We start from the raw sequence: 57,671 nt of genomic DNA on the forward strand, positions 1-57,671 counted from the left end.
GCGGGGAGGGGTGGGGTGGGGGGGGGGGGGGGGGGGCGGGGGCCCCCCCCGGGGGGGGGGGGGGGGGGGGCCCCCCCGCGCCGGGACGTGTCCGGGAGGTCGGTGGTTCAGCGGGAATCGCGCCGCCCGGCGGCCGACCGCTGGGCCGCCTCGGCCTGGGCGATCGCGGTCTCCTGGAGCGCCTCCTGCTCGGCCGCGAGCGCCACGTCCGCCTCCACGATGTGCCGGACGGCCGCGTTCACGTCGTCGGTGACGATGATCAGCTCAAGGTCAGCCAGGCCGATCTTGCCGTCGGCGGCGAGGGTGTCCCGGAGCCAGTCGAGCAGCCCGCTCCAGTACGCCGTACCCATCAGCACCACCGGGAACCGGGTGACCTTGCCGGTCTGCACGAGGGTCAGCGCCTCGAACAGCTCGTCCAGGGTGCCGAACCCGCCGGGCAGCACCACGAACGCCTGGGCGTACTTGACGAACATGGTCTTGCGGGCGAAGAAATACCGGAAGTCGATCGCCATGTCGACCCAGTCGTTGATGCCCTGCTCGAACGGCAGCTCGATGCCCAGCCCGACCGACAGCCCGCCCGCCTCGGTGGCGCCCCGGTTGGCGGCCTCCATCACACCCGGCCCACCGCCGGTGATCACCGCATAGCCGGCGGCGGCGAGCGCCGCGCCCAGTTCCTCGGCGAGTACGCACTCCGGGCTGTCCGGCTTGCTGCGGGCCGAGCCGAAGACGCTGACCGCCGGGGGCAGGTCGGCCAGGGTGTCGAAGCCCTCCACGAACTCGGAGAGAATGCGCAGCGCCCGCCAGGCGTCCTTGGTCTTCCAGTCGCCCCGGCTACGCGAGTCGAGCAGCCGCTGGTCGGCCGTACTCAACGGGATGGCCTCGCGACGCAGGGTGACCGCACCCCGATGCCGTTCCGGTCCCCGACCCCGGCCGCCGTTTCGCCCCTCGTTGTGGTTCATGGGGTCCACGGTAATCCGGTGGACCGCGACCGGGGTGGCGTGATCCGGTACGTCGCAGGACAAACATCCAGCGCCGACGCAACCGAACGGGGCTGGCGGGCGTCTTACAATCACAAAGGGGGAACGCGCGGCGCCCACACCACGGCCGCGCACCTTCGGGGGGCAACGGTGATGACCAGCGGGGAGATCATCCGACTTCGACGGCAGATGCAGCGCCGGATCCGGGCGGTGGTTGCGGAGCGCCGGATGGCGCGCAACGCCGCGCCGATCGGCGCCATCGACGATCCGGGTCCGGACCAGGAATCGCGTACGCAGCAACACGTCGACGGGTAGCCCGCCGGCCGAATATCACGGGGAAACCGGTGCCGGCCGGCGGCAAAGGGGCCACCGCCGGCCGGCACCGGGTCGAACCTCGACGCGACGCGGAAGCCAGTTGCGGCGCGACAGCGGAAGTCAGTGCGAGGCGAGCCAGCGGTGCAGGGTGGCCGCGCCGTCCCGGATCTTGCCGATCTCGACGTGCTCGTCCGGGGCGTGCGCCAGGTTGGGGTCGCCCGGCCCGAAGTTGAGCGCCGGGATGCCCAGTGCGGCGAACCGCGACACGTCCGTCCAGCCGAGCTTGCCGATCGGGTCCGCGCCCACCGCTGTCAGGAACTCCCGGGCCGGTGCCGCGGTCAGCCCGGGCAGCGCACCGGGCGCCGAGTCCGTCACCCGGACCTGGTAGCCGTCGAAGACCTCGCGTACGTGCGCCTCCGCCTGCTCCGCCGTCCGGTCCGGGGCGAACCGGTAGTTCACCTCCAGCTCGCAGAGGTCCGGTACCACGTTGCCGGCCACCCCGCCGCTGATCCGGACCGCGTTCATCCCCTCCCGGTACACGCAGCCGTCGATGGTGACCATCCGGGCCTGGTACGCCGCCAGCCGGTTGATCGCCCCGCCGATCCCGTGGATCGCGTTCACCCCGTTCCAGGAGCGGGCCGAGTGCGCCCGCCGGCCGGTGGCGCTGACGATCGCCCGCATGGTGCCCTGGCAGCCCGCCTCGACCACCCCGTGCGTCGGCTCCAGCAGCACCGCGAAGTCGGCGGTCAGCCACTCCGGATGCGCCTGCGCGACCAGGGTCAGCCCGTTGTAGCGGGACTCGATCTCCTCGGCCTCGTAGAAGAAGTAGGTCACGTCGTACCGGGGCTCGGGCACGCTCACCGCCAGGTGCAGCGCGTACGCCACCCCGGACTTCATGTCCGAGGTGCCGCAGCCGTAGATCAGGTCGCCCTGCACGCTGGACGGGAAGTTGTTGTTCAACGGCACGGTGTCCAGGTGCCCGGCCAGCACCACCCGCTGGGCCCGGCCCAGGTCCGTACGGGCCATGATCGTGTTGCTGTGTCGCGCCACGGTCAGGTGCGGGACGTTCCTGAGCACCTCCTCGACGCAGTCCGCGATCTCCTTCTCGTTGCGCGAGACGGACTCGATGTCGACCAGGGCGCGGGTCAACGCCACCGGATCGGCCAACACCTCGGGGGTGAGCGGGTTCTCCATGGTGGGAGACGGTACCGTCAAGGTCGTATCGGCGGGATGCGTCCAAGGCTCGGAAATGACGTTCCACACTCACGGCTGAGCCGAGGTCCCAGACGGATGACGAAGAGGTAGACCCGGTGACGACCGCACAGCCCGCCTGGGGGATCGGAGTGGCCACGCTCGCCGGAGACCAGGTGCTCGACACGTGGTATCCGACCGGCAAGCTCGGCCTCGGTTCGGCGCCGCCGGTTACGGGCGAGGACGGCGACGTACTCGACCTGCCGCCGGGTGCGGTCGGCGAGCGGGCGCTGCCCGGGCTGCGTACCGCCGTGGTGGTCACCGAGATCGGCTCGCTGGCCGACCCGATCAAGGACGCCGCCGACGGGTACCTCCGGTTGCACCTCCTCTCCCACCGCCTGGTCCGACCCAACGAGCTCAACCTCGACGGCATCTTCGGGGTGCTGGCCAACGTCGCCTGGACCTCGGCCGGCCCGTGCCCCCCGGAGCGGGTCGACGAGCTGCGGGTGCTGGAGCGGGCCGCCGGCCGGCACCTGGCGGTCTACGGGGTCGACAAGTTCCCCCGGATGACCGACTACGTGGTCCCGTCCGGGGTCCGGATCGCCGACGCCGACCGGGTACGCCTCGGCGCGCACCTGGCCAGCGGCACCACCGTGATGCACGAGGGCTTCTGCAACTTCAACGCCGGCACGCTCGGCGCCTCGATGGTGGAGGGCCGGATCGTCGCCGGGGTGGTGGTCGGGGACGGCTCCGACGTCGGTGCCGGCGCCTCGATCATGGGTACCCTCTCCGGCGGCGGCAAGGAGAAGGTCCGGATCGGCGAGCGGAGCCTGCTCGGCGCCAACGCCGGGATCGGGATCTCGCTCGGCGACGACTGCGTGGTCGAGGCGGGCTGCTACATCACGGCCGGCTCCAAGGTGACCCTGCCGGACGGCCGGGTGGTCAAGGCCCGCGAGCTGTCCGGAGTCGACGGGCTGCTGTTCTGGCGCAACTCGGTGACCGGCGCCCTGGAGGCGAAGCCGCGGACCGGCCGGGGCATCGAGCTGAACGCCGCCCTGCACGCCAACGACTGAGCGGGCTGGTCCGGCAATGGGTTCCGGGACGGATCCGCGCTCGCAGCGGGAGCGGATGCTCGCCGGTGACCTCTACCGGGCCGACGACCCGGAGCTGGTCGCGCTGGCCCGCCGCGCCGCCCTGCTCGTGCAGCGCTACAACTCGACCGCCGCCGACCAGCCGGAACAGCACGAGGCGCTGCTGCGCGAGCTGCTCGGCGCGGTCGGCGACCGGGTGGCGGTCCGGCCGCCGTTCTACTGCGACTACGGCAGCCAGATCCGGATCGGCGACCGGTCGTTCCTGAACTTCAACGCCGTACTGCTGGACGTCGCCGCGATCGAGATCGGTGCCGACGTGCAGGTCGGGCCGAACGTGCAACTGCTGACTCCGCACCACCCGCTCGATCCGGAGCAGCGCCGGGCCGGCTGGGAGGCGGCCCGGCCGATCACCATCGGTGACAACGTCTGGCTCGGCGGCGGGGTGATCGTGCTCGGCGGGGTCACCATCGGCCCGGACACCGTGGTCGGCGCCGGCAGCGTGGTCACCCGGGACCTGCCGGCCGGCGTACTGGCCGTGGGCAACCCGGCCCAGGTCCGGCGCCTGCTCACCCCGTCGGGCGACTGAGCCGGTACCGCCGCCTCCGCCGGACAGCCCGGTCGGGGCGCGGTCCGGCCGACGTCACTCGGCGCAGGGTCGGGGCTTCGGCACCGTGCCGCTGCCGGGTGCGGGTGCGTCGCCGAGCCAGCGCAGCACGTCGCGGTCCTTCAGCGGGCGGGCGAAGAGGTAGCCCTGCCCGGAGGCGCAGCCCATGTCCAGCAGGATGGTCCGGACCGCCTCCGTCTCCACCCCCTCGGCGATGATGTCCAGGCCGAGGGTGCCGGCCAGCCGGATGATCCCCTCCACCAGCAGCCGCTGCCGCCGCGATGACGCCACGGTCTCGGTGAACGACCGGTCGATCTTGAGTACGTCGGCCGGCATCTGCTGGAGGTAGCTCAACGACGAGAAGCCGGTGCCGAAGTCGTCGATGGCGACCCGCAGGCCGAGAGAGCGCAGCTCGGACAGCTCGGCCCAGACCGGCTCCTGGTCCCGCAGCAGCAGGCTCTCGGTGATCTCCAGCATCACCCGGTCCGGCGGTACGTCGGCGGCGGCCAGCGCTGCGCGCACGGTGCCGACGAAGCCCGGGGTACGTAGCTGCCGGGCCGAGACGTTGATGCTCACGTACGGCGCAGCCGTCGCGCCCCGCTCGGCACGCCATCGGGCCACCGCACCGGCCGCCTGGCGCAGCACGTAGTCGCCGATCGGCTCGATCAGACCGGTCTCCTCGGCCAGCCCGATGAACAGCTCCGGCGGCACCGGCCCCCGGGCCGGATGGTGCCACCGGGCCAGCGCCTCGAAGCCGACCGCCGCCCCGGTCCGCATGTCGACGATCGGCTGGTAGTCGACCGAGAAGCTGAGCTTCTGCACCGCCTCGGTCAGCGCGGCCCGCAGCTCCAGCCGCTCCACGATCGCGGTGTGCAGCTCCGACTGGTAGCGGCACCAGCGCCCCTTGCCGGCCCCCTTGGCGACATAGAGCGCCAGGTCGGCGCGTTGCAGCAGCTCCCCCGCGTCGCTGGCGTCGGCGGTGGTGGCCACCCCGACGCTGACCGACCCGTTGACCACGGTGTCGCCGACCTCCAGCGGTTCGGCGAGCGCCCGGACCAGGTGGTCGGCGACCTGCTCGACCTGCTCCGGATCGTCCGCGTCCGGGATGAGTACGGCGAACTCGTCACCGCCGAGCCGGGCCACCAGGTCGTTCGGCCCGACGATCTCCCGCAGCCGCTCCCCGGCGGCGATCAGCAGCGCGTCCCCGATCGCGTGCCCGTGCGTGTCGTTGACCGCGGTGAACTCGTCGAGGTCGATGGAGAGGGTGCCGACGGTACGGTCACCGTCCCGGGCCTTCTCCACCGCCTCGTACACCTGGTCCTGGTAGGAGGCCCGGTTGGCCAGCCCGGTCAGCGCGTCGTGCACCGACCGGTGGGTCAGCTCCTGCTCCAGCCGGACCCGCTCGGTGATGTCCCGCAGCGTCAGCACGAAGCCGCGTACGGTCCGGTCCCGGCGCAGGTCCCGACAGGTCACTTCGAGCTGCACCCGCTGGCCGTCAGGCCGCCGTACGCTCCAGCCGACCCCTCGGCGGTCCGATTCGGCGAGCGCCGTGTCCAGCAGGGCGGGGACCGAGAGCTGGTCCTCGGGGGAGAGCACGGTGCCCAGGTCGGCGCAGTCGGCCGGCTCGACCCCGAGCACGGTCCGCAGCGACGGGCTGGCGTACCGGACCCGGTGGTCGTCGTCGACGATCAGAATCACGTCGGCCGCGTTCTGCACCAGGCTGCGGAAGTACGCCTCGCTGTCCCGGCGGTTGATCTCCTGGGCCAGGCTGATCCGTTCCAGCGCCATCGCCGCCTGCGCGGCCAGTACCTCCAGCGAGTCCCGCAGCGCCGGCAGCAGCCGGCTGTCGGTGGCCACCAGCAGCGCACCGACCCGGGGTGCGCCGCTGGCCCCGCCGTCGACCCGACCGTCACCGACCAGCGGGCAGAGCACGACGGTCTCGAAGCCGCGGAGCTGCTCGGCCAGCGCCGGTTGCAGGGTCCGGACCCGGAGCAGCCGGCTGCGCCGGGCAGCGGCGGCGGTCGGGGCCGGATAGAAGGGTGCCGGCGTGGCCATCCCCGGGCCCCAGATGCTCACCGTGGCCGCCGGCACCCCGTCCGCGTGGTTGATCGTGAAGACCATCCGGTACGAGGACTGCCGGGGGACCACCCGGGCCACCGCGGTCCGTACCGCCCGGCGCACCTCGGCGGTGTCGGTCGCGGCCACCAGTTCGGCGCCGGACTGCCGCAGGCTCCGCTCCCGGGTCACCGCCTGCCGGTGCCCGTCCACCGCGTCGCCGAGCCGGCTCAGCACCAGGGCGAAGACCACCCCGCCGACCACGGCGATCACCGCGCCGTCCCGGACGTCCCCGTTCACCACCTGCAAGAGCAGTATCGCCGGGGCGAGCGTCGCGGCGATGCCCAACAGGACCAGTCGGGTCTTGTCGATCTCGCTGTCCGGCGGTGCGGCCGGCTCGGTCAGCCTCGCCATCGACGGATGCAGCGCGGCGGCGCCCCAGGCGACGTAGAAGGCGAGCCAGCCCAGCTCGTTCAGGCCGCCCGGCTGCCAGTCACCGCGCAGCAGCGCGGCACCGTAGCCGATGTCGGAAACCAGCATCCCGGCCGCGCCCACGACCAGCAGCAATCCGGCGACACTGCCCCGCGAGGTGACCGCCACCCGTACGGCGGTGGCCAGCAGCAGCACGTCGAGCAACGCGTACGCGGCCAGCACCGACTGCGCGAACGTGCTCGGCCCCGGACCGACCAGGTAGGGCCGGATCACCAGTACCCAGAGCAGGAAGGCACCGGCGGTGGTGAAGATCAGGAAGTCGAGCAGTCCGGACCGGTCCCGGGCCCCGGTGGTGGAGCGGGTCAGCCCGAGCAGCCCGGCGCCGATCAGCGGCACCATCACCAGATAGAAGAGGTCGGAGACGAGCCCGGAGTCGGCCGGGGAGTCCCCGAGCGGCAGGTTCGCGGCGAGCAGGTAGACGGTGTCGCCGGCCGCGAAGACCCCGAGTGCCGCGGCAAAGAGCCACCAGGCGTACCCGCGCTCCGGCCGGTAGCGGCGGAGTCCGATGGCGACGGCCGCCATGCTGGTCAGCCCGAACGCGGCGGTCACCACCGGACGCGGCACCGGCAGGGCGAAGAAGCCGACCACCAGTACGGCGTTCACCCCGGCGTACCCGGCCAACAGCTTCCGAACTGACACGGCTCTCCTGCCGATCGTCGCTCCCCTGCCGATCGTCGCCGGCGGCTGCACACCCCTGGTCCAAACAGTGTCGCCGATCGGTCTACCAGTCCTCGATGCGCTTCGCCATCACCCCGCCGGGTAGTGGTACCGACCGATGGGCAGTGAGCAATCCGGGATCTGTGTCGACAGCTCGGAGTGGACCCGGGGCGTCAGGCCGGATTGGACGGTGCCATCCGGACGACGAGGTCGGCCCGGTCGACCGTGCCGGCGACAAGTTCGGCGTTGCGCTGGTCGGTACCCCGGGCCCGGGCCGCCGCCTCCAGCGGTTCCCGGCCGAACGCGATGTGCCGCTCGGTCAGCCGGTGCAGCCGCTCGGTCTCGTCGAGGTCGAGGAACCACGCCTCGTCGAGGAGTCCGCGTACCTCGCCCCAGGGCTGGTCGGGCACCAGCAGGTAGTTCCCCTCCACCACCACCAGCGGCACCGACGGCGGGACCGGGATCGCCCCGGCGACCGGTTCCTCCAGTTCCCGGCGGAACTCGGGCGCGTACACCGTCTCGGTACCGGCCCGCAGCCGGCGCAGCAGCGCGACGAACCCGCCCCCGTCAAAGGTGTCGGGCGCACCCTTGCGGGCGTGCCGGCCGAGCCGGTGCAGTTCGGCCTCGGCGAGGTGGAAGCCGTCCATCGGCACCAGCTCGGCGATGCCGTCCAGCGCCGTCACCAGTAGTCCGGCCAGGGTCGACTTGCCCGCCGCGGGCGCACCGGTGATGCCGAGCAGCCGGCGCGGCCCGGTCGAGGCCAGTACGCGGGCCCGGGCGACCAACTGGTCCAGGGTGTGGCGGAACGGTTCGGTGCGCACCGGGGAACTATCCCACCCCGCCGGCCGGCACCCGAACCCCTGCCGCGAGCCGGGGGAAGAGCGGCGCGGCCCGGGTGACCCGGCGTCCGCCCGGATAGCCGCCCCAGGCCAGGTCGTCGGGGACCCGCGGGGCGTACCCGTCGAGCCCGATCTGCCGCCAGATCCGCGCGGCGGTCTCCGGTACCGCCGGGGCGGCCAGTACGGCGACGATCCGCAGCGCCTCCAGCGCGTCCCCGAGTACCGTGGCCGCCTCGGGCGAGTCGGCCGGCAACCGCCACGCTGCGCCGACACCAGGTACGAATTGGTCGCCGCCACCAGCCGCCACGCGGCGGCCAGCGCGTCGGACGGCTGCCCCGCCGCCCAGCCCTCCGCGCTGGCTTCGGCGGCACGGGCGGCGGCCGGGGCGAGCCCGGAGCGCCGGCTCGGCGCCGGACCGGTCCCGGCACATCGGGACACCACCAGCGCGGAGACCCGGGAGAGCAGGTTGCCGAGCGTGTTGGCCAGGTCGGCGTTGTAGCGCGCCTCGACCGAGGCGGACGAGAACTCCCCGTCCGGGCCGACCGGGTTGTCCCGGAGCAGGTGGTAGCGGAGCCCCTCCGGGCCGAACCGGTCGAGCAGGTCGTCCAGGGCGACGGCCCGCTCCCCGGATTTCGCAATCTTGCTGCCGCGTTGCAGCAGGAAGCCGTGCACGGTGATCCGCTCCGGCAGCGGCAGGTCGGCGGCGAGCAGGATCGCCGGCCAGTAGATCGCGTGGAATCGCAGGATGTCCTTGCCGATGACGTGCCGGGCCGGCCACCAGCGGGAGAACTCCGGCGCCGGCCACCCGGCGGCGGTGAGATAGCTGCCGAGGGCGTCGAACCAGACGTACGTCACCTGGCTCGGGTCCCAGGGCAGCGGGATGCCCCAGTCCAGGTTGGCCCGGCTGATCGAGAAGTCGGTCAGTCCCCGGCGCAGCCAGCCGAGCGCCTCGTTGCGGCGGCTGGCCGGCCGGACCGCGTCCGGACACCGGTCGAACCACTCGGCCAGCGGCCGGGCGAACTCGGCGAGCCGGAAGAACCAGTTCTCCTCGCCGACCAGCTCGGTCGGCCGGCCGTGCACCGGGCAGACCGGCTCCGCCGTGTACGCCTCACAGCCGACGCAGTACCGCCCGTCGTACCGGCCGGGGCGGAGGTGACCCGCGTCGTGCACCCGGGTCAGCAGTGCGGTCACCGTCTCCCGGTGCCGGGCCGAGGTGGTCCGGACGAACTCGTCGTACCCGATGCCGAGCCGGTCCCAGGTGGCCCGGAACCGGCCGGCGGTGCGGTCGGCGAGCGTGACCGGCGCGATTCCGGCCTCCGACGCCGCCCGGCGCACCTTGGCGCCGTGCTCGTCGGTGCCGGTGACCAGCCGGACCGGCCGGCCGCAGAGCCGCTCCCAGCGCGCCAGCGCGTCGGCCAGCACCGTCGTGTACGCGTGCCCGACGTGCGGCAGGTCGTTGACGTAGTAGATCGGTGTGGTCAGGTAGGTCATGGCGCTCCTCCAGAGGTGCTCGGGAGGGGCCCGGCCACATGCGAAACGGGCCCCTCGAAGAATCGAGAGGCCCGTCGACGCGGGCGGTTGGCGCGCGCGACCTAGCTCCGGCCCCTCCGGGGCCGGCGCATGACTCGGGTACGGGTCGCGGCGGTCATTGCGGCAGGCTAGTCCGGCACGCCGCCGTCGCGCACCGGCATTATTCCGGTGCGAGTCGGGGCGGGGTGATGGCGAACCGGGCCTCGACGGTGGCGTGCACGGTCTGCACCTGCGGGTCGAGTTCGAGTTCCGGCGGCGCTCCGCCGGCCGCCCGGTAGCCCATGGTGTGCGCGGCCCGGGTCATCATCAGCGGCTGCGCGGTCAGACCGGCGTCGGAGAGGTGCAGCAGGGCGGTCACCTCGGCGCCGAGCGCGTCGGCGTACTCCCGGGCCCGGGCGACCGCCTCCGCGACGGCGGCCCGCCGCGCCTCCCGGTGCACCGGGCTGCCCGGCCGCAGCTCCCACCACGGGCCGGCGACGCTCGTCTGGTCCTGGTCGGCGAGCCGGAGCATCAGCTCGCCGAGCACCCCGAAGTCGGTCACCGTGACGACGGTGGTGGCGCTGCCGGCGTAGCCGGTCACCTTCTCGCCCGAGCGCTTCAGCTCGGGGCGGACCCACAGGTCGCCGGTCTCGCGGCGCTCGATGGCGTCGCCGTAGCCGTCGATCAGCGCCCGGACCGCCTCGGACCGCTCGGCCAGCCGGGACAGTGCCGTTGGGCGGTTTCTGTCCCGGGCGGCGACCGTCACCGGGAAGCGGGCGATCTCCGGCGGGACCTCCCGGACCACCTCGCCACGGACCAGTACGAAGGGTTGCTCCGTCATCCACCCACCCTAATGCGCCGTCCACCGACGTTCGCGACTCACGGCCGGTCGTCCGGCCGCCGGTATATGCCCGGCGAGCGTGATACCAGGGAGTCATCACGATGACTCCCTGGTATCACCGGCACAACGAAGTTGCCCACGCCGGCCGGCCGCCGACAATCACCTCGGCGTTCGGCTCGGTAACTCAGCTCGGATACGCCTCCAGTTCCCAGAGCGAGTAGCCGTAGCCGGTGCCCCGGGCGGTGCCGTTGATCCGCAGGTAGCGGCCGGAGGCGCCGAGCCCGGTGTGCTCGTCGGTGCCGCCGTCGCCGCCGGTCACCGACTTCACGGTCGTCCAGGCGTTGCCGTCGGCCGAGGTCTGGATCTGGTACGCGCTGCCGTACGCCGCCTCCCAGACCAGCTTCACCCGGCCGACCGACCGGACCGAGCCGAGGTCGACGGTGATCCACTGCGGGTCGGCGAACGCCGACGACCACCGGGTGGCCGGGTTGCCGTCCACCGCGGCCGAGGCGGGCACGTCCGCACCCTCCACGCTCGACGCGGTCGCCGGCCGGCTCAGCGCCAGGTTGCCGGTCGGCTCGGGGTCCGGCCCCGGCCCGCCGCCCTCGCCGAGCAGGGTGAACTCGTCGATGTCGTAGAGCCCGCCGCCGGTGCCCCGGAACACCAGGTACAGCTCGTGCGTGCCGGCCGGTGCGGTGATGCCGCCGGTGACGTCGCGGAACTCGCCGTAGCCGCCGGTGGCGGGGACCGTCGCCGAGCCGATCAGCTGGCCGGTCGGCGAGCCGATCCGGAACTCCAGGGTGTGCCCGCCCACGTTGGCGCCGACCCGGGCCGAGAACGACCGCACCCCGGTCAGGTTGTACGGGGTGAACGCGATCCAGTCCCCGTTGTCGATGTAGCCGACCGCCCGGCCGCCGTGCGCCTGGCCCGGGGCGCTGGTCTGCACGCCGTTGCTCGACGAGTAGTGCTCGGCCTGGCGTACCCGGGGTTGCAGGATGCTCTGCGCGTGCGTGGTCAGCGGCGCCTGCCCGCCCCCACCGTTGTCGGTGTATTCCGCGTCCAGGACGCCGAAGATGTTCGCCGAGACGTCGTGCTCGCCGTCGGCCAGCGTCCGCAACGTGCCGGTGCAGCCCTGCGCGCTGGTCAGCAGGTGTGCGTGCGCGTCGTGCCCGAGCAGGTAGCTGACCTTGACCCGGGAGCAGTCGACGGTGCCGTCCTGCGGGTCGGTGACCGCCACCCGGAACGGCACCGTGTCGCCGAAGGTGAAGGTCTGGCCGTTGCCCGGCAACTCCAGCCGGACCGTCGGGGCGGTGTTGCCGACCGTGATCACCACGCTGCCGGTGGCGGTCTTGCCGGTCGAGTCCCGGACGGTCAGCGTCGCGCTCCGGGTGCCGTTGGCGGGGTAGGTGAAGGTCGGGTTCGGTGCCGTGGAGTCGGTGCTGCCGTTGCCGTCGAAGTCCCAGGCGTAGCTGATCGGGTCGCCGTCCGGGTCGAGGGTGCCGGCCGAGGAGAAGCTGACGGTCAGCGGCGCCACCCCGGAGGTCGGGGTCGCCGCCACCACCGGCTTCGGGGCGCGGCCGCTGCGGGCGTACTCGATCCGGTACACCGCCGAGTTCTCGTCGCCGTTGAAGAACCCGGTGCCGTAGTCGAGCACGTAGAGCGCGCCGTCCGGGCCGAACTCCAGGTCCATCACCTGGGTACCGGACCATGGGAACGGATTGATCTTGAACGGCTTGCCCGCCTCGTCCAGCACGATGTTCCTGATCCAGCGCCGGCCGAACTCACCAGCGAAGAACGTGCCGTGGTAGTACTCCGGGAAGGCCACCTCGGAGGTCGAGTTCGGGTCGTACCGGTAGACCGGCCCGGCCATCGGCGACAGCCCACCGCCGGGGAACTCGGGCGGCTGCGACCCGGTGTACGGCAGCCAGGCCGGCACCGCCGCCGGCAGGTTACGGATTCCGGTGTTGTTCGGTGAGTCGTTGACCGGCCCGCCCGCGCAGTTGTACTTCGGCCCCGACGGACCGCTCGGGAAGGTGAACTCGTTGTACGCGTCGTTGTTGCCGGTGCAGTACGGCCAGCCGTAGAAGCCGGGCGCGGTGATCCGGGCGAACTCCACCTGCCCGGCCGGTCCCCGGTTCGGGTCGGCGGTACCGGCGTCCGGGCCGTAGTCGCCGAGGTAGACCGCCCCGGTCGCCTTGTCGACGCTCATCCGGAACGGGTTGCGGAAGCCCATCGCGTAGATCTCCGGCCGGGTGTTCGGGGTACCGGGCGCGAACATGTTCCCGGCCGGCACGGTGTAGCCGCCGCCCGCGCTCGGCCTGATCCGCAGCACCTTGCCGCGCAGGTCGTTGCTGTTCGCCGAGGTCCGCTGGGCGTCGAACGCCGGGTTACGACCGGACCGCTCGTCGATGGGGCTGAACCCGGCCGAGTCGAACGGGTTGGTGTCGTCGCCGGTGGAGAGATAGAGGTTTCCGGCGGCGTCGAAGTCGATGTCGCCGCCGACGTGGCAGCACATCCCCCGACTGGTCGGCACGTCCAGCACCAGTGTCTCGCTGGCCAGGTCGATGGTGTTGTCGGCCCGTACGGTGAACCGGGAGAGCCGGTTGACGCCGTTCCACGGCGCGAAGTCGGCCGGCGTACCGGTGGCCGGGGCGCCGCCGCCCGGGGTGTTCAACGGCGGCGCGTAGAAGAGGTACACCCAGCGGTTGGCGGCGAAGTCGGGGTCGGCTTTGATGCCCTGCAAGCCCTCCTCGTCCGAGGTGTAGACGGCGAGCCGGCCGGCGACCTTGGTGTTGCCGACCGCGTCGGTGTGCCGGATCGTGCCGTCCCGGGCGGTGTGCAGCACGCCCCGGTCCGGCAGCACGGTCAGGCTCATCGGCTCGCCGACCTCGGCCACTCCCCTGGCCAGGGTCACCTGCTGGAAGCTGCTCTCCACGGTGCCGCCGCAGACCCCGGGCTCGACCCCGGCCGCGCTGCGCAGCCCGCCGAGCAGGTGGGTCCGGAACAGCGGCTCGGCGAAGGATTCGTCGGTGTGCCCGCCGCCGGTGTACCAGGACCGCCCGCCGTCGTAGTTGTGGCACCAGGCGATCGGGTGGTCGTGCCCGTTGCCCCCGCCGGTGTACGTCGTCTCGTCCAGGGTGGCCAGCACGTGCACCTTGCCGCGCGGGTTGGTCCGGAAGTTGTACCACTCGTCGGTGCGGTTCCAGCGCAGCGGCAGCGTCCGGGTGGACGGGTGCACCCGGTCGGCGACCTTGAGGGTGGCCGGCTGCGGTGCCGGATGCGAGGCGAAGTACGCCCCGACCAGCCCGCCGTACCACGGCCAGTCGTACTCGGTGTCGGAGGCGGCGTGCACTCCGACGTACCCCCCGCCGGCCTGGATGTAGCGCTGGAAGGCGCCCTGTTGTGCGGTGTCGAGTACGTCCCCGGTGGTGGAGAGCCAGACCACCGCGTCGAACCGGGCCAGGTTGGCGTCGGTGAACGCCCCGGCGTCCTCGGTCGCCTCGACGGCGAAGTTGTTGGCCACGCCGAGTTGCTGGATGGCCGCGATGCCGGGGCCGATCGAGCCGTGCCGGAAGCCGGCGGTCTTGGAGAAGACCAGCACGGTGAAGGCGGGCGCGGCGCTCGCCACCGGCGGTGTCACCGCCACCCCGACGAGTACGAGAAGCAGGCTCAGCGCAGCGCCGAGCCATGATCGTTGAAATGTCCGCACGGACCGGTCCTCCCTGTCAGCGACCGGGCGGTCCGCCGTGCACGCCCTTGGTCCACGCCGTCGGTGACCACTTCGGGCCGGCGGCGCGAAAGATGTGCATACATCGTTGCGAGCGTGTTGCCACGACGTCAAGCGGGAACTGTGAAGTTTCCGAGAGCGCTCTCCACGACCGCCAACGCCACGGCCAGCCCGGCGACCAGCCGCGTCGGGCACGGGATCCGGGTCAGCCCGCCTCCTGCCGGCGACACCTGCCGGCTGTCGATCAGGAGAGCAGCCGGTCCGCGGCGGCGGCCACCCGCTCGTCCGTCGCGGTGAGCGCGACCCGGACGTGCCGGTTGCCGGTCGGCCCGTAGAACTCGCCGGGCGCGACCAGGATGCCCCGCCGGGCGAGCCAGTCCACCGTGGCCCAGCAGTCCTCGCCCCGGCTGGCCCACAGGTAGAGCCCGGCCGTGGAGTACGTGATCTCGAAACCGGCCTTGACCAGCGCGTCTCGCAGCACCTCGCGGCGGGCGGAGTATCGGATCCGCTGCTCGACCACGTGTGCCTCGTCGCCGAGCGCCGCGACCATCGCCGCCTGCACCGGAGCCGGCACGATCATCCCGGCGTGCTTCCGCACCGCCAGCAGGGTGCCGACGATGCTCCGGTCACCGGCGACGAAGCCGGCCCGGTAGCCCGCCAGGTTGGAACGCTTGGAGAGCGAGTGCACGGCCAGCAGGTTGGTGTGGTCGCCGCCGGAGACCGCCGGGTCGAGAATCGAGGTCGGCGTCTCCTCCCAGCCCAGCGAGAGGTAGCACTCGTCACTGGCGACCACGACGCCGCGTTCGCGGGCCCAGTCCACCACCTTGCGGAGATGTTCCGGCGGCAGGACCCGGCCGGTCGGGTTGGACGGCGAGTTGACCCAGAGCAGGCGTACCCGGGGATCGGGGCCGAGCGCGGTCAGGGCGTCGGCCCGGACCACCTCGGCGCCGGCCAGCCGCGCCCCGACCTCGTACGTCGGGTAGCAGACCCGCGGGATCACCACCACGTCGCCGGGACCGAGCCCGAGCAGGGTGGGCAGCCAGCCGACCAGCTCCTTCGAGCCGATGGTCGGCAGCACGCCGACCATCTCCGGGGCGGCCCCGCAGGACCGGGCCACCCATTCGGCGAGCGCGGCACGCAGCGCCGGCGAGCCGGCGGTCAGCGGATAGCCGGGCGCGTCCGAGGCCGCCGCCAGCGCGGCCCGGATCGCACCGGGCACCGGGTCGACCGGGGTACCCACGGAGAGGTCCACGATCCCGTCCGGGTGCCGCCCGGCCAGCGCCTTCGCCGGCTCGAGCAGGTCCCAGGGGAAGTCGGGCAGATTGCCGGTACGGCCGGAGCCTGCCCCGTCGGGCGTACGGCCGGCAACCGGTGTCGTGCCGCTCAGTGCTCACCTCGCGGCGGCTGCGCCGCGACGAAGGGAGTGTCCTTCTCGATCTTGCCGGTCTTGGAGGCTCCACCGGGCGAACCGAGGTCCTCGAAGAACTCGTAGTTGGCGGTGGTGTAGTCCTTCCACTGCTCCGGCACGTCGTCTTCGTAGAAGATCGCTTCCACCGGGCAGACCGGCTCGCACGCCCCGCAGTCCACGCACTCGTCCGGGTGGATGTAGAGCATCCGGTTGCCTTCGTAGATGCAGTCGACCGGGCACTCCTCGATGCACGCTTTGTCGAGCACATCCACGCACGGCTCGGCGATGATGTAGGTCACCGATCTTCTCCTCCGCAAGCCACGCCGCGATCGACCGCGACGGTAAGAGCCTAGTATGTCGCCGGGGAGGGGGTCGATCGTGCTCGGACGCCGCGATGTGGGACACCGGATCGTCGTTCGCCGGATTGTCGGAAATCAGAGCGGACGCACCCTGTTCAGCGACGCGCTCGGCGAGCTGGTCGACCTGACCGAGACCCATCTCACGCTGGCCACCGCGAACGGGCCGCTCCGGGTGCCGCTGCGCGAGGTGCACCGGGCCAAGCGGGTGCCGCCGGGCCGGCGCCCGAACGCGGCGGCGGTGGTCGAACTCGAACTCGCCTCGGACGAGGCCTGGCCGGCCCCGGTACGCGAACGGCTCGGCGACTGGCTGCTCCGTACCGCCGACGGCTGGTCCGGGCGGGCGAACACCGCGCTGCCGGTGGGTGACCCGGACCGGCCGCTCGACGAGGCGATCGACGCGGTGCAGCGCTGGTACGCCGCACGCGGCCGGCCGGCGATGGTCAACGTGCCGCTCCCGCTGGCCGCGCCGGTCGGGGCGGCGCTGGACGAGCGCGGCTGGTCGGCCCGGCCGCTGGTACTCGTGCAGACCGCGCCGCTGGCGACGATCCTGGACGCCATTCCGGCCCGGCCGGACCTGCCGGTGCCGAAGCTGGCCGGGACGCCCTCGCCGGAGTGGTTCGCCGTGGCCGCCGAGCGCAAGGCGAAACAGGGTCGGCAGTACGCCCGGCTCGACTCGGCCGCCACCGGCCCGCCCGGCGGGGCCGGGCGCTCCCCGGACCCCGGGGCTCCGGCCGGGCTGCCCGCCGCCGCCCGGCACATCCTCACCGCCGTGCGGCAGGTCCGCTTCGCCCACCTGTCCGCCACGCCGTCCGGGGAGCACACCGGCGGCGGGCCGGAGTTGATCGCGGTGGCCCGGGGCACGGTCACCGGCCAGCACCGCTGGCTCGGGTTGAGCCTGATCGAGGTGGTGCCGTCGGCCCGGCGGCAGGGGCTGGCCCAGCACCTGATCCGGGCGCTGGCGGAGTGGGCGGCCGGGCTCGGCGCCACCCGGGCGTTCCTCCAGGTCGAGGAGCACAACGAGGCCGCCGTCTCGCTCTACCGGCGGCTCGGCTTCACCACGCACCACACCTACCAGACCCGGGTCGCGCCGCACTGACCCGACCCGGGTGGCGGGAGGTCAGCGGCGTACGACCCGGCGGGGCTTGGACTGCTTGGCCTCGGCGTACCGCTTGAGCGACTGGGACCGGTAGTCCCAGCCGAACGCGGTGAGCAGCAGGTAGCCGACGAGTACGCCGCCGAGGGTGAAGCCGGCGTAGAGCCAGATCTGCGAGAAGAACGCCCCGGCCCCCGAGGCGAACGGGTGGCTGCCGCTGATGAACGGCCCGACGAAGATGGTCAGCACCATCGCGACCAGTACGGCGAGCGCCATCTCCCCGCCCCAGTCGGGTAGCGGACGGCGCTGCCCCCGGAGGAACGCGAGGGTCGCCAGGACCACCCCGATCGCGGCGAACATGCCCAGCGAGATCCGGTCCTGCATCTCGGTGTTGTCACCGAACCCGAACCGGGCCACCAGGCGGGCCACGATGTTGATCCCGAACAGCACGCCCGCGAGTACTCCGACCGGCAGCCAACGCTCCTTCATCAGGAGCCGCCCGAGAAACCCCTGGCTTCAGCCATGGGGAGGAAAGGGCGGTCAGGCATGGTGGTGGTTCTCGGCATTGGCGTCGACTCCTCTCTGTGGGCGGAACTGTCGGATGCGGCTGAGATGCTGCAAGGCGTGGACGAAACGGTGCGGTACACCTACCGGTTGCGCCCCGGCGCGACCGCGCAGGCCACACTCCTCGCCGAATGGGGACACTGCCGCTGGCTGTGGAACGAGGCCGTCCACCAGTACAAGACCGGGCGTAAACCCACCTTCGGCAAGCTGTCGAAGCTGCTGACCGAGGCACGGGCCCACTCGTCGTGGCTGCGGGACGGGTCCCAGGTCGCCCAGCAGCAGACGCTGCGCACCTACGCTCCCGCCCTCCAGCACTCCTTCAAGGTGAAGGGACGCGGCTGGCCCAGGGCCAAACGACTGAAGAACGCACTGCCCAGCCTCGAATACACCACACGTGGGTTCTCGATCCGCGACCAGCGGCTGCGGCTGCCCGGCGGCATCACCGTTCCCGTCGTCTGGTCCCGCGAACTGCCATCCGACCCGAGCAGTGTTCGGGTCTACCAGGACTCGCTCGGGCACTGGTACGCCTCGTTCGTCGTGCGCCGCGAGGCCGTGCCCGCGCCGGAGGTCGAGGGTGCGATCGGGGTCGGCTGGGGTGTCGCCACGACCGCGACGACCACCGACCCGGTCTACGACCTGCCACATCACGGTCACCGGAAACGGTGCTCCGCCGAACTCGCCAAGATGCAGCGCCGGATGGCCCGCCGCCGGCGATCGAAGGGGGCCCCGCCGTCGAACGGCTACCTGCGCGCCAAGCCGCAGGCGGCGAAGATCGCGAAGAAGGCGGCGCGGCAGAACACCCACCACGCCCGCGCCTGGGCGAAGAAGATCGTCGACAACCACGCCCTGATCGCCGTCGAGGACTTCAAGCCGACATTCCTGACCAAATCCCGCATGGCGCGCAAGGCCGCTGATGCGGCGATCGGGGCGGCGAAGCGGAAACTGGTCGACCGTGGCCGGCGGGCGGGCCGGAAGGTGGTGCTGGTACCGCCCGCCCACACCACGATGACCTGCTCGCAGTGCGGTACGAGAGCCAAGCACCGCCTCGGGCCGGGTGTCAGAGTCTTCCGGTGCGACACCTGCGGACACACCGCCTGCCGAGACCGGAACGCCGCGAGGACGATCCTCGCCACGGCAGAGCGTGGCCGTGTTGGTGCCGACGACGTGAGACATGCGATCACCTCCTTCCGGAAGGTCGGTCGGGTGCGGTCCGAGCCAGAAATCCCCCGGCTTCCAGCCGTGGGGAAGCGTTAACGCACGTCCTCTTGGCCTCCCCCCGCCTCCCTCGGGGCCCCGTCCGTGCGGGGCTTCTTGCCACAGAGTTCTACCACCCGTGCCTACGTGGATCCATGGTGCGAGCGGTCCGGAGCCGAGCGGTGGCGGGGTCGGGACCGGCGGGGATCAGAGCCGGAGCTGCCGGGACTCCGGGCCGCGCGGATTCATGATCGTGCGAAACCCCATGACCGCGAAGGTCACCGAGCCAGCAAAGATCATCACGAGCCCAACCCAGTTGTTGGCGGCGATCAGCACGTCACCCTCGGAGGTGCCGCCGGCGGCGACCACCATCAGGGCGAACCAGACGACGGCGGGCAGCGCGAGCGCCCAGCGCCGCCCCACCACCCGGGGTGCGAACCAGCCCAGCGCCACGTTCGCCAGCACGGTGACCAGCACCGACACCCCGATCAGCACACCGCCCACCCGGAGCATCGACAGGATCAGCTCCAGCACGGCGGTGACCGCCGCAGCCACCACCGCAACCACGCCACCGACCACCCGCAGCACCAGGTCGACCGCCCGGTGCGCCGCCGACGGCTCCGCGGGCGGCGGGGCGACGGGCTCCAACTCCGGCGGGGTGGACACGGACGGGCTCGGCAGACTCACCGCGCGCCCGCCTCCGCCGGCGTACCGGTCGGGGGCGACGGGACCACGGCGGTCGAAGCGGGCCGGACATCGCCGGCCGGGACCGGCGCGGTCGCCTCCGCCACCGGCAACCCGGCGAAGAGGTCGTCCTCCCAGCCGTACGGGCCGGAGCCCGGGCCCCGGGAGCCGACGGCCAGGGTGTAGTACTCCACCCCCATGAACTCGCCGCCGAAGTTGCTGGCGATCGAGTAGAGCCACGAGTTGTCCGGGATCTGCGTGGCGTGCGCCCGCATCGCCGCCTCCTTCGCGGCGTGCCGGTCGGTGCCGTCGATCCGGGCCGCGATCTGCTCGTCCGGAGTGCCGAACGGCAGGTCGTCGGGCTGCTCGGTGCCGGCGAACGGGTTGTCGGCGGCGTCGGCGAAGGCGGCCAGCCCCGCCTCCAGCACGCTCCTCGGCATCGCCGTCCAGTAGATCTTGTCCGGCCCGAAGCCCTCGGCTGCGGCGAGTTCGGCCGCCCGCATCGCCACCCGGTGCGCCTGGATGTGGTCGGGGTGCCCGTAGAAGCCGTTCGGGTCGTAGGTGACCAGCACCTGCGGGCGTACCTCGCGCATGATCTCGACCAGGTGGCCGGCCGCCTCGTCGAGATCGGCCCGCCAGAAGGCCCGCGGGTGGTCGTTGGTGGGCAGCCCCATCATGCCCGAGTCGCGGTACCGCCCGGCGCCGCCGAGGAACCGGTGGTCCCGTACGCCGAGCGCGGCACACGCGGCGGCCAGCTCGGTGATCCGGTAGCCGCCGAGCTGGTCGGCCTCGGTGGCGGCCAACCCGTGCAGCGCCGGTACGTGGATCTCGCCCTCCTCGCCGAGGGTGCAGGTGACCAGGGTGACCCCGGCGCCGGCCGCCGCGTAGTACGCCATCGTGGCGCCGGTGCCGATCGCCTCGTCGTCGGGATGCGCGTGCACCAGCAGCAACCGCCGGGCCGGCCGGGCCGGATCGGCGGCACCGGACGGCTCGGGCGAGTCGGCCGGAGCGGCCACCTCGTTCGGGTTCGTCACCCGGGCAACTCTACGCGGCCGGGCCGGTTCACCCTAGTCAGGGAGTTAGTCGCCACCTCCGCAGAGTCATCATCCCGCTACCGGTACCCGACCGGGCGGCGATGGCCGGCTCCGCCACATCGCCGACCGCCCGGCTCTACGATCACGATGTGGACTACCCGGAGTTGGCCGCCCGTACCCGCCGGTTCAGCCGCGGTGCGCCGCGCGCCGTGACGGTGGCGAGCGACGGCTCGCGGGTGGTCTTCCTCCGCTCCGGCGGCCCCACCGACCCGGTCGACGCGCTCTGGATGCTGGACGTCGCCGACGGCACCGAACGGCTGGTCGCCGACCCCGCCGACCTGCTCGCCGACCCGGCGGCCGACACGGACCCGACCGGGGTCCGGCCGGTCGCCGACCCCACCGACCTGGCGGCGGCCGCCGCCGGCGCCAGCCCGGCCGGTGCCGCCGCTGCCGGGCCGGCCGTCGGCACCGACCTGGCCGGCGCGCCGAACTCGACCGAACGGGCACTGCGCGAACGGCTCCGGCTGAGCGCCTCCGGCATCGCCTCGTACGCCACCGACCCGGCCGCCCGGGTCGCGGTCTTCACCCTCGACGGCCGGCTGTTCCGGGCGGACCTGACGCACGGCGACGTGGTCGAGGTCGCCGTCTCCGGCCCGGTGGTCGACCCCCGACCCGATCCGACCGGCCAGCGGCTGGCCTACGTCACCGACGCCGCGGGGGACGGTGGCCGAGTCGGGCAGTTGCGGGTGGTCGACTCCGACGGCACCGACACCCTGCTGGCCGGCGAGGACGCCGGAGTCACCTGGGGGCTCGCCGAGTTCGTCGCGGCCGAGGAGTTCGACCGGTTCCGGGGCTACTGGTGGGCGCCGGACGGCCGGTCCATCCTCGCCGCCCGGGTCGACGAGTCCCGGCTGCCCCGCTGGCACCTGCACGACCCCGGTGACCCGGCCAGCCCGCCGCGCTCGGTGGCGTACCCACGCTCCGGCGGGCCGAACGCCGAGGTGAGCCTGCACCTGCTGGACCTCGACGGCGGCTGGGTCGACGTGCACTGGGACCGGGAGACCTATCCCTACCTGGTCTCGGTGGAGTGGGCCGAGACCGGGCCGCTGATCACCGTACTGCGCCGGTTGCAGCAGCACGGCCTGGTGCTGGCGGTGGACCCGCGTACCGGCGAGACGCAGGTGCACGCCGAACTCGCCGACCCGCGCTGGGTCGAGCCGGTCGCCGGCACCCCCCGGCACCTCCCCGACGGCCGGGTACTGGTCGGCGGCGAACTCGCGCACGACGGGTACGACGCCCGCTGCCTCTTCGCCGACGGCACCCTGCTCACCCCGCCGTCCCTCTACGTCCGCCGGGTGGTCGGCTGGCTGCCGAACCGCAACGGCAGCCCCGACCTGCTGGTCGAGGGGAGCGACGGCGAGCCGAGCCAGCAGCACCTGTTCCGGGTACGTACCGCGATCGGGGCCGGCGGGATCGACGCCCGGCGGTTGACCGGCGACCCGGGCTGGCACAGCGGGACGGTCGGCGGCGACGTACTCGTGGTGCAGTCCCGCTCGCTCGACGCGGCCGGCAGCACCTGGACGGTGTGGCAGGGCGACCGGGAGGTGGGCACGCTGCGCTCGCTCGCCGCGACCCCGCCGTACGCGCCCCGGCCCGCGCTGGAACGGGTCACCGACCGCCGGCTGCCGGCCGCGGTGGTCTATCCCGGCAACCACGTCGCCGGCCGCCGGCTACCGGTGCTGCTCGACGTCTACGGCGGCCCCGGCCACCAGGAGGTGGTGGCCGCCCGGTCGGCGTGGCTGGAGCGGCAGTGGTGGGCCGACGCCGGTTACGCCGTGGTCACCATCGACAACCGGGGTACCCCGGGGGTGGCGCCGTCGTTCGAGAAGGTGGTGCACCGGCGGCTGGCCGACGTGATCCTGGCCGACCAGGCGGACGCGCTGACCGCGCTGGCCGGCAAGCACCCCGACCTGGACCTGGGCCGGGTGGCGATCCGGGGCTGGTCGTTCGGGGGCTGGCTGGCTGCGCTGGCGGTACTGCGCCGGCCCGACCTGTTCCGCTGCGCCATCGCCGGCGCACCGGTCACCGACTGGACCCTCTACGACACCGCCTACACCGAGCGCTATCTCGGGACACCGGCCGACAGCCCCGAGGTGTACGCCCACCACTCGCTGCTGGAACTCGCCGCCGAGCCGGTACGCACCCCCGACGAGGTCCGGCCGATCCTGCTGGTGCACGGGCTGGCCGACGACAACGTGGTGGCCGCGCACACCCTGCGGCTCTCCGCCGCGCTGCTGGCCACCGGCCGCCCGCACTCGGTGATCCCGCTGACCGGCGCCACCCACATGGCCGCCGGTGGCACCGCCGAGCGGCTGCTCGCCCTCGAACTCCACTTCCTCCGGCAGCACCTGTAGCTGCCGCCTCCCGCCAGTGCCTTCGGCGGCGCCTCCTGCCAGGTTCTGTGGAGCGGCGGACCGGCGTAGCGAAAAACCCGCCCGGGCGGATGTCCGGAGCCGTCCGCCGGCCCCGACGTCTCCAGCGAGCAGGCACCGGAGGCGGGTGCCGACCGGAGAGGGAGTCACCGTGAAATACATGATCATGATGAGCGGGTCCCAGCGCGACTACGACGCGATGGCGGGCAAGGACAGCGACGGCTCCCCGGCCTGGTCGCCGGAGGACATGGCGGCGCTGCACGAGTTCATGGCGGCCTGGAACAACGACCTGGTGGAGTCGGGCGAGTTCGTCGACGCCCGGGGGCTGACCGCACCGGTGCACACCCGGCGGATCTCACTGCGCGACGGGGTGCCGGTGGTGACCGACGGGCCGTACCCGGAGACCCAGGAGGTGCTGGCCGGCTACACGATCGTGGAGTGTGACAGCTTCGACCGGGCGACCGAGATCGCGGCGAAGCTGGCGAGGACGCCGCACCCGGACGACGCGACCCTGACCAACGAGTGGTACGTCGACATCCGGCCGATCGCCGAGGGCATCGAGGATCTGTAGGGCTGTCGCGAGCGTGCCGGTAAACGACGTCGAGGACCTGCTGCGTCACCTGGCGCCGCAGGTCCTCGGCGCGCTGGTCCGCCGGTACGGGCACTTCGACACCGCCGAGGACGCGGTGCAGGAGGCGCTGCTCGCCGCCGCCACGCAGTGGCCGGGCGAGGGCGTACCGGAGAATCCCCGGGCCTGGCTGATCACCGTCGCGGCCCGCCGGCTCACCGACCTGCTCCGCGCCGAGCAGGCCCGGCGGCGTCGGGAGGACAGGGTCGCACGCTGGGCACTCCCCGACCAGTGGCTGGCGCCGGCCGCCGACCGGGCGCCGTCGGACTCCGACGACACGCTGGTACTCCTCTTCCTCTGCTGCCATCCCGCGCTCTCGCCGGCCTCGCAGATCGCGCTGACCCTGCGCGCGGTCGGCGGCCTGAGCACCACGGAGATCGCCCGGGCGTTCCTGGTGCCGGAGTCGACCATGACCCGGCGGATCAGCCGGGCCAAACAGCGGATCAGGGACAGCGGCATCCCGTTCGGGATGCCGCCGGCGGCCGAGCGCGCCGGGCGGCTCGACGCGGTGCTGCACGCGCTCTACCTGATCTTCAACGAGGGGTACGTCACCACCTCTGGCCCGACCCTCTACCGCACCGAACTCTCCGCCGAGGCGATCCGGCTGGCCCGGATGCTGCACCGGATGCTGCCCGACGACGCCGAGGTGACCGGGCTGCTGGCAGTGATGCTGCTCACCGATGCCCGGCGGCCGGCGCGGACCGGTCCGGACGGCGCTCTGATCCCGATGGCGGAGCAGGACCGGAGCCGGTGGGACGCCGGGCAGATCGCCGAGGGGGTGGCCCTGGTCAGCGCGGCGCTGCCGAAGGGGCCGACCGGGGCGTATCAGGTGCAGGCGGCGATCGCGGCCCTGCACGACGAGGCGCCCAGTGCCGAGGCGACCGACTGGCCGCAGATCGTCGCGCTCTACGAGGTGCTGCTGCGGATCGCCCCCAATCCGGTGGTGGCGCTCAACCACGCCGTGGCGGTGGCGATGGCCTCCGGGCCGCGCGCCGGGCTCGACCTGCTGGACCGGCTCGCCGCCGACGACCGGATCGCCGACGACCACCGGATGTACGCGGTCCGGGCACACCTGCTGGAGCTGGCCGGAGACCGGGCCGCGGCCCGCGAGGCGTACCGGACGGCGGCCCGCCGCGCGACCGGGCTGGCCCAGCAGCGCTACCTGAACGACCGCGCCGCCCGCCTCGCCGTCGACCCGTGACCCGTACCGCCCCCTCCCGGAGCAGTTCCGTTCGGTCGGCGCGGGCGCTGGACCAGGAGCGGGTGCAGAGCACCAGGTGGCAGCCGTCCCACACTGCGCGAAGATTTCGGCCTCGTCGGGTCCTTTCCGGTAGTCTCGATCCCCGGGTCGAGAGGCGCTGCAACGGGCGGTGACGCCCGCCACGCTCGACCCGAGGATTGATCTTCTCCAAGGGCGCCTCCGTTCCACGACGGAGGTGGCCAATGGGTACGGGTACGGCTTCGAGCGGCACCGGCACGCGGGCGGCGCGCACCCTCGCACTACGGGAACTGCTCGCCGAGCGGATCGTGGTGCTGGACGGTGCCTGGGGCACGATGCTCCAGGGCGCCGGGCTCACCCCCGCCGACTACCGGGGCGACCTGCTGACCGACCACCCGCACGACGTGACCGGCGACCCGGACCTACTCAACCTGACCCGGCCGGACGTCATCCTCGACGTACACCGGCGCTACCTGGCTGCCGGCGCGGACATCACCTCGACGAACACCTTCACCGCGACGAGCATCGCGCAGGCCGACTACGGCCTTGCGGCGCTGGTCCCGGAGATGAACCTGCGCGGCGCCCAGCTCGCCCGGCAGGCGGCCGACGAGGCGGGCGGCAAGTTCGTCGCCGGCTCGGTCGGGCCGCTGAACGTGACGCTCTCGCTCTCGCCCCGGGTCGACGACCCGGCCTTCCGGACGGTCTCCTTCGACACCGTCCGGGAGGCGTACGCGGAGCAGATCCGGGCGCTGGCCGACGGCGGCGTCGACATCCTGCTGGTCGAGACGATCTTCGACACGCTGAACGCGAAGGCCGCGATCGCCGCCGCCCGGGAGGTCGCGCCGGACCTGCCGCTGTGGATCTCGGTGACCATCGTCGACCTGAGCGGCCGGACCCTCTCCGGGCAGACCGTCGAGGCGTTCTGGAGTTCGATCGCGCACGCCGAGCCGCTGGCGGTCGGGGTGAACTGCTCGCTCGGCGCCGCCGAGATGCGCCCGCACGTCGCCGACCTGGCCCGGCTGGCCGACACCTACGTCGCCTGCCACCCCAACGCCGGGCTGCCGAACGCGTTCGGCGGCTACGACCAGCAGCCCGAGGAGACCGGCCGGCTGCTCCGCGAGTTCGCCGACTCCGGGATGGTCAACATCGTCGGCGGCTGCTGCGGCACCGGCCCCGAGCACATCGCCCGGATCGCCGCTGCCGTCGCCGGCCGACCGCCCCGGCCGGTGCCGGCGGTGCCGAGCGCCACCCGGTTCAGCGGGCTGGAGCCGTTCGCCATCGGCGCCGACACCGGCTTCGTGATGATCGGCGAGCGGACCAACGTCACCGGCTCGGCCCGGTTCCGCCGGCTGATCGAGGCCGACGACTACCAGGCCGCCGTCGACGTGGCGCTGGAGCAGGTACGCGGCGGCGCCAACATCCTCGACGTGAACATGGACGCCGACCTGCTCGACAGCGAGCGGGCGATGACCACCTTCCTCAACCTGATCGCCACCGAGCCCGAGGTCGCCCGCATCCCGATCATGATCGACAGCTCGCGGTGGAGCGTGCTGGAGGCCGGGCTGAAGTGCGTACAGGGCAAGGGGATCGTCAACTCGATCAGCCTCAAGGAGGGTGAGGAGGCGTTCCTGGCGCAGGCCCGGCGGATCCGCGACTACGGCGCCGGGGTGGTGGTGATGGCCTTCGACGAACTCGGCCAGGCGGACACCGCCGAACGCAAGGTGTCGATCTGCGCCCGGGCGTACGACCTGCTCACCCAGCGGGCCGGGTTCGCGCCCACCGACATCGTCTTCGACCCGAACGTACTGGCCGTGGCGACCGGGATCAGCGAGCACAACGGGTACGCGAAGGCGTTCATCGACGCGCTCCCGCTGATCAAGGAGCGCTGCCCGGGGGCCAGGACCAGCGGCGGCATCTCCAACCTGTCGTTCTCGTTCCGCGGCAACGACGTGGTACGCGAGGCGATGCACTCGGCGTTCCTGCTGCACGCCGTACGCGCCGGGCTGGACATGGGCATCGTCAACGCGGGTCAGCTCGCCGTCTATCAGGACATCCCCGCCGACCTGCTGGAACTCGTCGAGGACGTGCTCTTCGACCGGCGGCCGGACGCCACCGACCGGCTGGTCAACTTCGCCTCCACGGTCAGCGGCTCCGGCACCCGGCGCACCGTCGACCTCGCCTGGCGGGAGGCGCCGGTCTCCGAGCGCCTGTCGTACGCGCTCGTGCACGGCATCGTCGACTTCATCGAGGCCGACACCGAGGAGGCGCGTAAGCAGGCCGACCGCCCGCTCGACGTGATCGAGGGGCCGCTGATGGACGGCATGAAGGTCGTCGGCGACCTCTTCGGCTCCGGCAAGATGTTCCTGCCCCAGGTGGTCAAGAGCGCCCGGGTGATGAAGCGCTCGGTCGCCTACCTGGAGCCGTACATGGAGGCGGAGAAGGAGCAGGCCCGGGCGGAGGGCCGGCTCGACACCAACCGTGGCCAGGGCAAGGTGGTGCTGGCGACGGTCAAGGGCGACGTGCACGACATCGGCAAGAACATCGTCGGCGTGGTGCTGGGCTGCAACAACTACGAGGTGGTCGACCTCGGCGTGATGGTGCCGGCCGCCAAGATCCTGGACACCGCGATCGCCGAGGGCGCCGACGCGATCGGACTCTCCGGGCTGATCACCCCGTCCCTGGACGAGATGGTCGCGGTCGCCACCGAGATGCGGCGGCGGGACATGAACCTGCCGCTGCTGATCGGCGGGGCGACCACCTCGCGGCAGCACACCGCGGTCCGGATCGCCCCGGCGTACGACGGCAGCACCGTGCACGTGCTCGACGCGTCCCGGGTGGTCGGGGTCGTCTCCGACCTGCTGAATCCGGAGCGGGCCGCCGAGTTGGACGTCCGCAACCGGGCCGAGCAGCAGCGCCTGCGCGAGCAGCACGAGGGGCGGGAGCGGGTACCGCTGCTCACCCTCGCCCAGGCCCGGGACAACCGGGAAGCGGTCGAGCACGCCGCGCCGCCGGTGCCGGCCTTCACCGGCGTACGCGTCGTCCGGCCCGAGCTGACCGCGCTGCGCGAGATGATCGACTGGCAGTTCCTCTTCCTCGCCTGGGAGTTGAAGGGGAAGTTCCCGGCGATCCTCGACCAGCCGGTGGCCCGGGAACTCTACGACGACGCCAACACCCTGCTCGACCAGATCATCGCGGACGGCTCGCTGACCGCCGTCGGGTCGTACGGCTTCTGGCCGGCGCGCGCCGACGGGGACGACATCGTGCTGACCGGCGACGCCGGGGCCCGCTTCCCGATGCTGCGCCAGCAGACCACCAAGCCGGCCGGCCGGCCGAACCGCTGCCTCGCCGACTATCTCGCCCCGGCCGGTGACCACCTCGGCGGCTTCGCGGTGACGATCCACGGCGCCGAGGAGCTGGCCGCCGGCTTCGAGGCACGGCACGACGACTACCGGGCGATCATGGTCAAGGCGCTGGCCGACCGGCTCGCCGAGGCGTTCGCGGAATACCTGCACCTGCGGGCCCGGCGAGACTGGTACGAGCCGGACGCCGACCCGGCGATCGAGGATCTGCACGCCGAGCGGTTCCGGGGGATCCGTCCCGCCCTCGGCTATCCGGCCAGCCCTGACCACAGCCTGAAGCGGGAGCTGTTCGACCTGCTCGACGCCGAGGCGCTCGGGATGGGCCTGACCGAGTCGTACGCGATGACCCCGGCCGCCAGCGTCAGCGGCCTGCTCTTCGCGCACCCGTCGTCGCGGTACTTCACCGTCGGCCGGCTCGGGCGGGACCAGGTCGAGGAGTACGCGGCACGGCGGGGCCTGCCGGTCGCCGAGATCGAGCGCTGGCTCCGCCCCAACCTGGGGTACGACCCTGAGCGGTGATCCAGCACCGCCGGACCGGCCGCGACGCCGGTCAGCCGGCTTCCGGCCCGGTCCGGTCCGGTCCGGTCCGGCATGCGACTCTCCCGGTGGTCCCGGTCTCCCACCCATCGGCTGGCTGGCTCTCCACCCATTTGTCTCCGCCTATCCCCCGTTCGGCTCACTACCCTGGTCAGTGGCGGCCGAGGGGAGGAGACGCCGGTGGAACTGCGAGGCCCGCTATCCTGGCGGATCGGCATCCGCAGGTGGGACTACCTGGTCGACTGTGCGTTGTGGATCCGGGCGAGCGAGCGCATCGAGGTGCCGGCACACCGGTTGGTGCCCGGCCCGCTGGATCTCGACGAGCTTCCGTCGCCGGCCAGCCCGCTCGGCTTCGTCCCCGGCGCGGAATGGCTCGGCTGGTGGCTCTCGCTGGTCGACCCGGCGGGGCAGCGTCCGCAGCCGCGCGCCGGCCTGGAGCCCGCCGACGACACTCCGGACCCGCTCGGCCTGGCACCGTGGCCAGCACTGCGCCGGGTGGTCGCGGAACGCTGGCCGGAGGCGCGCGACTGGCACCTCGCCCGGCAACGTGACTCGTTCGGCCGGCCCGGCCCGGGTACGTCGACCAGCACCGAGGTGGTACGCCACGTCGAGGCGTCGCTGGGCCGGTCGATTCGCCCGTTCAGCGTCGAGATCGTGCTGCTGCCGGTACGCGACGAGGTGATCCGCCGGGTGGACCACGAGCGCTACCTCGTGCCGGAACGGGTACACGACAGTCCACGGTGGTCGGTCTGGCTCCGCGACCTGGTGCTGCGGATCGGCTGACCGGTCACCGCCGTCGCCCGTCGCGGGCTGGCCGGTTCGGACCCCGGATTGTCGGTGCCGGTGGGTAGTCTCCCGGACGGTCGGCCTGGCACGGGCCCGGCCCTTCGGATCCGGGCCGGTGCGGCCGATCCGCCGCGCACCCCGGCCCGCCCCGTCGATCGGCGAGTCGGTTCGGGCGTGCTCCCGCACCGAGACCCCGAGGGGAGTCGCAGATGCTCGACCTGGATCCTGCCGCTCAGGAGGTGATCCGGCTGGCCGGCGGCGTGACCGACGAGCAGCTCACCGATCCGACGCCGAGCACGGACACCTCGGTGGCCGCCCTGCTCGACCACCTGATGGGGCTGTCGCTCGCCTTCACCTGGGCCGCCCGGAAGTCCGGCGCAGACGGGCCCGGCGTCTCCGCACCGCCGCCACCGGCCAGCGCCGACAACCTCGATCCACAGTGGCGCACGATTCTGCCGGCCCGGCTGACCGAGCTGGCCGAGGCGTGGCGGCAGCCGGATGCCTGGGCCGGGATGACCACGGCCGGCGGGGTGACGATGCCGGCCGAGGTCATGGGCGTGGTCGCGCTGGACGAGTTGGTGCTGCACGGCTGGGATCTGGCCAAGGCGACCGGGCAGCCGTTCCACTGCGATCCGGCCAGCACCGAGGCGGTGCTGGCGTTCACCACCGAGGCGGCCCGGCCCGAGCAGGCCGCCGGCCGCGACGGGCTGTTCGGGCCGGTGGTGCCGGTGCCGGCGGACGCACCGCCGTTCGACCGGGCGTTGGGCTTCGCCGGCCGCGACCCCAACTGGACGCCGCCGGCCTGAACGCTCCGATCGGCCATGCTGACGTGCCGCCCGAGCCCGGCGGTCAACGGGCACCGGCGACGGGTAGGGTTCCGCCGTGGCGAATCTCTGGAAGGGCGTGACCGCGACCGTCAGCCGGGTGACTCGGCGTGCCCCCACTCCTACCGCCGGCCCCATTCCCGCTCAGCCCGCGCGGCGGCGCCAGGTCTCGGCGTTGCAACGTCGGGAGCTGGTCTACGCGCCCGAACTCGACGGGCAGGCCGATCCGGGCGAGATCGTCTGGACCTGGGTGTCGTACGAGGACGATCCGCGCCAGGGCAAGGACCGCCCGGTGCTGGTGGTCGGGCGGGTCAGCCGGACCCTCTTCGGGTTGATGCTCTCCAGCAAGAGCGACCGGGACGGCCAGCGGCACTGGCTCGCCCTCGGCCCCGGCGAGTGGGACCGGGACAACCGGCCGAGCTGGATCCGGCTCGACCGGGTCCTGACGATGCGCGAGGACAGCATCCGGCGGGAGGGCGCGGTGCTGGACCGGGCCCGCTTCGACCGGATCGGCCGGGCGCTCCGGACCGGGTACGGCTGGCGCTGACCCGCCGCCGCTGCCCCACCGCCTCCCGGTTCTTGAGCGCCGCCGGCCCCGGAATCGCGGTCGGCCCGCTGGGCTGAGCTGAGACGTGCAGGGGCCCTCTCCGGACGCGACCGGAGGGAGCCCCTGCACGGACCCGGCTAAGGCTTGACGTGGCTGTTGTAGAAGACCGGGATGCCGAACTGGTCGGAGACGATCATGCCGCCCACCTTCGGTCCGGTCACCAGGAGGACGTTGACCTGGTAGAGCGGCACGACCGGGGCGTACTTCTCCGTGATCATCTGGTCGAGCTTGGCCCACTCCGGTCCCGCCTCGCCGGCCGGCAGGTTGCTGACCCGGTCGATCTCGGCGTTCACGTCGTCGGCGTTGAAGTACGACACGTTGGAGTTGCCCTGCGGCCCGAGCTTGCGGCCGTCCCAGAGCACCGGGATGGTCGACACCGCGCTCGGCCAGTCCGCCGCCCAGTTCGACAGGTAGATGTCGTACGGGTTGCCCCGGGTCCGGGCGGTCGGGTTGTGGGCCGGCTGGTCGACATACTGCACGGTGACGTCGAAGCCCGCCTTCTCCAGGCTCTGCTCGACGATCGGCGCGGTCTGCTGGCCGAAGGCGCTGTTCCGGGACATGAAGACCAGCTTGGGCGTCTGCCCGCCCAGCAGTTCCTTGGCCTTCTCCGGGTTGCCGGTCGGCCCGCCGTCGTACGGGTTCGGGTAGTCGGTGTGCCCGATGGTGGTGTCGGCGAGCAGGGTGTGGGTCACCTTGCCGGCGGCGTCACCGCCCTGGGTAGCGAGGATGCCCTGCTTGTCGATCGCGTACGCGATGGCTTGGCGCACCTTCACGTCCTTGATCCGCTCGTTGTTTATGCTCAGGTACCAGACCGACGGGCCCGGCTTGCGCAGCACCCGCTCACCCAGCGAACTGTTGCCGAGCACCTGGTTGACCAGTGCCTGCGGCACCCCGTCCCAGGAGACCACCGTCTGGTCGGCGCCCTGGCCAGCCAGCGCCCGTTCGGTGGCGGCGGCGTCGTCGGGCCCGATCTCCACCTCGATGTTGTCCGGGTAGGCGTGCCGCAGCGGGTCGGTCTTCGGGTCCCAGTTCGGGTTGCGCTCCAGCACGAACCGGGTGTCCTTGACGTATTCCTTGATCTTGTACGGCCCGGAGGAGACGACCCGGCGGTCGTACTCGGTCTTGGTGTCCTGGGCCTTCGGCACCGGCACCGAGGTCGGCAGCGAGAGCGCGAACGGCAGGTCGCAGTGCGGCTTGGCGAAGTTGAAGATCAGGGTCTTGTCGTCCCTGACGGTCAGCCCGGGGACGGTGTCGGTGCCGGAGGTGTACGGCCCCTTGTACGTCGCGTTGAACTCCGGGCTGTCGGCCAGCCACTCCTGGATGTACGTCGGCCCGCCGTCGATGGTCTCCTCGAAGGAGCGGGCGATCCCGTACGCCACGTCGGCGGCCTTGATCGGCGTACCGTCCTCGAACTTCACCCCGTCCTTGAGGGTGTATTCCCAGGTCTTGCAGTCGGAGTTGACGTCCTTGCCGGCATCGGTGGCGAGGTCGCCGACGAGCAGCACTTTCCCCTTGCCGTCGTCCTTGAAGACGGTCAGGGTACGCACGAACATCTGCTGGATCGACATGGCGGCGAAGGTGTAGCTCCGCTGCGGGTCCAGGTGCTCGAAGTCGGCCTCCTGGATCACCTTCAGCACGCCGCCGGACTGTGCCCCGGGCACCTCGGCGGCCGGCCCCTGGGAGTCCTTCGGGTCGGTCGCGATCGAGCTGGTGAACTGCTTGCCGCCGCCGTTGTCGGAGTCACCGTTCTCGCCGGTGTTCTCCGAGCAGGCGGCCAGCGCACTGGTCGCGAGCACGAGCGCGGCGCTCGTCGCGGCCACCGCGAGCCTGGGTCGCATAGGAATTCCTCCTGGTTTCGTTCCCGCAGGTCGGATCGGCGTCAATCTGTTGAAAGAAATATTCACTCAAGCAGACTTGAAGGTAAGTTTCATAGCAGTAACGATGGGACAACGTTTCCGCACCCGCCACCGGGTCGCCACCGGACGGTCATCCGGTCACCCGAGTCGGACCCGGGGATCGACCACCGCATACAGCACGTCGACCAGGACGTTGGCGGCGACCACGAAGACGGCGGCGAGCAGTACCGTCGCCATCACGATCGGCATGTCCAGGTTGAGCGCCGCGTTCAGCGCCGTCTTGCCGAGCCCGGTGAACCCGAAGACCGTCTCGGTGATGACGGTGCCGCCGAGGTAGGCACCGAGGTCCAGCCCGGCGATGGTGATGATCGGGGTGATCGCGGCGCGCAGCGCGTGCCGGCCGTACACGGTGATTTTGGACAGTCCCTTGGCCCGCGCGGTCCGGACGAAGTCCTCGGAGAGGGTCTCCAGCATCTGTGCCCGGGAGAGTCGGGCGTAGGTCGCGGAGTTGAGGAAGCCGAGCGCGAACCAGGGCAGCAGCATCGCCGACGCCCAGGCGACCGGATTCTCGGTCAGCGGGGTGTAGCGCGGATAGCTCAGGATGCCGGTCTCGTAGACCAGTCCGATCAGCAGCAGCGGCCCGAAGAGCAGGATCGGCATGGAGGCGCCGACCAGCGACGTGCCGACCGCCAGCTTGTCGAAGACGGTCCCCCGGCGCAGCGCCGAGACCATCCCGATCGAGACGCCCAGCACCAGCCAGACCACGGCTGCGCCGAAGACGATGCTGAGGGTCACCGGCAGGGTACGCCCGACGATCCCGGTCACCGGCTCGTCGTTGCGGAACGAGAAGCCGAGGCAGGGCGCGGGGCAGTCCCGGGCGGTCTCGCCTGCGCCGATGGTACGGCCGACGAAGATGCCCCGCATGAACTCGCCGTACTGCGCCGGGATCGGCTTGTCCAGTCCCATCCGGCGTTCGATCATCTCGATCCGCTCCGGACTGCAGACGTTCTTGCTGTCCCCGCACATCAACTCGGCCGGGTTGTTGGGCACCGCGAAGAACATCCCGAAGGTGATCACGCTGACCGCGAGCAGGGTACTCAGGGCCAGCAGTACCTTCTTGACCACGAATCGCAGCACGGACGCCTCCTACCTGCTCGACTTCGGGTCGAGCGCGTCGCGCAGCGAGTCGCCGAAGAGGTTGAACGCCAGCACCAGCAGGAACAGCGTGGTCCCGCCCACGATGGTGAAACTCGGTACGTCCCGGATGTAGCGCACGCTGTCGTTGATCAGCCGGCCCAGGTCGGGTGTCGGCTCCAGCACCCCGATGCCGAGGAACGACAGCGCCGCCTCCGCGGTGATCAGGGCCGGCACGTTCAACGAGAAGGTCACCAGGATCGGCGCCCAGAGGTTCGGCAGGAGCTGCCGGAACAGGATGTGCCCCAGCCCCGCCCCGGAGGCGCGGGCCGCCTCGACGAACTCCCGCTCGCGCAGCGAGAGCACCTGTCCCCGGACCAGCCGGGCGGAGATGGTCCAGTTGAAGAGTACGAAGATCAACACCAGCAACGCCGGTCTGAACCAGGACGCCACCTCGTCGCGCGGCCCGTAGAACTGGTTGACCGCCAGCGGCACGAACGCGAAGCAGAAGATGTAGAACGGGAAGGCCAGCGCCAGGTCGAGGACCCAGGTGATCACGGCGTCGACCCAGCCGCCGACGTACCCGGCGACGATGCCGATCACCACGCCGAGCGCGATCGTCAACACGGCGGCGGTGAAGGCGATCATCAGCGAGGTACGCAGCCCGTAGACCACCTGGATGAAGATGTCCCGGCCGATCCCGGGCTGGATGCCGAACCAGTGCTCACCGGAGACCCCGGCGTAGCCGAGCGGGAACCCGTTCCGGTCCAGGCGTTCCGGGAACCGCTCCTGTGGCCCCTTGCCGTAGAGCCGGGCCACCAGCGGCGCGGCCGCCGCCAGCAGCACGAAGAAGACCAGCACCGCGCCGCTGACCAGCGCCACCCTGTCCCGGCGCAACCGCCGCCAGGCGAGCTGTCCCGGGGACCGGCCGACGAACCCGTCCGCCTCGACCGCCCTGGTGACGCCGCCGTCGGGCGGCGTGCCGTCCGGTACGCCCTCCGGAACCGGCGGAACCGGGCCGACCCCGGCCGCGACCGCCCCGACCTGCTGTTCACTCACGGCACTCGCCTTCGTTCGCGCTGCGAGACTCGCGAACCCGGCTCGTTCTCGCGCTCACGGGAGATCACCCTCCTCCGGGAAGTGGCAGGCCACCGCGCCGGTCCCGCCCGGGTAGCCGGTGAGCGGCGGCTCCTCGGTCACGCAGATCTCCTGGGCCTTCCAGCAGCGGGTCCGGAACCGGCAGCCGGACGGTGGATCCAGCGGCGTCGGTACGTCCCCGGTGAGCCGGATCCGCCCCGCCGGCCCCAACTTCGTCACGTCCGGTACGGCGGAGAGCAGCGCCCGGGTGTACGGATGCCGTGGCCGCTGGTAGATCTCCACCCGGTCCCCGGTCTCGACGATCTTCCCGAGGTACATCACGGCGATCCGCTGGCAGAAGTGCCGGACCACGGCGAGGTCGTGCGCGATGAAGACGAAGGCGAGATCCAGCTCCCGTTGCAGGTCGCGGAGCAGGTTGACCACCTGCGCCTGGATCGACACGTCCAGCGCGGAGACCGGCTCGTCGGCGACCACCAGCTTCGGCCGCAGGGCCAGCGCACGGGCGATCCCGATCCGCTGCCGCTGGCCGCCGGAGAACTCGTGCGGATAGCGGTTGTAGTGCTCGGGGTTCAGCCCGACCAGTTCGAGCAGCTCGCGTACCCGCTGCTTCACGCCGCCGGGCGGGACGATCCCGTTGACCTGCAACGGCATCGCCACGATCCGCCCGACGGTGTGCCGGGGGTTCAGCGAGGCGTACGGGTCCTGGAAGATGATCTGGAGGTCCTGACGGAGCGGTCGGAGTTCGCCCCGGGACGCGTGCGTGATGTCCCGCCCCTCAAAGACGATCTTGCCGGCGGTCGGCTCCAGCAGCCGGACCAGCAGGCGGCCGGTGGTGGTCTTGCCGCAGCCCGACTCGCCGACCAGGCCGAGGGTCTCCCCCGCCCGTACCTCGAAGTCCAGCCCGTCGACCGCGCGTACCAGGCCACGACGGCGCAGCCCGGAGCGCACCGGGAAGTGCTTGGTCAGCCCGGTCACCGTCAGCAGCGGCTCGCCCCCGGCCCCGGCCGGCCGCTCCGGCGCCGCCTCTGTCTGCGCACTCACGGTGCCACCCCCACCTGGGCGATCTCGTCGGCGTAGTAGCGCTGCCGGTCGGCCTCGGACAGGTGGCAGGCGACCAGGTGACCGGCCTCGGCCACCGGCAGCAGCTCGGGTACCTCGGTCGAGGAGCGACCGCCGCTCCGGTCGGCGTACCGGCAGCGGGGGTGGAAGGCGCAGCCAGGCGGCAGGTGGATCAGGCTCGGCGGATTGCCCCGGATCGGCACCAGGTCCGCGGCCGCGTCACCGTGCAACGACGGCACGCTGGAGAGCAACCCCCAGGTGTACGGGTGCTGCGGCCGGCGCAGCACCTGCTCGACGCTGCCGTGCTCGACGGCCCGGCCGGCGTACATCACGAGTACGTCGTCGGCGACCTGGCTGACCACTCCGAGGTCGTGGGTGATCAGCACGATCGCCGAGTTGAACTCCGACTGGAGGTCGGCGAGGAGGTCGAGGATCTGCGCCTGCACGGTGACGTCCAGCGCGGTGGTCGGCTCGTCGGCGACCAGCAGGTCGGGGTCGTTGACCAGCGCCATCGCGATCATCACCCGCTGGCGCATCCCGCCGGAGAACTCGTGCGGGTAGTCGTCGACCCGGCGCTCCGGCTGTGGGATGCCGACCCGGCCCAGCATCTCGACCGCGCGTCGCCGGGCGGCCTGGCGACCGGCGCCGGGATGGTGCACCCGGTACGCCTCGGCGATCTGTCGCCCGACGGGATAGTAGGGGTGCAGGGCGGAGAGCGGGTCCTGGAAGACCATCGCCATGTCCCGGCCGCGCAGTTTGCGGCACTGCGCGTCGGGCAGCCCGACGATGTCCCGCCCACCGACCAGGATCTCGCCGCTGATCTCCGTACGCCTCGGGTCGTGCAGCCCGAGCACGGCCAGGCTGGTGACGCTCTTGCCCGAGCCGGACTCGCCGACGATGCCCAGGGTGCGTCCGCGCTGTACGGCGAACGAGAGCCCGTCGACCGCCCGCACCACCCCGTCCTCGGTACGGAACCGCACCCGCAGGTCCCGCACCCGCAGGTACGCCTCGTCCGTCGGGGGCGCGGACGACGCTGTCGATGCCGGTGTTCCCACCAGCGCCCTCCCTCTTCCTGCTCCGTCACCGGTTCCGCCGCTCACCCGGCCCGAGCCGCGCCGACCCCGGGGAACGTGAAGGTAACCTACAGCAGAGTTCAGAGGGTGAAAATAAGCTACAGGTGCCGATCTTCCCGGTACGCCGGACTTCCTCGGCCGGAGGACCGGTGCATCGCCCTATTCAAATGGGTCCGATCCAATCCTGTCGACCCCGCCCGCCACCTCGGCACCGTCGATGGCGCTCCGGATCCGGTCAGCGATCCGGCGTACGTCGTCGAGAGTCTTCGGCCCGCGCGGTCCCGCCGCCACCGCATCCTCGAACAGCGTCACCGCCGCCCACTCGTCCGCCGGGCAGCCGCCTGGGGTGCAGCGGGGACACGTGTTGTTCTCGTGTGCCCTGATGATGCGCCGCGCGACATCCAGGATGTCGGCCGGCGAGGGGCGCTCACCGGGCATGTCGACGGAGCACGTCGAGGCGGACCATCAGTCCGATGCAGGGCGCGTGCGGCTCCACCGACGACCACGAGCAGGTCGGATGGTCATGGCCGGTGACCCAGACCCAGAGATGGCCGCTGTCCTCCCGGGTCACCCCGGCATGGACCTTGGTCACCGTCATGTCGCAGTACGCGGTGCAGGGCAGGTCGTGGATGTGGTACCAGTCCCCGGTCCGGAGCCGCAGCAGAGTCCCGGCGGGCAGTTCGGGGATCTCTGGCGAAGGAACGCGTGGAGACTGTGCGGTCATCGCTTCGGCCCCGGCACCCGTACCCACCGACGCCCGTCCCAGCGGAAGTCACGCACTCTGCGCTGCCGCATCCAGATCCATCCTCGGGTTCGTGTCAGCATCGTTCCTCTTCCCCTTCATCTGGGGCCGCCGGCTCGAACGCCAGCCCAAGCCGGCGGCAGATACAGATCTTGAATGGTCAGGTTGTGTCGGGTTCGAGGGTCAGTCCGGTGTGAGCGAGGAAGCTGTCGAGCAGGTCGTTGCGGTACTGGATGCTCTTGAGTCGGTTCTTGATGATCGCGAGGAGGTGATCGACGCCAGCCACGGCGAGGTTGCCGATGCTGCGTTTGAGGTGGGACCACACTGCCTCGGTCGGGTTCAGGTCCGGGGCGTAGGCGGGTAGCCGGATGACGATCAGCCAGTCCCGGGCATCGATCATCTGCCGCATGACGGCGGAGACGTGGGTGTTCAGGTTGTCCCAGACGCACACGATCGGGCCGCCGAGTTGCTGGTGGGCAGCGTCGAGCAGGGCGATGTAGTCGCGTTCGCTGAAACTGCGGCGCTCGTTCTTGCGACCGCGGTGCACGATCGTTCGGTAGATCAACCGGGACCGCTGCCCGGGCCGGTAACAGGTCAGCCCGGCGATCGAGACGCGGCCGGAGCCCTTGCCCGACACCGGAACCACAGGGGTGTGCCCGCGTCGTCCCCAGGTGCGTGCCTTTGGAGGGCGCAACGTCTGACCGGCCTCGTCCTCGAAGACCAGCCATGCCTGCCGCCGCGCCGCTACCGTTTTCCCGCCGGCCACGTCTCCTTGCGCCAGGTGGTGATCGCGGCTTCGTCACGCTCGACCGCACGATGCGCGGGGACCTGCACCGACCAGCCCAGCCGGTACATGATGTTCGCCGTGCCGCGCATCGTGTACCGGATATGGAACAACCGGGCGATCAGGTCCGACACCCGCGCCAGGGTCCACCGCTGATCATTACCGAAGCCGTGCGCCGCCGGCCCCTCCTCCAGGGCATCGGCCAGCCGCCGCAGCCGGCCCTCGTCCAGGCGGCACCGAGACCCACCCGGCCCCTTCGAGGCCAGGGCCTGCTCACCACCAGCCCGCCACCGCTTGCGCCACCCGTACACCGCCGTCTGAGACACCCGCAACCGGCGGGCGACCTCCGGCACCGACACACCCTGGGCGAACCACCCGGCCGCCTGGTGTCGTACCGCCTCACGCTTCGCCCGCCCCCGCGCGGACAACCCACCTCCATCGGGATACCTCATCCCATTGATCTACCCCAGCCCAAGGCCATCACACAGACCACATCGGACGAACCTGGCTATTCAAGATCTGTAGCGGACGCGCTCGGAGAACTCGTTGCCGCTCAGTCGGCGCGCATCCAGACCTCGCGGAGAGCAGGACGCCCAGCGCAGTCGTAGGGCACAGGATGTATCCAATGCATCACCATCCGCGACGACAGCGCCGACGGCGAACCAGCGGCATTTGGGGCGACATTCCGGCGACATTGGCGTTACGGTGACCGTATGACCGCGCCGAACAGCTCACTCCGAGCCGTCCGACTAGGCATGCGGATGAGTCAGGACGACTTCGCCCGCGCTCTCCAGGACGCCGGCCGTCGAGCCGGCCAGCCCAACGACGCCAACAAGCGACTCGTGCAGCGCTGGGAGTCGGGCTCGATCACCGCCCCCCGGCCCGTCTACGCTCGTGCGCTGGAGGTGGTCACCGGGTTGCCCATCGAGTCCCTGGGCTTCGCGGCCGCCGCATATGCCAGCGTGACGCCAGACGGTCAGGGCGGACACGATCTCGCATCGCCGACCAGCGCTCCGGTGATGCCCGCCGGCGCACCGGCCTCACAGGGCAGTCCCTACCGCAACTACTCAGGCATCTGGCTGAGCCGGTACGAGTACTTCTCCAGCGGACGGGACGAGGCATTCGTCGGCCAGCACCACGTGGTCGTGTTGCAGCACGGAGACCGCCTGACGGTACGCAGCCTGCCGAACACTGCGGAGGGTTCGCTCACCATCGACATGACGATCGACGGCAGCGTCGTCACCGGTACCTGGACCGAGCAGACTGACCCGAGCGGCTACTACCGTGGCGGCCGGTATCACGGGGCCATTCAGATGCTGGTCGAGCCGACCGGTCGGCGAATGACCGGGAAGTGGGTCGGGTTCGGCAAGGACATGGATATCAACACCGGCCCCTGGGAGCTGGTCTTCCGGGACGCCTCGACCAGCAAAGCCACGATGGACCGGTACAACCGGGTGCCGGATTGAGACAGCGCCCAATCGCGCTATGGGCTGCCGCAACGTGGGAAGGGCGGTCGACGGCGAATGCGGTGGAAGAACCTCGGCGAGCACACTGTCTACGAGAACAAGTGGCTGACGGTGAACCTCGCCGACGTGGAACTACCCGACGGAAGGCACCTCGACCACTTCCTGATCCGGAAGCGTCCGGTCGCGCTCTGCGCGGCCATCAACGATCAGGGCGAGGTGCTCCTGTTGTGGCGGCATCGCTTCATACCCGACACCTGGGGCTGGGAACTACCCGCTGGCGTCGTCGATGCCAACGAGACGATCGAAGAGGCCGCCGCACGCGAGATGCTCGAAGAAACCGGCTGGCAACCCGGACGACTGACGCCGCTCATCACGGTCGAGCCGTCCAACGGGCTATCCGACGCACAGCATCACGTATACCTGGCGGACGGCGCTGAGCACGTCGGCGAACCTGAAGGCGGCAGGTTCAGCCGGTCGTAGCATTTGATCTTGGTGGTTGGGTGGGACAGGATGTTCCGCCGTGCGTGCGATGTTGACCTTGACCGATCGGGAAGAGATATCCCGTGGCCTCGCCGAAGGCCTGGAGTACAAGCAGATCGGTGTCCTGATCGGTCGGAACCCGTCGGTGGTCTCGCGGGAGGTCGCCCGGCACGGTGGTCGGACCGGGTACCGGGCCACGACCGCCGACACCGTGGCGGCGGTTTCGCGGCGCCGTCCGAAGACGTGGGCGGTCGAACGAGTGCCGGGCCTACGGGAGGTGGTAGCCGAGCGGCTGCGGCTGGGCTGGTCCCGGCGTCGGTCGCGGGTCGGTTGGCGCTGGACTACCCGGACGATCAGGCTTACCGGGTGTCTCACGAGGCGATCTACCAGTGGGTGTACGCCCAGCCGGTGTCCACCTTGGCGCGGGAGCTGATCCGGCTGCGGACCGGCCGTACAGCCCGCCGTGGCGGGCCTCGCCCGCAACCCGCACCGCGGATCCGTGAGCCCCGCTACCTGGACGAACGCCCCTCCGAGGCCGAGGGCCGGCAGGTCCCTGGGCACTGGGAGGGCGACCTGGTCATCGGCAAGGCGGGTAAGACGGCGGTGGCGACCCTGGTCGAGCGAGCCTCCCGGTTCGTGGTCCTGGTCCCGCTGACCGGTCGGGACGCCCTGACCGTCGGCGACGCGGTCATCGCCGTCGCCGGGACGCTACCGCCGCGGCTCGCCCGGTCGTTGACCTGGGACTGTGGGGCGGAAATGGCCGAGCACGCGCGGATCACCGCCGCCGGGCTGCCGGTGTACTTCGCCCGCCCGCACTCACCCTGGCAACGTGGCAGCAACGAGAACGCCAACCGGATCCTGCGGGAGTACTTCCCCAAGGATGTCCCGATCACTTCCGACCCGAAGTACCTCGCGATGGTGGCTTCCGAGATCAACGACCGACCCCGTAAGATCCACGGTTGGAAGAAGCCCTCCGAGATATTCACCGAACTCGTCGAGGCAAATGCTTCCACCAACTGAACTCGCCGGCTAATTCGAATCCGAGAAGCGAGAGTGGGTCCCCCTCGCCCAAATTCCCGAGATGGTCGCAGCCGGTGAGATCCGCTCGGCAGATGCCGTAGCCGCACTTCTGGTACTCCATCATCGACTTCTCCCCTAGCTGTCCGGGGAAACAACGGCTGACCCATCCCACGCCAGCCGCCTCCGACGAGCCGACATCGGCGTCACGATGACCCTATGACGGCGCCGAACAGCGCCCTCGAATCGCCCGACTAGCTTCCCGGCATACGGTCCCTGATTGCGAAATATCGAGGAACCCCCAAAACCGCTCGGGCCAGAAATATGAAGGCACAGAAGACTAGCACAATCACCAACAGGCGGTAGATGATATAAAAGGAACCATAGTAAAGTTGCCATCCGATTCCGGTCGGCTTGCCATAGCTGCAATCCAAGGCGGCCGATCCGGAGCACGCCTGACGCAACTCAATAACCGTTCCGATGTCCGCCGGCTTTATGATGGACCTAGTGACCAGCACCTCCGTCCTCTCGCTATCAGCTTGCAGTCGCGCCCGGCACACCCACCAGTTCCCCAATCCATTCTCGCTTATTGGACCCACTCGATGGCAACTCTCGGCCCGCACCTGGACCGTCCGTTCAGACGGCCCGAACGGGCGAATGGAACCGGCGCCAGGATACAGGCTGGCCAGCGTCGAGAAAACAAGATATGAAACACAGACCAACGCAAGGAGGGCGATGACGGTCGCCATCGTTCTAAATCGGTAGAGGACAGGGCCATGGAGCTGCCAGGCGCGATTCTCTCGCGCCCTAATCTCGCGCGAGAACCTGGTGGAATCAGATTGCTCTGTCACTTGAATCCACTACCCAACCAGCCGCCGAGGAATTGAACGGGTGCCTTGACCGCGCCGCACCCTTGAATAGCATGCGCTCGCGTCACCACCTCGTACCACCATCGAGCGCCATGATCAAATCTTTTCCAGAGACCCAGACGCACCCGGTGTTCTCGGTGCCTCATACCGCAACGGGACTCTCGCTCCTTCAGCGACGGCAACTTTTCTGCTGACGTAACCCAACCTCAGGGTTTCGAAGGGGACCCACACCTCACACTTTCGCTTGCCGGCCGCCACCAGAATTCTGCACTCCCCCCAGGCGGGTTGAATCTTTGGCGAGGTGCCATCTATGCGAACCGTCGGTGCAGCCTTCTCGTAGATGGCGCGCGCGGCGCCATGGAATTCGAAATTGATAATCAGCTCACCAAATCCGGGCGGGACATCCGTTTCCATAGCAGCTTTCTCCACAGCTTCCTCGGTACCGATTGGTTGTTCCTCGTCAGATGTCCTCCGCCCACCACCCCGGGCCCTACCACGCTGTAACCTGGAAGTAAGATCGGCACCGAGCAGCCCGACCAAAAACGCGATCGCCGATAATCCGACACCGCAGACAAGAACCCCGATCTTGAGCACCTGCACAATTCCAGCCGCTAGCGTCAAGGCGAGCGATCCCGGGCGCGCATAGGCGCATTCCTGATGGTGGGGGTGTCGGCAGAACTCGACGATGCGGACCGCCTTTCCCATATCCTCGGGAGTTGCGATGGACGCGCCGACGGTTGTTTGCACTGCGCGGCCGTCGGCGAGTTCCACCACGACGTCACACTTCCACCACATACCAAATCCGTTTGTGGTTATCGGGCCGACTTCTTTGCACCCGAGGACCTCTGCCGTGCCCGTCACGCGGTAGCCGGGAAGAGTCACCATGTCACCAATGTAGAGGCTCCGGACCGTGGCCAAGGAAAGGGCGATCAGCAACGTGGCGGCAAGCGCAACCACTCCGAAGAGGAGGTAGGCAACGAGATTCCTCGCGTATGACACAAAGCTGCCCACGAAACCTCCTCCCCTTCAGGTCATCCCCCCAGAGTCGTTAAAAACCCTGAGATAAAATTCAGATCTTTGTCCCCCGGCATCAAGTTGCTGTTGACAACTCCAGCACCTACTGCTGTGGGCATTGCATCTTTCACAATTCCCCTGTAGAACGGCACCTCACTCGTCAACGCCACCTTGTGCATCTTGACAAGACTCTTAAACCCGGCCGGAGTAAAGAGATCTCGGGCGTCTCTGTTGACAAGATTCTTCGTCGCGTTCCATCCATGACGGCTAGCCGTGCTCACAACCTTACTGGTCACCTTTGTCGACGCCGCGACCACTCCCTTCTCGGCGATATCACCACCCGCGCCCAGCACGCCTCTGGCTAGTGCACCGGCCCCTTTGGCCAAAATCGCACCCCCTACGGACCCAACCGCACCGCCGGCAGCACCCAAAACTGCGCCACCCAGCGCCCCACGCATGATATCCCCAAAATCGCCACCCTTGAGTCCTGCCGTCAGGCCTCCTCCTACCGCACCAGCGAGAGCACCGCACGCAAGCGTCCCAACACCAAGCGTCAGCGCCGCACATCCGACCCCGACCGCGAGGCTCGCTATGAAACCGATGCCCTCCGGGCTGGTCGCCCAGTCCGCAGCGGCGCTCGCGGCCTTCTTGATTTTTTGACCGTTGCGGCACCAGAAGCTGGCCTGACACTCCCGCTTCTTCCGTTCGGCCAGTCCTCGTTCGCGCTGTTTCGCGGCGTACTCGTCGGAGACGGCGGTGTTCTTGGTCTTGGTGTCGGGCCACTTACCCTTGTTGACCTCCGGGTTCGCCTTCGGCACATTGCTGCTGCAACTGTACGTGCCCGTGCCGCCACCACACTCCGGGCGCAACCCGGTCGGGTCGGAATGGGTGATCGGGCTGTTGTGGCTGTAGGCGTACGCGTTCCACTGCTGCGGATCCGAAAGGTCCAGCACCGGGTCCACCGAGATGAACCGACCCAGGACCTTGTCGTACTGCCGGGCCCCGATGTTGACCAGGCCCGTCGGGTCGATGTCACCACCGACGAAGCCCTTGCTGTTGACCCAGACCGGATTTTCGCCTCGGGCGTCGCCGTAGGGTGTCTGCCGACGGATCGTGACGGCTTGGGTGCCGGCGTTGATCGCGGTCTGCTGGGTCCCCTGATGATCCGGATACAGCCAGGTCAGATCTGTGATGCTGGAGGCGCCCTTGCGGCTGGCGCAGATGGTGCCGGCGAAGCTGTAGTACCGGGTCCCGGTGTTGACGCCACCCTCGCGACGGATCTCCTGCCCCGGCAGATACAGCGTCGTCCCGGTCGCGTCACGACGGATCAGCCGCACGCCGTCGGCGTCGTAGATGTTGGTCTCGATCGTCTGCCCACCGGCCGCGACAGTGGCGAGCTTGCCCTCGGCATCCCAACCCAGGGTCTGACTGTTCGCCGCGGTGACACAGTCGTTCGCGGTGGTCCCCGCCGGCCGGCAGGTGGTGTTACCCGCCTGGTCGTAGCCGTACCTCGAAACCACGTCCGGCTGCGCTGGAGCGGCGGTGGTCATCGAGGTGACCGCATGCGGCCGAACCACACCCTGGCCACCGTTCGGCAGAGCATAGGTACGGGTGGTGTCACCGCCGGTGGTGTGACTGGTCTCGGTCAGCCGGGAACCGGTCGAGTCGAACGTCCAGTCGTGCCAGTACGGTGCCGGCCCGCCCAGGTCGGCAACCGTCGGATCGGCCTCGCAGCTAACCCCACTCTTCGGCGTCCAGGCGGTCGCCAGCCGGCCGAGAGGATCATGCCGGAAGCACTGGGTGTCGGCCTCGCCGTCGGTCGGGGTGTCGGCGATGGAGGTGATGTTGCCGGCTTCGTCGTAGTCGTAGGTCCGATCCGAGACCATCCCGGCGGCGGTTTCGCGCTCGACGGTGGTGCGCTTGACGCGCCGGGTCGCTTCCTCTCGGTGGACCACCTCCTGAGTGAACTTGCCGCCGGGCATCTTGTAGACGGAGCCCGAGCGCTCGCCGTACGCGGTGTAGGAGGCGGTGGCCATGGTGCCCGCCGAACCGGTGAGACTGGTGTCCAACCGGGTTGGCATACCCGTCGTCGAGTCGTAGTCGGTCGTCAACTGCTCCGTGACAAGCCCGCCGGCTCCGGGATACGACATCGACGTCTGGGTGCCGGTGAATTCCGAGTAGCCGTACGCGTAGATGTACGTGGCATCCAGACCCGTCTCCACCGCCGGAATGACGTAGTCGACCCCGGTCGGCTGGTAGCGGTTGTTGAACTGGCGTACCCGCCACCGGTAGGCGTTGGTGGAACCGGCCGGCTCGTACCGGGTGGCCTGGGCCAGGTGGCCCTTGAAGCCGGGCTGGCCGCTGAAGAGGCTGTCGTACTTCCACTCCGCGCGCAGCGGGCCGGTAGCGGAGTCGTCACGTAGCTGCGTCTTGCGACCGATCTGGTCGTAGACGTACCAGAGCGACTCGCCACGGGCGTCGGTCGTCTTGACCAGCTCGTCGTAGTCGTTGTAAGTGCTGGTGGTGACGCCCTTGTCGGGATCGGTGACCCGCCAAAGCCGGCCCTGGACGTCGTACTCGTTGATCCACTCGTTTCCGGCCGTGTCGATGGTCTTGACCATCTGGTCCTTGTGGTTGAGGACGTACCTGGTCTCCTGGTAAGCCCCCGTGACGCCCGCTGGTGTGGTGTGCTGCCGCACCGCCACGGTCCGGTCCTGGATGTCGGTCACCGTCGTGGTGGGGGTCGCGCCGGCCGGCGGGGTGACCTTGGTGAGGTCGCCTTCGTGGCTGGTGGTGGTACGCCACTTCTCGACCAGGTTGGTGACCCCGTCACCGGCCAGGAAGATCTCTGCGGTCGGCCGCGACGCACGGTCGAAGAGGGTCTTCGTCACCGCCGCCACGGACCATTCCGGTTCCCACCACAACCCACCCGCAGGCGCACCCGGTTCGGCGTGCGCTCCGTAGGAGACCGCCGCCCGCCCGAACTCGTCGTAGATGGTGTCGGTGACCACCCGGTCGCCGCTGCCACCGAGCGAGATCGACTGGGTTTGCCGAGGACGCAACAGGCCGTCGAGGATCTGGAACGAGGAGATGTAGTTGCCGTCCGGATTCAGCGTCAGCGACTGGACGTACGGGTAGGCGTTACGGCCCGACGCGTACGTGTAGCTGTACTGGGCAGAAGGTCTGGTCGGGTTGGCGGACTTCGACCAGCCGAAGTCCCACACCTTGGCGACCCGCCCGAACGCGTCGTACTCGACCTCTGAGGTGGTCTTCCCGTTCTGGTCGGTGCCCTTCACGGCAGAACCCCAGTACGGGTTGACCTCCTCGCTGGTGACCCAGTTGAACGGCGCCGGTCCGGTGGTGGTGACCTTGCTCACCGGCCCGCCGACCGCCGGCATGTAGGCGGTGGTGGTGACGTTCCCCTTGATGTCGGTGTTGGTCAACTGCCGGCCGGTGCTGTCGTACGTCGCCCGGCTGACGGTCTTCCATACCGTTCCGGTGTCGGGCGCCCAGTCCTTGAGCTGCTCGGACCTTGTCACCGACCCGAACCTCGGCGCCGTGTCCACGCTGGTCGCGCCGTCGTAGTAGTCGCGTCCGTCGCTGATCAGGTGGTCGGCGCTGGTCGGTGCCGTGTCACAGGGCAGCGCCTTGGCGGTGGTCTGCTTGACCAGTTGGGTGAGGTTCTTGGTGAGGTTCCGGTTGTAGCTGTAGGTGACACACTTCTCGTCACCGTTCTCGGCGACGTCGCCGTCGTCCTGCGACCAGTTGATCGTCCCGTAGGTGTGGTCGAAACTCTGGCGGCCGCGGGAGACCCGCCACCCCCGGTCGCCGTCCACCCCGAGGGCGGTGGCGGTGTAGGTGGCCTGGGTGTCGGTGAAGCGGGCCTCCACCAGGTCGCCGTTGATGGTACGGCTGGCGGTCGGGTTGGACCGCCACGGGACGTGCACGGTCTTGGAGACCGGCTTGGTGTCGACGCCGTTGTAGACGACCTGCTCGCGGATCTGCCCGGCGAACTGGTCCTCGTCGTAGACCGTTTCCGAGCCCAGCGACGCCGGCACCGACACCGTGCGGGTGCCCCCCGAGGGCGCGGCCCGGTCACCGTGCATGCCACGCATGAAGGTGGTCACGGACAACGTCCGGGTCGCCGGGTCGTCACCGACCCGGGTCTTGACCTGCGCGTAGCCGCGCCACTGGCTCCACGTCTTACGGTCCGGTTTGGACAGGCCGTCGTCGTCGGCATAGTGCCAGGCCGGACTCCCGACGTATTCGTACCAGGTGTGCTTCGACGGCGCCTGGTGCCCGCCGGCCAGCTGCACGTCGTCCTCGGCGACATGCTCGACGCGGTACTTGTGCCACCACTCGGTGACCAGCGCGTTGCCGGTCGGATCAGCGGGGTCCGGCACCTTCACCGGATAGCAGCGCTTGGTGTTGGTGTGCGGCGAAAGCGTCTCCACCATCGCCTCGGTGCACTCCGGCAGCGAATAGTCCACCTTGATTCGCGCGCCGGTCTCGGTGACGATGCTGGAGATCCGAAGCCAGTTGTCGGCGGTGCCGTGTTCGGTCAACACCCGGTTCGGCAGCGACTCGGCCTCGAAGGTCACCGGCGGCAGGTTCACCGTGCCACCCACCAGCCCCGCGTGGTCGATCCGGTCCAGCCACAGGCCCTCGTGGGTGGAGTCCGCCGTCGCGGCGAACGTGTGCGACAGCGTCCAGGATTCGACGTTCTGCCAGGCCGGGGTCGCCTTGGTCGTGTCCCACACCCGGGTGGTGATCTTCTTCAGCCGTTTGGTTGTCCAGAACGTCGGGGTGTACTGCTGCGGGCAGGAGGTCGCCGACGCCGTGCACTCCTGGTCCCACGGCGTGTCCTTCCAACTCGACTTCACCGGGGCGGACTCGGTGCCGCAGTTGGCGGTGCACCGCATGTCGGTCTCGAACAACACCTGGGCGTACGGGTTCACGCTGCGCTCGGTCACGTCGTGCGTCGCGGCGGTGCGGTCGTAGGTGCCGTAGTCGATCCGGGTCAGATAGCCGGACCGGTCGTACGTCACGTCGTCGGAGTCGGTGGCGTTACGGGCGTACTTGTTGGTCTCCTTGCCGTACCAGAACGACATCGTGTTGCCGCGCACGTCCACGACGTAGTCGAGATTCCACCGCCACGCCTGCACGCAGTCGGAGCCGGCGAAGCTGCTCTCGTGGCACGGCTCCCCCGAGTGGTTGCCGAAGACCGGGACGGTCAGCGTCGAGTTCGTCCTGCCGCTCTGCCCGGGCAGGCTGTGCAGTCCGAAGAAGTACTGGGTCCCGTCGGTGGTCGTCACCTTCCAGTACTCACCGACATCCCCGTAACCCGCGTCGCCCGCGTCGCCGTTCGACGCGCCGGTCAGCTTCTCGATCTTCGACCCGTCCTCGCCACGGGAATGCCAACCCCGGCCCGACTGGAAGACCAGCTCTCCGCCGCGGCCGTTGAGGCTCATCGTCGCGTTGTCCGACCGCCAGCACTGGTCACCACTTGAGGTGGTGCTGTTCGCCCCGTCTTTCGAGTCCTCCGCACACGGCACGTACCGGCGCTCGATGTAGCCGGGTGAGTAGTCGAACCCCTCCCCGATCCACGACGGCTGATTGTTCGTCACCTCGGAACGGCCGTCCACAGACGACGACGAGTAGGCCAACGAGATGTCCGGCACCGGTCCTGTTGCCGGCGGCATCCGCACCGGGTAGTTCCACGAGAAGTCACCCGACGACCCCCCGGCCGACCACGTCGACGAGGAAGCCAGGCTGGTGGCGCCGAAGTCACCGTCGCTGCCAGCAGCGCCTGCGGCCAGCACCACGAACGACCCGGCCGCCCCGGCCGCTGAGGAGTCCGGCACCCGGCCAGCGGCCGGCGATGGCGACGGCGGCACGGCCACCACCGCCGACGCCACTCCCGTAGCGAGGTCGTTGGAGGTACGCAAAGGCGTTGACCGGCATGCCGGCTCGTCAGGGGTGGTGAGCGCGCACCGCGGTACCTGCCACAGGCGCAACCGAGATGCCCACGACCCACCGGCCGCGTATCGGAATCCGCTGTAGTCCACCGACAGCTTCGCCGCGCCGCCGCTGGCCCCGGCCGGGGCGCCCACCTTCAACACCAGGCCGTCCTGCCACGCCTGCGGGACACTGTCGCGATCGACAACCTGGAGATCCAGGGCGGACAGTCGTCCGCCGCCCTCGCCGTCGGCACTGTCCACCCAGACCGGCATGCTTCCGGCTTTGACGCCCAGGCCCGCGGCATTGCGCGCGTTGGTCGCCGGAAGGTCGACCCGGGCGGTTGCCGGGTCTGGCCAGCGCGGCGTCGGGGCGGGATCGGAGGTGACCCGCTTCTGCGACCAGGCCCGGCCCGCCACCGGCCCACCATCGGAGTCGAGCTTCTCCACCGGGGGTGCCGCAGGCTCTCTCGGCGGGACGTCCGGTGCCGCCTGTCCCGGACTACCTGGCAGCAGGGCACCCAGCAGCGCCGCAACCAACCCGACCACCACCCAGCGCCGGCTACCGGTGGCGGAATGCCACCGACGTCCGCGCCGCGAACCGCGTGCCGACCCTGCGAACATCAGGTCTTCCTTCCCGAACGAATCCCGCCACCACGTCTTGAGAGCGAATCGATAGCTGTCACCCGGTCACCGCCGCCACATGACCTGACCATTCGTGTCGAGCAGGACGAGTTCCCCGTCGTCGCGGAGCACAAGGCGGTCAGCCGTGCTCCCCCAGGTTTCGGTATCCCACAGCGGGACATCGTCGGCGCTGTAGAGCACCACGTTTCCATCGACCTGGAAGAGCAGGTGTGCACCGGGATTACCCCAGGTCGCCGTGTCCCACAGCGGATAACCCGCTTGGTAGAGAACCAGATTGCCGTCGTCCTGCATCAGGAGCTGATAGTTACCGATGTCCGAGCGAAGATACTGGCCCTCGGTCAGCTCCTCCCCACGCGTGAGCACATTCGTCCCCGGGGTCACCGGGATCTGCGCGTTGTACCACTCGAACATCGAGGCATCGCTCATCGCGCCCTGGAACACCGCGACATCGTCGATGCCGCCGGTCCACTGGTCCATGCTCCCGTCGTGCCACAGCACCCGACCGACGAGCAACGGACCGGACGAACTCATCGGCCTGAACGAGATCGTCCGCCGGCCCTCCAGTTCGCCGTTCACGTAGAGGCGGATCTCGCTACGGGACGCGTCGTACACACCGGCCAGATGCGTCCACACCCCGGTTTCCGGTACCGATGTCGAACTGACCCCCGTTGTGACAGAGGGGTTGACATCCTCAGCGCTCACGTTGAACTGCCATTTGCCGTCCGCGGAGGAGTACTTCAGCCAGGCCGCGCTCTCGTGCGCTCCTCGCTGAGCCACCGCGGTACGCATCCCGTCCAGGCGGTCCAGCGTCACCCAGGCGGACATCGTGAAGGAGTCATCGGTACGCAGTACCGGCGTCTCCTGCCAGGTGGTGAACTCCCGGCCCTCGCTGTCGGGGGGTGTCACGCCCGTCTTGACCGCACTACGGCCATATTCCTCAGCCGGCTCGGTGTGGCCCTCCTCCGGGAAGTACTCGTAGTCCAGCCAGAGCCCGGAACCGCTGGTCGAGCGGCCTGCCCCGACAGCGGCACCCCGGGTCAACGCCAGCCACCGGCCCCACCCCGTCACTGTCTCCGGCGCCTCGCAGGTGTCCTTCAGGTTGGCCAGATAGCAGGGTGCCGCAGCCTCGAAGTCCCAGTTCCCCACCTGGACCGGCGTCAGGATTCCCGGCTCGTTGAATCCGCCGGAGAGGGGGTCCATCGCCAACTGGCCGGTGAAGTCGTGCCGCACGAGCACCCGATCGAAGACCTGCACGTCAGCGATGGCGCCGTTCCACCAGAGCGCGACCGCGCCGGCATTGAAGCTGTGGCCCACCACCAGCCGACCCGACGCCAGCCACGGCGCCGCGGTGCGCTCCGCCTCCGCCACCTGCTGACCGTTGACATACAGCCGGAGCATCTTCTCCGTCGCGTCGTACACGCCGGCGAGATGGGTCCACCGCCCCACGTCCGCCCCCGTGATCGCCGCCGTCGAGACTGCCACCCGGGTGGTGCTCGACTGAGCCGCGGTGTCCTTCATCACGAACGACCAGTACGGCGTCAACGGGGTGCCCATCCGACGCACTCCCAGCTCGAACCCTGCCGCGTCGACACCCGACTGGGCAACGACCTTGACGTCAGCGGTGGTGGGGACGGCACCGAGACGGACCCAGGCAGCGACGCTGAACGACCGGGTGGTGTCCACCACGCTGGCGGCGGTCGTCGCCGCGGAGGAGGAGCCGTTGAAGGCGGCGGTCTGACCACCGACCATTCGTACGCCGTTGGCCCAGGCGACATTCGTGGCCGTCAGCGAAGAATCGACCGGGGCCGGTTGCCCGTCGGCCAGCGCCGCCGCCTGATCGACGCCCGGATAGGCCTGCAGCCCCCACTCGGCAATCGGTGGCGCCGGCCGCCCGACGGTGAACTCGACCGACCCGTTCCCCTCGTTCAGGGTGGCATCGATGGCCTTGACCAACAGCACGTTGCGGCCGAAGCTCGGCGCCGTCAGATCGACCTCCGCGTACCTCGGATTCGAGCCCTGGGCCGGGACCTCCTTCGTCGCGGCATCCCAGCCGTACCTGAACTTGGTCACGTCGGAGGCCGTCGACTCGAACCGGACCCTGCCCGGCCTACCGGGACCGGCCGGCGCGGTCACCACCTTCGCCTCGACCGGCGGCACCGTGGTGTCCGCCGTGAACTGGCACCACGCCGACCACACGCTGGGCAGCGAGTACGGCGGCTTGTCGGTGCCCCTGGCCCGGAAGGCATACGTCTTGTCGGCAACTATCGACACCGTGTTACTCGTCGCTCGGGCGTTCGGGGTGATACCCGTCTTGGCCGGCGGAGCGGACTTCCGGGCCGGCGACGTGTCGGTCACCGACCCCATCCCACCGGCCGGCACCTCGATCCATTCGAATGTTCCGGTCAACGAGTCGGCCTTGTCGGCGTCGGGGAACACCGCCGACAGGTTGGGGCTCAACGTGCCGACCGTCAGGACACCCGAGGTTGGGCAGGCCACCCCGGCGACCTGCAGGCCGTTGGGCTGGCCGGGCTTGGTGTCATAGTCCACGTAGAGCTTCGCGCTGTTGGGGAAGAACTTCTTCCAGCGACCTTGCGTCGACTCGCCCGAACCGTCGGAGGCTCGAGCCGTGAACCCGACCGTGACGCTGGACGACCCATCGGTCGCCACGGTTCGCAGCCGGCTGGTCACCCCCGAACCTGAGAAGTTCATAATCATGTCGGGCTGGATCGACTCGCATCCGCCAGACTCGTTGGCGTGGCCGGAGGCGGAGTCCATGAACGCTTTCAGCCCGATAGACCATGACGCCTTCGGCGTGGCGTTGATCGCCGACGTCCAGTACATCGACGCCACCGTGTCGTCACACGACCAGGAGTGGTCGAGTTTCATCTGCACGTAGGCCGACTCGATGTGCTTGCCCCGCAAGGACACGCCGTTCGCCGTCGTCGAGAACTGGAAGAACGACCGGTAGAGGGCACCGGTATCCGGATTCAACCCCACCCGGGCCGCGCTGTAGTCGGTGTTCGACGAGCCGTTGTTGGTCGCGTACGCCCACTTCGTCTTGTAGACGGACCACGCCGGGTCGACATACAACGGGAATACCGTGTCCGGCGCGGTGAGAAGCTCCTCGTCCGGTCGCAGCAGCAGGTCGCCGCCCGAGACCTCCACCTCAACCGTCGCGACCCTGGCAGCGTCGCCAGCCGCCGCGGCTGTCGACTCCGATCCCTCCGGCGACGCCTGCGCCCCGGCGGAACGCCCCGCTGCGCCCGTACGCGAGTCCCACATCACCGGCGGCTCCGCCGAAGCGATCTCGCGTGAGCCCACCACCGCCCGGAGCCCGCCATCCGGCCCGGAAAGCACCTGGGCATCGCCGCCGAGCCCGAACCGAATCTGACGCACCGCCGGATTCGCCGCGGCACTCGCCGACTTGACCACGAAAACATGGCTGAACCCCGTCCAGGTCGCCCGAACCACCAGGTCCACATCGGGCAACACGTTCGGGTACGTCGCTAGTTCACCGGAAACGGTCGGCGTCGGCAGCGCACCACCCGGCCACGACATCACCAGGGTCCGGCCCTCGCTGACCAGCGTCGCCAGCGGACCAGGACCACCGGCCGAAAAGGCCACGTCGGCCACTGACGCGGCTGGCCGCCACAGGCCGCCCTCGGCAGGGACAAGGCCCAAATCGACATCGACCCAACCCCCCGCCCGATAGGTACGCTGCGGCACGGCCGCGGACTCGAACAGGAACCGCCCGTCCGGCTGCGCCACCACCTGGGAGAACTCCGTCTGCGAACCGTCGACCACGACAGGTTCGGCACAGGCCACCGCGAGCGCTGACGCCTGAGCCTCAGAATCAGCGACTCCCGTGCAAACCGGGGCCGGAGCCGCCGCAGCAGTACGCCACGGTCCGGGATCGACCAGGACGCCGCCCGCCGCCGCGACCACCGCCACCACCCACAAGGTCAGACCGCGGCGTACCCGACGTCGCACGTCACGCCGCGAAGCTGAACTGGCCGCCACCAAGCCGGGCGATCCTGTACCGACACGCCGATATTTGGGCGCCCAGGCACCAAGCACCGCAACCCCCCGTAATTGATTGATGACAGCGTGCGCAGACTGTACCGACGTGAAAGAACCTCCGTAAAGAGCCGTTACAACTGGTGATCACAAAACCGGCAAAGGTTTGCATCCTCGTCCGGGAACAGCACTCGTTGCAGCACTTGGCCAGTACGTCGCGCGCGCGCCGTCGGCAAACCCGGCGAGGTGTTAAGGCTCGCTGACCCCACCTCCTCGCATAAGGTCATCCATGATCGGGTCCGACTCCGGCCGGATCACCGAACGGGCGAACCAGCGAGGAGAGATGCCGATGGCCGAGTTCGACGTGGCGACGGCGGCGGTGCAGGCCGCCCTCGATGCCGGGGCCCGGTACGCCGACGCGCGGGTCATGCACCGCCGGTACGAGTCGATGTCCGCCCGCAACGGCGAGATCGAGTCCGTCAGTCAGGACGAGAGTGCCGGGATCGGGGTACGCGCCCTGGTCGGCTCGGGGTGGGGCTTCTACGCCGTACCCGATCTCTCCGGGTCGGCGGCCCGCGCGGCGGGTGAGCGGGCCGCGCAGATCGCTGCCGCGAGTGGCCGGATCGCCGGTCCCGGCAGCAGCCTGCTTCCGGTGCCGGCCAGCACCGGGTCGTGGAGTTCGCCCTGCGCGGTCGACCCGCTCTCGGTGCCGCTGTCCGACAAGGGTGACCTGCTGGTCCGGGCCACCGGAACGTCCCGGGAACACGGCGCCGACCTGGCCGAGGGCCTCTATCAGATCTGGGACACCCGCAAGTGGTTCGTCTCCAGCGAGGGCCACCGGATCGACCAGCACGTCCGGGAGTCCGGGGCGGGGATCTCGGCGACGGCGATCGGCGACGGCGAGACGCAGCGCCGCTCCTACCCCAGCTATCGCGGCCAGTACGGCACCCAGGGCTGGGAGCTGGTCGAGTCGCTCGACCTGACCGCGCACGCCGCCCGGATCGCCGAGGAGGCCCGGGAGCTGGTGACCGCGCCGCTATGCCCGGCCGGCGAGACGACCCTGATCCTCGGTAGCGAGCAGATGGCCCTGCAGATCCACGAGTCGGTCGGGCACGCCATCGAACTCGACCGGATCCTCGGCTGGGAGGCCGCCTTCGCCGGTACGTCCTGGTTGGACCTCGACCAGCTCGGCGCACTGCGGTACGGCTCCGAGCTGATGAACGTCACCATCGACCCGACCATCCCCGGTGCGCTGGGCAGCTTCGGCTTCGACGACGAGGGGACCCCGGCGGCCAAGCGTGACGCGGTCCGGGAGGGGCGCTGGGTGGGCACGCTCGCCGGCCGGGACTCGGCGGCGATCGCCGGGCTGGACTACGCCGGCAGCGTCCGGTCGGACGGCTGGGCCCGGCTGCCGATGGTCCGGATGACGAACGTCGGGCTGGAGCCCGGCCCGCACACCCTGGACGAGATCATCGCGGCCACCGACGACGGCGTACTGATGGACCTCAACCGCTCCTGGTCGATCGACGACAAGCGGCTGAACTTCCAGTTCGGCTGCGAGATCGGCTGGGAGGTCAAGAACGGCCGGCGGGGCCGGATGCTGCGCAACCCGACCTACACCGGGATCGGCCCGCAGTTCTGGCGGTCGATGGACATGCTCTCCGCGGAGACCATCGCCTGGGGTACGCCGAACTGCGGCAAGGGGCAGCCCGGCCAGATCGGCCACACCGGCCACCCCGCCGCCCCCGCCAGGTTCACGAACGTCCGGGTCGGAGTCCACGGGTGAGCGCGAGGAGTGAGCCGGGTCTGCGAGCCCCGCAGTCGCGAACGAAAGGCAGGCACGGGTGAGCGCGAGGAGTGAGCGTAAGCGGCTTTGGAGGCAGCGATGACATCCCCACTCGACCTCGCCGGCCAGGTCGTCGAACTCGTCCGGCAGGTCGGCGGGCCGGGTGCCGAGGCGGAGGTCGGCACCGAGCACGCCGAGCTGGCGCTGACCAGGTTCGCAAACTCCTTCATCCACCAGAACATGGCCGACGCCGTCACGACCGTGCGGCTGCGGCTGCACCTCGACGGGCGTACCGCCACCGGTTCGTCCACGGTGGTGAACGCCGAGGGGCTGCGTGACCTGGTCGAACGTACCGTCGCGGCGGTCCGGCACTGCCCGCCCGACCCGGGCTGGCCGGGGCTGACCCCACCGACCACCGTGGACGGCAGCGGCAACTGGGACGAGGTCACCGCCGTGGCCGGGCCGGAGCAGCGGGCCGAGCGGGTACGCGAGTTCGTCGAGACGGCCGGTGGGCTGGAGGCGGCCGGCTACTGCCGCACCGGGCAGCGGACCGGTGCCTTCGCCAACACGGCCGGGCACTCGGTGACCGGGCGGAGCACCGAGGCGGCAATGGACGGGATCGCCCGGTGCGGTGGCGCGGACGGGGTGGCCCGGCTGGGCTCGTTCCGCCTCGCCGACCTGGCCGGCGGCGTACTCGGCGCGCGGGCCTCGGTGAAGGCGCGGGCCGGGGTCGCCCCCGTCGAACTGCCCCCGGGGCGGTACGAGGTGGTGCTGGAGCCGACCGCCGTCGCCGACCTGCTGCAGAACCTCTCGACGTACGGCCTCAACGGCAAGGCGTACAACGAGCAGCGCTCGTTCGCCGTGCCCGGGGAGGAACAGTTCGACCGATCGGTCACGCTGCTGGACGACGCGCTGGCCGGCCCGGCGCTGCCGTTCGACGCCGAGGGCAGCCCTCGGGTCCCGGTCGCCCTGGTCGAGCACGGCATCACCCGGACGGTCGCGCACGACCGGCGGACCGCGGCCGAAGCCGGCACCGCCTCGACCGGGCACGCCGTGCCGGGCGGGGCGGCCGTCGGGGCGGTTCCGCTGCACCTCGGGCTGGCACCGGCCGCCTCGCCGAACGGTGTGACCAGGCCGGGCGAGGTCTCCGGGCCGGTGGTCGACGCGGACACCGCCGCGCTGGTCGCCCAGGTACGGCGCGGGCTGCTGGTCACCGACCTCTGGTACACCCGGGTCCTCGACCCGAGGAGTCTGGTCGTCACCGGGCTCACCCGCAACGGGGTGTGGCTGATCGAGGACGGTGAGGTGGCCGCCGCGGTGCAGAACTTCCGGTTCACCCAGTCCTACCCGCAGGCCCTCGCCCCCGGCGCCGTACTCGGGATCGGCCGGCACTCGGTGTTGCAGTCCCAGACCTTCAGCAGCGCGTGGTGGTCGGCGCCGCCGCTCCGGCTGGCCTCGTGGAACTTCACCGGCGGCGCCTCCGGCTGACCGGTCTGCGGGGCGGCGGAACGTCCCCGTCCCTCCGCACGGGGATGCCCGGATCGCGTCACGGTGCTTCACTGGGTGGCGTGACGGACGACGCGACCACCCCCGCCGCCGACGACGACGCGGGCACCGGCTCCCGGTACGGGTCCGACAGCCCGGGCCG

Annotated in this window: 41 protein-coding genes, 4 pseudogenes and 1 riboswitch (1 of these 46 running past the window's edge); of the genes and pseudogenes, 20 read left to right on the forward strand and 25 right to left on the reverse strand. The window is 70.6% G+C overall.

Annotation, left to right across the window (positions count from 1 at the left end):
* Positions 1-107: 107 nt before the first annotated feature.
* Positions 108-959 (reverse strand): TIGR00730 family Rossman fold protein, encoded by an 852-nt coding sequence (locus R6Y94_RS20680; protein WP_318397532.1) that lies wholly within the window; start codon positions 957-959, stop codon positions 108-110.
* A 171-nt stretch (positions 960-1,130) separates the two neighbouring features.
* On the opposite strand from R6Y94_RS20680, the gene R6Y94_RS20685 reads away from it, so the two are divergent.
* Positions 1,131-1,292 carry a hypothetical protein gene (locus R6Y94_RS20685; RefSeq protein ID WP_318397533.1) on the forward strand — a complete coding sequence of 54 codons (162 nt, stop codon included), beginning with the start codon at positions 1,131-1,133 and terminating at the stop codon, positions 1,290-1,292.
* Positions 1,293-1,412: 120 nt separating this feature from the next.
* Here R6Y94_RS20685 and dapE read toward each other — a convergent pair whose 3' ends face one another.
* Positions 1,413-2,486 carry a succinyl-diaminopimelate desuccinylase gene (gene dapE, locus R6Y94_RS20690; RefSeq protein ID WP_318397534.1) on the reverse strand — a complete coding sequence of 358 codons (1,074 nt, stop codon included), beginning with the start codon at positions 2,484-2,486 and terminating at the stop codon, positions 1,413-1,415.
* 116 nt (positions 2,487-2,602) lie between these two features.
* Here dapE and dapD point away from each other — a divergent pair, with 116 nt between their 5' ends.
* Positions 2,603-3,556 carry a 2,3,4,5-tetrahydropyridine-2,6-dicarboxylate N-succinyltransferase gene (gene dapD / locus R6Y94_RS20695; protein ID WP_318397535.1) on the forward strand — a complete coding sequence of 318 codons (954 nt, stop codon included), beginning with the start codon at positions 2,603-2,605 and terminating at the stop codon, positions 3,554-3,556.
* Between the two features lie 16 nt (positions 3,557-3,572).
* Positions 3,573-4,160, forward strand: a complete 588-nt coding sequence (locus R6Y94_RS20700; protein ID WP_318397536.1) for a sugar O-acetyltransferase — start codon at positions 3,573-3,575, stop codon at positions 4,158-4,160.
* A 54-nt stretch (positions 4,161-4,214) separates the two neighbouring features.
* Here R6Y94_RS20700 and R6Y94_RS20705 read toward each other — a convergent pair whose 3' ends face one another.
* The 7 genes and pseudogenes from R6Y94_RS20705 to fdxA form a co-directional block, all read right to left on the reverse strand.
* Entirely contained in the window at positions 4,215-7,364 is a 3,150-nt protein-coding gene (locus R6Y94_RS20705) for a bifunctional diguanylate cyclase/phosphodiesterase (RefSeq protein WP_318397537.1), read from the reverse strand.
* A gap of 191 nt (positions 7,365-7,555) precedes the next feature.
* Positions 7,556-8,203, reverse strand: a complete 648-nt coding sequence (locus R6Y94_RS20710; protein WP_318397746.1) for a nucleoside/nucleotide kinase family protein — start codon at positions 8,201-8,203, stop codon at positions 7,556-7,558.
* Positions 8,204-8,683: 480 nt separating this feature from the next.
* Positions 8,684-9,712, reverse strand: a pseudogene (locus R6Y94_RS20715) (methionine--tRNA ligase); the annotation flags it as partial.
* A 199-nt stretch (positions 9,713-9,911) separates the two neighbouring features.
* Positions 9,912-10,571: an SIMPL domain-containing protein gene (locus tag R6Y94_RS20720; RefSeq protein ID WP_318397538.1), complete on the reverse strand. Its 660-nt coding sequence runs from the start codon at positions 10,569-10,571 to the stop codon at positions 9,912-9,914.
* A 184-nt stretch (positions 10,572-10,755) separates the two neighbouring features.
* On the reverse strand, positions 10,756-14,280 hold the full coding sequence (locus R6Y94_RS20725) for a ThuA domain-containing protein (protein ID WP_318397539.1): 3,525 nt from the start codon (positions 14,278-14,280) through the stop codon (positions 10,756-10,758).
* Positions 14,281-14,542: 262 nt separating this feature from the next.
* Positions 14,543-15,619 carry a succinyldiaminopimelate transaminase gene (gene dapC / locus R6Y94_RS20730; protein ID WP_318397747.1) on the reverse strand — a complete coding sequence of 359 codons (1,077 nt, stop codon included), beginning with the start codon at positions 15,617-15,619 and terminating at the stop codon, positions 14,543-14,545.
* A 62-nt stretch (positions 15,620-15,681) separates the two neighbouring features.
* Positions 15,682-16,005, reverse strand: a complete 324-nt coding sequence (fdxA, locus tag R6Y94_RS20735; protein ID WP_203864497.1) for a ferredoxin — start codon at positions 16,003-16,005, stop codon at positions 15,682-15,684.
* Positions 16,006-16,084: 79 nt separating this feature from the next.
* On the opposite strand from fdxA, the gene R6Y94_RS20740 reads away from it, so the two are divergent.
* Positions 16,085-17,161 (forward strand): GNAT family N-acetyltransferase, encoded by a 1,077-nt coding sequence (locus R6Y94_RS20740; protein WP_318397540.1) that lies wholly within the window; start codon positions 16,085-16,087, stop codon positions 17,159-17,161.
* 21 nt (positions 17,162-17,182) lie between these two features.
* On the opposite strand, the gene R6Y94_RS20745 is transcribed toward R6Y94_RS20740, so the two are convergent.
* Positions 17,183-17,647 carry a hypothetical protein gene (locus R6Y94_RS20745; protein ID WP_318397541.1) on the reverse strand — a complete coding sequence of 155 codons (465 nt, stop codon included), beginning with the start codon at positions 17,645-17,647 and terminating at the stop codon, positions 17,183-17,185.
* Between the two features lie 135 nt (positions 17,648-17,782).
* On the opposite strand from R6Y94_RS20745, the gene R6Y94_RS20750 reads away from it, so the two are divergent.
* Complete coding sequence (locus tag R6Y94_RS20750) at positions 17,783-18,976, forward strand: transposase (RefSeq protein ID WP_318397542.1); 1,194 nt, start codon at positions 17,783-17,785, stop codon at positions 18,974-18,976.
* A gap of 147 nt (positions 18,977-19,123) precedes the next feature.
* Here the strand turns inward: R6Y94_RS20750 and R6Y94_RS20755 are convergent, their stop codons facing one another.
* Both R6Y94_RS20755 and mshB read right to left on the reverse strand, forming a co-directional pair.
* Positions 19,124-19,603, reverse strand: coding sequence for a hypothetical protein (locus R6Y94_RS20755; protein WP_318397543.1), 480 nt, complete (start codon positions 19,601-19,603; stop codon positions 19,124-19,126).
* Positions 19,600-20,616, reverse strand: coding sequence for an N-acetyl-1-D-myo-inositol-2-amino-2-deoxy-alpha-D-glucopyranoside deacetylase (gene mshB / locus R6Y94_RS20760; RefSeq protein ID WP_318397748.1), 1,017 nt, complete (start codon positions 20,614-20,616; stop codon positions 19,600-19,602). The genes R6Y94_RS20755 and mshB overlap by 4 nt, the downstream gene beginning before the upstream one ends.
* A 167-nt stretch (positions 20,617-20,783) precedes the next feature.
* Between mshB and R6Y94_RS45200 the strand changes: the two are divergent.
* The 8 genes and pseudogenes from R6Y94_RS45200 to R6Y94_RS20795 form a co-directional block, all read left to right on the forward strand.
* Positions 20,784-21,005 (forward strand): annotated as a pseudogene (locus R6Y94_RS45200) (peptidase S9); the annotation flags it as partial.
* A 123-nt stretch (positions 21,006-21,128) separates the two neighbouring features.
* Positions 21,129-23,048, forward strand: a pseudogene (locus R6Y94_RS20765) (prolyl oligopeptidase family serine peptidase); the annotation flags it as partial.
* Between the two features lie 178 nt (positions 23,049-23,226).
* Positions 23,227-23,637 (forward strand): YciI family protein, encoded by a 411-nt coding sequence (locus R6Y94_RS20770; protein ID WP_318397750.1) that lies wholly within the window; start codon positions 23,227-23,229, stop codon positions 23,635-23,637.
* A 13-nt stretch (positions 23,638-23,650) separates the two neighbouring features.
* Positions 23,651-24,895, forward strand: coding sequence for an RNA polymerase sigma factor (locus tag R6Y94_RS20775; RefSeq protein WP_318397544.1), 1,245 nt, complete (start codon positions 23,651-23,653; stop codon positions 24,893-24,895).
* A 143-nt stretch (positions 24,896-25,038) separates the two neighbouring features.
* Positions 25,039-25,121, forward strand: a riboswitch (S-adenosyl-L-homocysteine riboswitch).
* 16 nt (positions 25,122-25,137) lie between these two features.
* Positions 25,138-28,791 carry a methionine synthase gene (metH, locus tag R6Y94_RS20780; RefSeq protein ID WP_318397545.1) on the forward strand — a complete coding sequence of 1,218 codons (3,654 nt, stop codon included), beginning with the start codon at positions 25,138-25,140 and terminating at the stop codon, positions 28,789-28,791.
* 198 nt (positions 28,792-28,989) lie between these two features.
* Positions 28,990-29,592 carry a hypothetical protein gene (locus R6Y94_RS20785; RefSeq protein ID WP_318397546.1) on the forward strand — a complete coding sequence of 201 codons (603 nt, stop codon included), beginning with the start codon at positions 28,990-28,992 and terminating at the stop codon, positions 29,590-29,592.
* A 212-nt stretch (positions 29,593-29,804) separates the two neighbouring features.
* Positions 29,805-30,401, forward strand: coding sequence for a TIGR03086 family metal-binding protein (locus tag R6Y94_RS20790; protein WP_318397547.1), 597 nt, complete (start codon positions 29,805-29,807; stop codon positions 30,399-30,401).
* Between the two features lie 76 nt (positions 30,402-30,477).
* Positions 30,478-30,966 (forward strand): type II toxin-antitoxin system PemK/MazF family toxin, encoded by a 489-nt coding sequence (locus R6Y94_RS20795; RefSeq protein WP_318397548.1) that lies wholly within the window; start codon positions 30,478-30,480, stop codon positions 30,964-30,966.
* Between the two features lie 137 nt (positions 30,967-31,103).
* On the opposite strand, the gene R6Y94_RS20800 is transcribed toward R6Y94_RS20795, so the two are convergent.
* The 9 genes from R6Y94_RS20800 to R6Y94_RS20840 form a co-directional block, all read right to left on the reverse strand.
* A complete protein-coding gene (locus tag R6Y94_RS20800) occupies positions 31,104-32,864 on the reverse strand; it encodes an ABC transporter substrate-binding protein (protein ID WP_318397549.1) in 1,761 nt (586 codons plus the stop codon).
* Positions 32,865-33,020: 156 nt separating this feature from the next.
* Complete coding sequence (locus R6Y94_RS20805; RefSeq protein WP_318397550.1) at positions 33,021-34,019, reverse strand: ABC transporter permease; 999 nt, start codon at positions 34,017-34,019, stop codon at positions 33,021-33,023.
* 9 nt (positions 34,020-34,028) lie between these two features.
* The gene (locus R6Y94_RS20810; RefSeq protein ID WP_318397551.1) at positions 34,029-35,075 is read right to left on the reverse strand and encodes an ABC transporter permease; all 1,047 of its coding nucleotides are present in this window, start codon (positions 35,073-35,075) and stop codon (positions 34,029-34,031) included.
* A gap of 54 nt (positions 35,076-35,129) precedes the next feature.
* Positions 35,130-36,155, reverse strand: coding sequence for a dipeptide ABC transporter ATP-binding protein (locus R6Y94_RS20815; protein WP_318397552.1), 1,026 nt, complete (start codon positions 36,153-36,155; stop codon positions 35,130-35,132).
* Positions 36,152-37,228: an ABC transporter ATP-binding protein gene (locus R6Y94_RS20820; RefSeq protein WP_318397553.1), complete on the reverse strand. Its 1,077-nt coding sequence runs from the start codon at positions 37,226-37,228 to the stop codon at positions 36,152-36,154. Before R6Y94_RS20820 ends, R6Y94_RS20815 begins: the two co-directional genes overlap by 4 nt.
* Before the next feature lie 177 nt (positions 37,229-37,405).
* Positions 37,406-37,684, reverse strand: coding sequence for a hypothetical protein (locus R6Y94_RS20825; RefSeq protein WP_318397554.1), 279 nt, complete (start codon positions 37,682-37,684; stop codon positions 37,406-37,408).
* Complete coding sequence (locus R6Y94_RS20830; protein WP_318397555.1) at positions 37,674-37,970, reverse strand: hypothetical protein; 297 nt, start codon at positions 37,968-37,970, stop codon at positions 37,674-37,676. The genes R6Y94_RS20825 and R6Y94_RS20830 overlap by 11 nt, the downstream gene beginning before the upstream one ends.
* Before the next feature lie 178 nt (positions 37,971-38,148).
* Positions 38,149-38,754 (reverse strand): transposase, encoded by a 606-nt coding sequence (locus tag R6Y94_RS20835; protein ID WP_318397556.1) that lies wholly within the window; start codon positions 38,752-38,754, stop codon positions 38,149-38,151.
* On the reverse strand, positions 38,733-39,224 hold the full coding sequence (locus R6Y94_RS20840; protein WP_318397557.1) for a winged helix-turn-helix domain-containing protein: 492 nt from the start codon (positions 39,222-39,224) through the stop codon (positions 38,733-38,735). The genes R6Y94_RS20835 and R6Y94_RS20840 overlap by 22 nt, the downstream gene beginning before the upstream one ends.
* Positions 39,225-39,485: 261 nt before the next feature.
* Between R6Y94_RS20840 and R6Y94_RS20845 the strand changes: the two genes are divergently transcribed.
* The 4 genes and pseudogenes from R6Y94_RS20845 (at position 39,486) to R6Y94_RS20855 (ending at position 41,738) form a co-directional block, all read left to right on the forward strand.
* Positions 39,486-40,238, forward strand: coding sequence for an XRE family transcriptional regulator (locus tag R6Y94_RS20845; RefSeq protein WP_318397558.1), 753 nt, complete (start codon positions 39,486-39,488; stop codon positions 40,236-40,238).
* Between the two features lie 57 nt (positions 40,239-40,295).
* Entirely contained in the window at positions 40,296-40,718 is a 423-nt protein-coding gene (locus tag R6Y94_RS20850) for an NUDIX hydrolase (protein ID WP_318397559.1), read from the forward strand.
* A 49-nt stretch (positions 40,719-40,767) separates the two neighbouring features.
* Positions 40,768-40,878: pseudogene (locus tag R6Y94_RS45205) on the forward strand (helix-turn-helix domain-containing protein); the annotation flags it as partial.
* Between the two features lie 83 nt (positions 40,879-40,961).
* Positions 40,962-41,738: an IS30 family transposase gene (locus R6Y94_RS20855; protein WP_412102823.1), complete on the forward strand. Its 777-nt coding sequence runs from the start codon at positions 40,962-40,964 to the stop codon at positions 41,736-41,738.
* A gap of 251 nt (positions 41,739-41,989) precedes the next feature.
* Here the strand turns inward: R6Y94_RS20855 and R6Y94_RS45210 are convergent, their stop codons facing one another.
* The 4 genes from R6Y94_RS45210 to R6Y94_RS20870 form a co-directional block, all read right to left on the reverse strand.
* A complete protein-coding gene (locus tag R6Y94_RS45210; protein ID WP_412102824.1) occupies positions 41,990-42,484 on the reverse strand; it encodes a DUF6346 domain-containing protein in 495 nt (164 codons plus the stop codon).
* A 216-nt stretch (positions 42,485-42,700) separates the two neighbouring features.
* On the reverse strand, positions 42,701-43,615 hold the full coding sequence (locus R6Y94_RS20860; RefSeq protein WP_318397561.1) for a DUF6346 domain-containing protein: 915 nt from the start codon (positions 43,613-43,615) through the stop codon (positions 42,701-42,703).
* A gap of 20 nt (positions 43,616-43,635) precedes the next feature.
* Entirely contained in the window at positions 43,636-50,127 is a 6,492-nt protein-coding gene (locus tag R6Y94_RS20865; RefSeq protein ID WP_412102825.1) for an RHS repeat-associated core domain-containing protein, read from the reverse strand.
* Positions 50,128-50,265: 138 nt separating this feature from the next.
* The gene (locus tag R6Y94_RS20870) at positions 50,266-54,186 is read right to left on the reverse strand and encodes a LamG-like jellyroll fold domain-containing protein (protein WP_318397752.1); all 3,921 of its coding nucleotides are present in this window, start codon (positions 54,184-54,186) and stop codon (positions 50,266-50,268) included.
* A 400-nt stretch (positions 54,187-54,586) separates the two neighbouring features.
* On the opposite strand from R6Y94_RS20870, the gene R6Y94_RS20875 reads away from it, so the two are divergent.
* From R6Y94_RS20875 to R6Y94_RS20885, 3 genes are all read left to right on the forward strand, one after another.
* Positions 54,587-56,023 (forward strand): TldD/PmbA family protein, encoded by a 1,437-nt coding sequence (locus tag R6Y94_RS20875; protein WP_318397753.1) that lies wholly within the window; start codon positions 54,587-54,589, stop codon positions 56,021-56,023.
* A 99-nt stretch (positions 56,024-56,122) separates the two neighbouring features.
* Positions 56,123-57,511 carry a TldD/PmbA family protein gene (locus R6Y94_RS20880; protein WP_318397562.1) on the forward strand — a complete coding sequence of 463 codons (1,389 nt, stop codon included), beginning with the start codon at positions 56,123-56,125 and terminating at the stop codon, positions 57,509-57,511.
* Positions 57,512-57,591: 80 nt separating this feature from the next.
* A protein-coding gene (locus tag R6Y94_RS20885; RefSeq protein WP_318397563.1) for a hypothetical protein crosses the window boundary here: on the forward strand, positions 57,592-57,671 show its 5' portion. It continues 634 nt past the right edge of the window; the window shows 80 of its 714 coding nt (coding positions 1-80); it begins with the start codon at positions 57,592-57,594; its stop codon lies beyond the right edge, outside the window.

Source organism: Plantactinospora sp. KLBMP9567 (assembly GCF_033446045.1).
Classification (GTDB): domain Bacteria; phylum Actinomycetota; class Actinomycetes; order Mycobacteriales; family Micromonosporaceae; genus Plantactinospora.

Excerpts from the sequence above, each read along its gene's own strand:
- R6Y94_RS20680 (WP_318397532.1), bottom strand. The coding sequence starts at position 959 with ATGAACCACAACGAGGGGCGAAACGGCGGCCGGGGTCGGGGACCGGAA.
- R6Y94_RS20685 (WP_318397533.1), top strand. The coding sequence starts at position 1,131 with ATGACCAGCGGGGAGATCATCCGACTTCGACGGCAGATGCAGCGCCGG.
- dapE (WP_318397534.1), bottom strand. The coding sequence starts at position 2,486 with ATGGAGAACCCGCTCACCCCCGAGGTGTTGGCCGATCCGGTGGCGTTG.
- R6Y94_RS20700 (WP_318397536.1), top strand. The coding sequence starts at position 3,573 with ATGGGTTCCGGGACGGATCCGCGCTCGCAGCGGGAGCGGATGCTCGCC.
- R6Y94_RS20720 (WP_318397538.1), bottom strand. The coding sequence starts at position 10,571 with ATGACGGAGCAACCCTTCGTACTGGTCCGTGGCGAGGTGGTCCGGGAG.
- R6Y94_RS20745 (WP_318397541.1), bottom strand. The coding sequence starts at position 17,647 with ATGAAGGAGCGTTGGCTGCCGGTCGGAGTACTCGCGGGCGTGCTGTTC.
- R6Y94_RS20770 (WP_318397750.1), top strand. The coding sequence starts at position 23,227 with ATGATCATGATGAGCGGGTCCCAGCGCGACTACGACGCGATGGCGGGC.
- metH (WP_318397545.1), top strand. The coding sequence starts at position 25,138 with ATGGGTACGGGTACGGCTTCGAGCGGCACCGGCACGCGGGCGGCGCGC.
- R6Y94_RS20790 (WP_318397547.1), top strand. The coding sequence starts at position 29,805 with ATGCTCGACCTGGATCCTGCCGCTCAGGAGGTGATCCGGCTGGCCGGC.
- R6Y94_RS20800 (WP_318397549.1), bottom strand. The coding sequence starts at position 32,864 with ATGCGACCCAGGCTCGCGGTGGCCGCGACGAGCGCCGCGCTCGTGCTC.
- R6Y94_RS20825 (WP_318397554.1), bottom strand. The coding sequence starts at position 37,684 with ATGCCCGGTGAGCGCCCCTCGCCGGCCGACATCCTGGATGTCGCGCGG.
- R6Y94_RS20830 (WP_318397555.1), bottom strand. The coding sequence starts at position 37,970 with ATGACCGCACAGTCTCCACGCGTTCCTTCGCCAGAGATCCCCGAACTG.
- R6Y94_RS20840 (WP_318397557.1), bottom strand. The coding sequence starts at position 39,224 with ATGAGGTATCCCGATGGAGGTGGGTTGTCCGCGCGGGGGCGGGCGAAG.
- R6Y94_RS20845 (WP_318397558.1), top strand. The coding sequence starts at position 39,486 with ATGACCGCGCCGAACAGCTCACTCCGAGCCGTCCGACTAGGCATGCGG.
- R6Y94_RS20850 (WP_318397559.1), top strand. The coding sequence starts at position 40,296 with ATGCGGTGGAAGAACCTCGGCGAGCACACTGTCTACGAGAACAAGTGG.
- R6Y94_RS45210 (WP_412102824.1), bottom strand. The coding sequence starts at position 42,484 with ATGGCGACCGTCATCGCCCTCCTTGCGTTGGTCTGTGTTTCATATCTT.
- R6Y94_RS20875 (WP_318397753.1), top strand. The coding sequence starts at position 54,587 with ATGGCCGAGTTCGACGTGGCGACGGCGGCGGTGCAGGCCGCCCTCGAT.
- R6Y94_RS20880 (WP_318397562.1), top strand. The coding sequence starts at position 56,123 with ATGACATCCCCACTCGACCTCGCCGGCCAGGTCGTCGAACTCGTCCGG.